Source organism: Alteromonas sp. ABV4_515 (assembly GCF_056160345.1).
This window is the reverse complement of the sequence record NZ_JBSWWZ010000004.1, coordinates 114,609-172,279: the sequence shown is the minus strand read 5'-3', so window position 1 is coordinate 172,279 and position 57,671 is coordinate 114,609. Positions and strand designations below refer to the sequence as shown.

At 49.7% G+C, this 57,671-nt stretch carries 43 protein-coding genes (2 of these 43 cut by a window edge); 15 read left to right on the top strand and 28 right to left on the bottom strand.

Annotation, left to right across the window (positions count from 1 at the left end):
• Both ACXAGX_RS10975 and ACXAGX_RS10970 read left to right on the top strand, forming a co-directional pair.
• Positions 1–377, top strand: the end of a protein-coding gene (locus ACXAGX_RS10975; protein ID WP_474838318.1) for a TonB-dependent siderophore receptor. 1,762 nt of this gene lie to the left of the window's left edge; the window shows 377 of its 2,139 coding nt (coding positions 1,763–2,139); the start codon falls outside the window, past its left edge; its stop codon occupies positions 375–377.
• 81 nt (positions 378–458) lie between these two features.
• Positions 459–1,505, top strand: coding sequence for a M14 family metallopeptidase (locus tag ACXAGX_RS10970; protein ID WP_474838316.1), 1,047 nt, complete (start codon positions 459–461; stop codon positions 1,503–1,505).
• Between the two features lie 70 nt (positions 1,506–1,575).
• Here the strand turns inward: ACXAGX_RS10970 and ACXAGX_RS10965 are convergent, their stop codons facing one another.
• A complete protein-coding gene (locus ACXAGX_RS10965) occupies positions 1,576–3,924 on the bottom strand; it encodes a beta-L-arabinofuranosidase domain-containing protein (protein ID WP_474838314.1) in 2,349 nt (782 codons plus the stop codon).
• Positions 3,925–4,473: 549 nt separating this feature from the next.
• Between ACXAGX_RS10965 and ACXAGX_RS10960 the strand changes: the two genes are divergently transcribed.
• Entirely contained in the window at positions 4,474–7,395 is a 2,922-nt protein-coding gene (locus ACXAGX_RS10960; RefSeq protein ID WP_474824816.1) for a TonB-dependent receptor domain-containing protein, read from the top strand.
• A gap of 81 nt (positions 7,396–7,476) precedes the next feature.
• On the opposite strand, the gene ACXAGX_RS10955 is transcribed toward ACXAGX_RS10960, so the two are convergent.
• The 12 genes from ACXAGX_RS10955 to ACXAGX_RS10900 form a co-directional block, all read right to left on the bottom strand.
• Positions 7,477–8,400, bottom strand: coding sequence for a DUF6492 family protein (locus ACXAGX_RS10955; protein ID WP_474838312.1), 924 nt, complete (start codon positions 8,398–8,400; stop codon positions 7,477–7,479).
• A 176-nt stretch (positions 8,401–8,576) separates the two neighbouring features.
• A complete protein-coding gene (locus ACXAGX_RS10950; RefSeq protein WP_474838311.1) occupies positions 8,577–11,291 on the bottom strand; it encodes a DUF5695 domain-containing protein in 2,715 nt (904 codons plus the stop codon).
• An 11-nt stretch (positions 11,292–11,302) separates the two neighbouring features.
• Positions 11,303–14,455 carry a beta-galactosidase, LacZ type gene (gene lacZ / locus ACXAGX_RS10945; protein WP_474838309.1) on the bottom strand — a complete coding sequence of 1,051 codons (3,153 nt, stop codon included), beginning with the start codon at positions 14,453–14,455 and terminating at the stop codon, positions 11,303–11,305.
• Positions 14,456–14,517: 62 nt separating this feature from the next.
• A complete protein-coding gene (locus tag ACXAGX_RS10940) occupies positions 14,518–15,954 on the bottom strand; it encodes an aldehyde dehydrogenase family protein (RefSeq protein WP_474838307.1) in 1,437 nt (478 codons plus the stop codon).
• 43 nt (positions 15,955–15,997) lie between these two features.
• Positions 15,998–16,996, bottom strand: a complete 999-nt coding sequence (locus tag ACXAGX_RS10935) for a 4-hydroxyproline epimerase (RefSeq protein WP_474838305.1) — start codon at positions 16,994–16,996, stop codon at positions 15,998–16,000.
• 7 nt (positions 16,997–17,003) lie between these two features.
• On the bottom strand, positions 17,004–17,912 hold the full coding sequence (locus tag ACXAGX_RS10930; protein ID WP_474838303.1) for a dihydrodipicolinate synthase family protein: 909 nt from the start codon (positions 17,910–17,912) through the stop codon (positions 17,004–17,006).
• A gap of 74 nt (positions 17,913–17,986) precedes the next feature.
• A complete protein-coding gene (locus ACXAGX_RS10925; protein WP_474838301.1) occupies positions 17,987–19,234 on the bottom strand; it encodes an NAD(P)/FAD-dependent oxidoreductase in 1,248 nt (415 codons plus the stop codon).
• Positions 19,235–19,370: 136 nt separating this feature from the next.
• The gene (locus ACXAGX_RS10920) at positions 19,371–20,015 is read right to left on the bottom strand and encodes a GntR family transcriptional regulator (protein WP_070125872.1); all 645 of its coding nucleotides are present in this window, start codon (positions 20,013–20,015) and stop codon (positions 19,371–19,373) included.
• A gap of 150 nt (positions 20,016–20,165) precedes the next feature.
• The gene (locus ACXAGX_RS10915; protein ID WP_474838299.1) at positions 20,166–22,448 is read right to left on the bottom strand and encodes a prolyl oligopeptidase family serine peptidase; all 2,283 of its coding nucleotides are present in this window, start codon (positions 22,446–22,448) and stop codon (positions 20,166–20,168) included.
• A 19-nt stretch (positions 22,449–22,467) separates the two neighbouring features.
• The gene (gene nhaC, locus ACXAGX_RS10910; protein WP_474838297.1) at positions 22,468–23,907 is read right to left on the bottom strand and encodes a Na+/H+ antiporter NhaC; all 1,440 of its coding nucleotides are present in this window, start codon (positions 23,905–23,907) and stop codon (positions 22,468–22,470) included.
• 34 nt (positions 23,908–23,941) lie between these two features.
• Positions 23,942–25,654: a DUF885 family protein gene (locus ACXAGX_RS10905; RefSeq protein WP_474838295.1), complete on the bottom strand. Its 1,713-nt coding sequence runs from the start codon at positions 25,652–25,654 to the stop codon at positions 23,942–23,944.
• A gap of 110 nt (positions 25,655–25,764) precedes the next feature.
• The gene (locus ACXAGX_RS10900) at positions 25,765–26,175 is read right to left on the bottom strand and encodes a Cd(II)/Pb(II)-responsive transcriptional regulator (protein WP_474838293.1); all 411 of its coding nucleotides are present in this window, start codon (positions 26,173–26,175) and stop codon (positions 25,765–25,767) included.
• 68 nt (positions 26,176–26,243) lie between these two features.
• Here ACXAGX_RS10900 and ACXAGX_RS10895 point away from each other — a divergent pair, with 68 nt between their 5' ends.
• Positions 26,244–28,208: a TonB-dependent receptor plug domain-containing protein gene (locus ACXAGX_RS10895; protein ID WP_474838291.1), complete on the top strand. Its 1,965-nt coding sequence runs from the start codon at positions 26,244–26,246 to the stop codon at positions 28,206–28,208.
• Here ACXAGX_RS10895 and ACXAGX_RS10890 read toward each other — a convergent pair.
• From ACXAGX_RS10890 to ACXAGX_RS10865, 6 genes are all read right to left on the bottom strand, one after another.
• Positions 28,203–29,594: an ABC transporter ATP-binding protein gene (locus ACXAGX_RS10890; RefSeq protein WP_474838289.1), complete on the bottom strand. Its 1,392-nt coding sequence runs from the start codon at positions 29,592–29,594 to the stop codon at positions 28,203–28,205. The genes ACXAGX_RS10895 and ACXAGX_RS10890 overlap by 6 nt on opposite strands.
• The gene (locus tag ACXAGX_RS10885; RefSeq protein WP_474838287.1) at positions 29,594–30,388 is read right to left on the bottom strand and encodes an ABC transporter permease; all 795 of its coding nucleotides are present in this window, start codon (positions 30,386–30,388) and stop codon (positions 29,594–29,596) included. Before ACXAGX_RS10885 ends, ACXAGX_RS10890 begins: the two co-directional genes overlap by 1 nt.
• The gene (locus ACXAGX_RS10880) at positions 30,385–31,326 is read right to left on the bottom strand and encodes an ABC transporter permease (protein WP_474838285.1); all 942 of its coding nucleotides are present in this window, start codon (positions 31,324–31,326) and stop codon (positions 30,385–30,387) included. Before ACXAGX_RS10880 ends, ACXAGX_RS10885 begins: the two co-directional genes overlap by 4 nt.
• Positions 31,323–32,870, bottom strand: a complete 1,548-nt coding sequence (locus tag ACXAGX_RS10875) for an ABC transporter substrate-binding protein (RefSeq protein WP_474838283.1) — start codon at positions 32,868–32,870, stop codon at positions 31,323–31,325. The genes ACXAGX_RS10880 and ACXAGX_RS10875 overlap by 4 nt, the downstream gene beginning before the upstream one ends.
• Before the next feature lie 163 nt (positions 32,871–33,033).
• On the bottom strand, positions 33,034–33,669 hold the full coding sequence (locus tag ACXAGX_RS10870) for a class GN sortase (protein WP_474838281.1): 636 nt from the start codon (positions 33,667–33,669) through the stop codon (positions 33,034–33,036).
• A complete protein-coding gene (locus ACXAGX_RS10865; RefSeq protein WP_474838280.1) occupies positions 33,662–35,785 on the bottom strand; it encodes a marine proteobacterial sortase target protein in 2,124 nt (707 codons plus the stop codon). The genes ACXAGX_RS10870 and ACXAGX_RS10865 overlap by 8 nt, the downstream gene beginning before the upstream one ends.
• Positions 35,786–35,969: 184 nt before the next feature.
• Between ACXAGX_RS10865 and ACXAGX_RS10860 the strand changes: the two genes are divergently transcribed.
• Together ACXAGX_RS10860 and ACXAGX_RS10855 are read left to right on the top strand one after the other, a co-directional pair.
• A complete protein-coding gene (locus ACXAGX_RS10860) occupies positions 35,970–36,356 on the top strand; it encodes a YbaN family protein (RefSeq protein WP_139139010.1) in 387 nt (128 codons plus the stop codon).
• A gap of 2 nt (positions 36,357–36,358) precedes the next feature.
• The gene (locus tag ACXAGX_RS10855; RefSeq protein WP_474838278.1) at positions 36,359–36,982 is read left to right on the top strand and encodes a DNA-J related domain-containing protein; all 624 of its coding nucleotides are present in this window, start codon (positions 36,359–36,361) and stop codon (positions 36,980–36,982) included.
• Positions 36,983–37,012: 30 nt separating this feature from the next.
• Here ACXAGX_RS10855 and ACXAGX_RS10850 read toward each other — a convergent pair whose 3' ends face one another.
• On the bottom strand, positions 37,013–37,633 hold the full coding sequence (locus tag ACXAGX_RS10850) for a TetR family transcriptional regulator (RefSeq protein ID WP_474838276.1): 621 nt from the start codon (positions 37,631–37,633) through the stop codon (positions 37,013–37,015).
• A gap of 111 nt (positions 37,634–37,744) precedes the next feature.
• On the opposite strand from ACXAGX_RS10850, the gene ACXAGX_RS10845 reads away from it, so the two are divergent.
• The 5 genes from ACXAGX_RS10845 to ACXAGX_RS10825 all read left to right on the top strand — a co-directional run bounded on the left by ACXAGX_RS10845 (position 37,745) and on the right by ACXAGX_RS10825 (position 45,116).
• Positions 37,745–38,887, top strand: coding sequence for an efflux RND transporter periplasmic adaptor subunit (locus ACXAGX_RS10845; protein ID WP_474838274.1), 1,143 nt, complete (start codon positions 37,745–37,747; stop codon positions 38,885–38,887).
• 32 nt (positions 38,888–38,919) lie between these two features.
• The gene (locus ACXAGX_RS10840; RefSeq protein WP_474838272.1) at positions 38,920–42,033 is read left to right on the top strand and encodes an efflux RND transporter permease subunit; all 3,114 of its coding nucleotides are present in this window, start codon (positions 38,920–38,922) and stop codon (positions 42,031–42,033) included.
• 172 nt (positions 42,034–42,205) lie between these two features.
• The gene (locus tag ACXAGX_RS10835; RefSeq protein WP_070125860.1) at positions 42,206–44,047 is read left to right on the top strand and encodes a GNAT family N-acetyltransferase; all 1,842 of its coding nucleotides are present in this window, start codon (positions 42,206–42,208) and stop codon (positions 44,045–44,047) included.
• On the top strand, positions 44,044–44,985 hold the full coding sequence (locus ACXAGX_RS10830) for a histone deacetylase family protein (protein ID WP_474838270.1): 942 nt from the start codon (positions 44,044–44,046) through the stop codon (positions 44,983–44,985). The genes ACXAGX_RS10835 and ACXAGX_RS10830 overlap by 4 nt, the downstream gene beginning before the upstream one ends.
• Positions 44,982–45,116, top strand: coding sequence for a hypothetical protein (locus tag ACXAGX_RS10825; protein ID WP_474824839.1), 135 nt, complete (start codon positions 44,982–44,984; stop codon positions 45,114–45,116). The genes ACXAGX_RS10830 and ACXAGX_RS10825 overlap by 4 nt, the downstream gene beginning before the upstream one ends.
• Here the strand turns inward: ACXAGX_RS10825 and ACXAGX_RS10820 are convergent.
• From ACXAGX_RS10820 to ACXAGX_RS10810, 3 genes are all read right to left on the bottom strand, one after another.
• Positions 45,092–45,631, bottom strand: coding sequence for a DUF6436 domain-containing protein (locus ACXAGX_RS10820; RefSeq protein ID WP_474838268.1), 540 nt, complete (start codon positions 45,629–45,631; stop codon positions 45,092–45,094). The genes ACXAGX_RS10825 and ACXAGX_RS10820 overlap by 25 nt on opposite strands.
• Positions 45,628–47,106 carry a methyl-accepting chemotaxis protein gene (locus ACXAGX_RS10815; RefSeq protein WP_474838266.1) on the bottom strand — a complete coding sequence of 493 codons (1,479 nt, stop codon included), beginning with the start codon at positions 47,104–47,106 and terminating at the stop codon, positions 45,628–45,630. Before ACXAGX_RS10815 ends, ACXAGX_RS10820 begins: the two co-directional genes overlap by 4 nt.
• A gap of 157 nt (positions 47,107–47,263) precedes the next feature.
• Positions 47,264–48,229, bottom strand: coding sequence for a zinc transporter ZntB (locus ACXAGX_RS10810; RefSeq protein ID WP_474838264.1), 966 nt, complete (start codon positions 48,227–48,229; stop codon positions 47,264–47,266).
• 112 nt (positions 48,230–48,341) lie between these two features.
• On the opposite strand from ACXAGX_RS10810, the gene ACXAGX_RS10805 reads away from it, so the two are divergent.
• Both ACXAGX_RS10805 and ACXAGX_RS10800 read left to right on the top strand, forming a co-directional pair.
• Positions 48,342–48,860: a hypothetical protein gene (locus tag ACXAGX_RS10805; RefSeq protein WP_474838263.1), complete on the top strand. Its 519-nt coding sequence runs from the start codon at positions 48,342–48,344 to the stop codon at positions 48,858–48,860.
• A gap of 8 nt (positions 48,861–48,868) precedes the next feature.
• Positions 48,869–49,747: an ATP-grasp domain-containing protein gene (locus ACXAGX_RS10800; protein ID WP_474824844.1), complete on the top strand. Its 879-nt coding sequence runs from the start codon at positions 48,869–48,871 to the stop codon at positions 49,745–49,747.
• Between the two features lie 77 nt (positions 49,748–49,824).
• Here ACXAGX_RS10800 and ACXAGX_RS10795 read toward each other — a convergent pair whose 3' ends face one another.
• From ACXAGX_RS10795 to ACXAGX_RS10780, 4 genes are all read right to left on the bottom strand, one after another.
• Positions 49,825–51,099, bottom strand: coding sequence for a DUF3300 domain-containing protein (locus tag ACXAGX_RS10795; protein ID WP_474838261.1), 1,275 nt, complete (start codon positions 51,097–51,099; stop codon positions 49,825–49,827).
• Between the two features lie 118 nt (positions 51,100–51,217).
• Positions 51,218–51,832 (bottom strand): GTP cyclohydrolase II, encoded by a 615-nt coding sequence (gene ribA, locus ACXAGX_RS10790; protein ID WP_474824846.1) that lies wholly within the window; start codon positions 51,830–51,832, stop codon positions 51,218–51,220.
• A 142-nt stretch (positions 51,833–51,974) separates the two neighbouring features.
• The gene (locus ACXAGX_RS10785) at positions 51,975–52,283 is read right to left on the bottom strand and encodes a DUF3630 family protein (protein ID WP_474838259.1); all 309 of its coding nucleotides are present in this window, start codon (positions 52,281–52,283) and stop codon (positions 51,975–51,977) included.
• Complete coding sequence (locus tag ACXAGX_RS10780) at positions 52,271–53,695, bottom strand: protein adenylyltransferase SelO (RefSeq protein ID WP_474838258.1); 1,425 nt, start codon at positions 53,693–53,695, stop codon at positions 52,271–52,273. The genes ACXAGX_RS10785 and ACXAGX_RS10780 overlap by 13 nt, the downstream gene beginning before the upstream one ends.
• A 207-nt stretch (positions 53,696–53,902) precedes the next feature.
• On the opposite strand from ACXAGX_RS10780, the gene ACXAGX_RS10775 reads away from it, so the two are divergent.
• Positions 53,903–54,565 (top strand): glutathione S-transferase family protein, encoded by a 663-nt coding sequence (locus ACXAGX_RS10775; protein ID WP_474838257.1) that lies wholly within the window; start codon positions 53,903–53,905, stop codon positions 54,563–54,565.
• Positions 54,566–54,589: 24 nt separating this feature from the next.
• On the opposite strand, the gene recQ is transcribed toward ACXAGX_RS10775, so the two are convergent.
• On the bottom strand, positions 54,590–56,434 hold the full coding sequence (gene recQ, locus ACXAGX_RS10770; protein ID WP_474838256.1) for a DNA helicase RecQ: 1,845 nt from the start codon (positions 56,432–56,434) through the stop codon (positions 54,590–54,592).
• Positions 56,435–56,559: 125 nt separating this feature from the next.
• Between recQ and ACXAGX_RS10765 the strand changes: the two genes are divergently transcribed.
• On the top strand, positions 56,560–57,671 hold the 5' portion of the coding sequence (locus ACXAGX_RS10765) for a magnesium transporter (protein WP_070125848.1). Its footprint extends 226 nt past the window's final position; 1,112 of the gene's 1,338 nt are visible here — the first part of the coding sequence; the start codon lies at positions 56,560–56,562; its stop codon lies beyond the right edge, outside the window.

The following is a 57,671-nucleotide window of genomic DNA, read 5'->3' as shown; positions in this document are numbered from 1 at the left end:
CGAACCAGAACGCTATCACTAGCCCTGATTGGTGGATTGAAATTCCAGCAGGTACGCCATTGGTGAACGTACCGGAGAATTCGCTGAATGTGACTGTGAACCACCAGCTAACGGTGAGCGGATACCCCACCAGCCTAAGCGCCGGATTGACTTATGTCGACGAAAGACTCGGTGATGCTGTTGATCCCTCGTATATTCTGCCAAGCTACACAACCGTTGATGTTGCTGGCTCTGTTGAGCTAACGCCAGCACTGACGGCGCGTCTGGTTATCGATAATTTGTTTGATAAAGAATATTACGACAATTCTTACTCTGCCCTCTGGACACAGCCCGGCAAGCCGCGCATGGCGAGACTGAGCGTAAAATACGCATTTTAATTAATCCTTTATTCAACAGGGCCAGCCTTCAGTGGCCCTGCTCGTTTCCAATCGCATTTTATTAATCAGGACGCATTTTCTATGTTATCTAAACGCATATCGTGCATTGTTAGCAAAAGTTTGATTGCTACACTTTGTTGTTTCAGTTTAAACGTATTTGCTAAAGAGGCTTTTACCCTTGTTGGCGTTAAAACGGGTGTAGGCGAGAAACGTGCTTACATCGCGCAGGAAGGTGATATACGACTTCCTGTTACCGTGGTGAACGGTGAGCAGAATGGACCGGTTTTACTGCTTGCCGCCGGAACCCACGGCGATGAATATCCGTCGATGTTTGCGCTGCAACGCCTGGCAAAATCGCTTGATCCTAAAGCGGTGAAAGGCACGGTGATCATTTTACATCTGGCGAATCTGGACGGTTTCCATGCCCGTCGTCTGGCGTTGAACCCGAAGGATAACAAGAACCTGAACCGCGAGTTTCCGGGTAGCGAAAACGGTACCGCTACTGAGCAAATTGCAGCGCTACTGACCCGTGAGTTTATCGAAAAGGCGGATTTCTTTATCGATATGCACTCTGGCAGCGCGAATCAGAAACTTTATGATCACGTTTATTCGCCGTTTGTGGGTGATGAGAAGCTGGATGCGCTGACATTCGAATTTGCGAAAGCCACCGGTATGAAACAAATCATCATGTACGGCGACCGTCCGCGTGACCCTGAAAACTCAATTTCGTTTCCAAATACGGGCATGACGCGAGGTAAGCCGAGTTTAACCACTGAAATTGGCGATAATCAGCAGCGCGAAGAAGCATCGATTCAGTTCGCATTGGACGTTGCCCGAAATGCGATGATTTTCCTGAACATGATCCCTGGGGAAGTGCCTGCGAACGACGACGCCGTCATTTACGAAACCATTGATTATGTTGGAAGCGACTTCGATGGCTTCTTTACGCCTAAGGTTGAAATTGGCGCGCAAGTAACACCCGGAATAATCGTTGGTGAAGTCAGTGATTATTTTGGCAACAGTAAGCAAATATTAAAGGCTACCGTAAAAGGTACGGTGCTCATGATCAATGAAACGCCGCCAGTGAAAAAAGGTGAATCGCCAGTGGCCATTGGTGTAGTGCAATAAACAACGTCGCCCTGCAAAAGCAGGGCGATTTTTTATCATTGGGCTTAGCGCAATCGCTTAGGCGCCACAACTATGCGCTTTGTATTTTAGGTTTGAACAGCAGTACGCCAAACACTGGGCCGGCAGTATTACCTTTTTTGGGTTCAAAACGCACATTCACCTTTTTCTTACCCTTGGTAACAGACTCTGGAATGTCGTACACCACGTCAAAGAATTTACCGGGTTTATCAAAATCAAGTGTTTGTGTGGCGACCTTTTCCCCGTCGATCAGAATATAAAACTCCCGTGCGCGTTCTTCACCCCAGTATGACGCTTGAAGTTTCAGTGGCCCCGGTGCGACCTCAAAGTCGAAGCTAAAGAAGCCGCCGGTTCGCGCATCACGGCCATTGCGGCCACGGTACACCACAGGGTAACTGATTTCTGATTCCAGATTATGATCCCGCTCAGCCTGCATTTCGCCTAAGTGCATGACATCCACAGAGCGCTCGGCAAGATCTTTAAGGCGCGCTTGCTCGGCAGCGTAAGCAATTTCAGCATCCGCCCATTCGGCGTCGGTAAATTTTTCGAAATACACCGCGCTACGACGATGGTGGTTGGCATAAAAAGGCGAGAACTTCATGTCTGCCGGGCGACCAATGCCTTCAGACTGATACACTGCCTCATCAGCATTCTTACTGACCAGGCCGGCAATTAAATCGCTGCCTACTAAGGCCGGCGCGGTACCATTCCAGGGCTCGTCGCTACTTCCTAAATCCGCAGCCATCACCATTGGTCCTTGCAGAATGGCCACAACGTTGTCGTTGCCCGGTGTGGCCTCAAGACGCAATGGGAGTGGTAGTTCCAGTGCCACTTTGTCACCGGCTTTCCAGCGGCGCTGAATATAGGCGTAGCCTTTTTCTTTTTCGGTTTGAGAGGGTTCGCCATTCACGGTTAGTGTCCAGTCGTCACCTACCCATGCAGGAATACGCATGGCTAAGCGGAATGCTTTTTCCGCTTTATCCACCGTGAGATTCACTGCACCTGCGTATGGGTAAGCGGTATCCATGGTGATGGCAGCCTGACCGGCCTTCCAGTCAACCTTTGAAGGAATGTACAGATTCACAAATAAGGTATCGTCTCCCTGCCACCAAATAGAATCTCCATGCTTGGCGTGGGTTTCCATGCCAGAACCCGTGCAGCACCAGAAGCTATCGAATTTACTGGAATGGTGGCGGGCAGCACCTGACATAAGCGGTGTCATATAGGTCACCATGCCGGTAGCGGGGTCGATTTGTGCCAACATGTGGTTTAAGTGGGCGCGCTCATAATAGTCGAAATAGGCTGCATCCGGCTGCCAACTGTAAAGATGGCGGGTGAGTTTAAGCATATTGTAGGTGTTGCACGCCTCACAAGTTTGCTCGGTTATGTGATTGGCAATACTGTCTGCATCAAAGAAATATTCACGATCGGCGTTACCACCAATCACATAAGAATGATGATTAGTTACCGTTTCCCAGAAAAAGTGGGCTGCTTTCTGATCGCTGGACTTGCCGGTCAATTCATATAAGCGGGCAAGACCAATAAGCTTGGGTACCTGCGTATTGGCGTGAATGTTAGCCAGTTCATCTTTGCCGTTCGCCAGCGGGGAGAGGACTTTTTTGTGATAGAGCTTTTCAGCCAGAGCCAGCCAGCGGTTATCTTGAGTGCGCGCATACAGTTCAGCAAAGCTCTCGTTTATGCCGCCATGTTCGCAGTCCAGAACGGTTTGCACTTGCTTGTCGGTGAGGTTCGCAAAAACGTCTTCGATGTATTTACCTAGGCCCACCGCTACCGGGATACCACTTTCAAGGCCACAGTAAGTCTGCGCATCAAAGAAACCTGCATACAATTTATGCCAGTTATAGAAGGGTACCCAGCAACCATTCAAATCAAAACCGGCAGAGCGAATATCGCCTGCTTTAATTTCTGCGAATATCTCTTTGCCATCCACAATGGTTTTGTCTTTACGTTTACGGGTGAATCCCGCCACATAACCATCGCCCTGTGCCTGCTGGCATCGGGCTAGTTCATCAATAATGTAAGCCAGTCTAGTTTTCGCTTCGACGTTGCCGGTTTGCGCATGAAGTAATGCTAAAGCTGACATGTAGTGGCCAAGGCTGTGCCCGGCAATGGTGTCGCCTTCCCAACCGCCGTAGATCTCCCCTTTAGGTTCCAGCCCTGCAAACTTATGGAAGTTATGTAAGAAGCGGTCAGGTTCGAGCTCCATCAAATAATTGCTGTTTGCGGTAACCGCATTCAGAAAGTCTGAATCGAGCAGGCGTACATCGTTCAGGGGTAGGGCGCTGGCAGTTTTGGGCAGTGGGTTGGCTGCCACCGCTGCGGTTTCCTGACGAGAGCAGGCAGTAAGCGATACGGTAGAAAGCGCTGCAAGTGCAGTCATTCCTTTGAGGACCTGTCGGCGATCCGTTTTTAGACACAGGTGACACATAACGTTTCCTTTAGGGTAGTTGCACTCTACCTGCACTGCATCAATGTGCATACAGACAACACTGCCGTGTTGGGTGCTACGTTGGTTATTATGTTGTTATACAGTATACGATATTTGAATTTGTCAGGTAACTCAAGAAGGTTTTTAGGAGAAAGGCGCGTTACCGGTAAAAGAGCGGGCACTGAACCGCATCTGAGTATTTTACCGTTTCTCTTCACTCACCTCTTACTCTTTCTACACGCAAAATTTTGTCGAGCAAAAATCAATAAAGATAACTTACAAATAGTTCCTTCGTTGGCTAATTTTTACAAAGCGGAATAACTCATTGAATTTAAATAACTAAAATGTAGTCCGCTTGGCCATTAAAAGATATGTTATATAGAATATCGTATAATATATTTGACTTTGCTTCGTAATTGAGTGTTTAGTGTACACGTAGGAAGACACAGAGACGGTCTTCCCAACAATAAAAATATAAAGCTCAACACGTGTGAGGAAGCAATGACTAAACATTCTGCAATCAAAAAAGGAGTGATAGCTGCCATCGCTATGATGAATGCTACGCCCTTGATGGTGCAGGCTCAGGAAGCCGCATCAGAGGGTGCAGAAGTAGAGGCCATAACGGTTACCGGTTCACGCATACAACGCGCTGAATACACAACCAACAGCCCTATTTCTGTTGTGGATGACTCGGAAATTAAATTCCAGGGTGCAACAAGCATTGAATCTGTACTGAATAAAATGCCCCAGTTTACTGCTGACGCGAACGAAAACGTGTCTAACGGCTCTGACGGTACATCACAGATCAACCTGCGAAACCTTGGCTCAAACCGCGTACTGACTTTGGTCAATGGCCAGCGCATGCTGCCTACCATGGGGATGGACGTTAACTTCATCCCGTCAGCGCTGGTAGAGCGGGTTGATGTGGTTACCGGTGGTGCGTCTGCGGTATATGGTTCTGATGCCATTTCCGGGGTAGTTAACTTTATTCTGAAAGACGACCTTAACGGTATCATTTTTGATGTTCAGGGGAGTGGCTATCAGCATAACAACGACGACAGTGCCACGCGCGATCTGGTTACCAGTTATGGTTACGAAGTGCCAGACAGCAGTGTGTGGGACGGCGAGAAGTACGATTTTAACTTTGCTGCTGGTACCGACTTTGTCGATGGTAAAGGGAATATCACATTCTATGCTGGCTATCGTCGTACAGAGCCTGTATTGCAAAGTGAGCGAGACTATTCTGCGTGCGCTATTTCCGCAAACAGTACCTTAGATGGTTATGCCTGTGGTGGTTCAGGAAACAATCCCTGGGGCCGGTTTTCTGTGTTAAGCGGGCCAATGACTGGCGGGTCGTATAACAACGTCAAAGATGGCTCTAAAGAGTGGGATACCTACGGCGATGAATACCTGTATAACTACAATCCGCTGAATTATATTCAACGGGTCGATCGACGTTACACCGCCGGCATGATGACTCACTATGCGGTAACAGATACTGACGAAGTGTATGGTAGCTTCATGTTTATGGACGATCAGAGCTTCTCACAAATTGCACCGTCTGCATTGTGGTTTGGTGACGACTATGCCATTAACTGTGATAACCCATTGATGAGTAGCCAGCAGGCTGCGGCATTGTGTGGCACGTCGGCAGGCACCAGTGAGATTATCGATGCCTATGTGGGTTATCGACTTGATGGTGAAAATGCCCGCCCACGTCGCGACAATCTTCGTCACACCGACTACCGCTTTAATCTGGGTATGCGCGGTGACATCAACGACGGTATTACTTACGACGTAAGCTACCTGCGTACAACCGCGCTGTATCAGGAAACGTTCATGAACGACGTTAACCCTGAGCGGGCTGCGCGTGCGTTGCTAGCAACAGACGTAGACGGTGTTGCAACCTGTAATTCAGTCATTGATGGTAGCGATTCTGCCTGTGTGCCTATTGATGTATTCGCCTACAGCGGTATTTCAGATGAAGCATTTGACTACATCCTTACATCGAACTCTACGGAAAGCACGCAAACCCTCGATGTATTAAGCGCTTTCTCGCAAATCGACCTGGATTACTACGACATTTCTCTGCCATGGGCGATAACGGGCCCTGCGATGGTTGTGGGTTATGAGCACCGTAAAGAAGTGCTGGATTTCGAAGCAGATGCAATTGCGGAATCTTACGGTACTGAAGACGCGTACGGCGTGATTGAAGTCGACGAGGTTTATACCGAAATTGATATTCCGCTGGTGGAAGATGCGTCGTGGGCGAAGTATCTCGGTATCAATGCTGGCCTGCGTTATTCTGAATACACCAATAGCGATGACGAAGGCAATGAATCTGAATACGATGCAACTACTTACAAGTTTGAGCTGAGCTATTCGCCTAATGATGATCTGCGTTTCCGCGCCAGTTTCAACCATGCGATTCGTGCGCCTAATGTGTCTGAGCTGTTTTCCTCACAAGGGTTGGGTAATTACTCCGGTACCGATCCATGTGCGGGTACTAACCCTTCAGCCACCTTTGAACAGTGTGCTCGCACCGGCGTGACTGAAGCCCAGTATGGCAACATCATTGAATGTCCTGCAGAAACTTGTGTGCAGCAATATGGTGGTAATCCGAATCTGCGACCTGAAGAAGCTGACACTTACACCGTCGGTATTGTGATTACGCCGGAAGCGGTTGAAAACCTGTCTGTTTCACTGGACTACTACAACATCAAAGTTGAAGATTACATTGGTTCTATCGATCCAAACCTCATCATCAACCAATGTATTGCAACGGGTAACAGCTATTACTGTGACCTGTTCAACCGTAGCCGCGCCGGTACGCTGTTTGGTACAGATGGCTATGTGACGTCAACCACACTGAATACGGGTTATCTACAAACGTCTGGTGTTGATATCAATGCAAACTATACCTACGAAATGGGCGAGTATGGTTCATTGGGTATGCAGTTGGTGGGTACCTATCTGAACGAAATGGTCACCGAGCCTCAACCTGGACTGGGTACTTACGACTGTAAAGGTCTGTATGGTCCTTCATGTGGTCAGCCCGTGCCTGAGTGGCGTCACAATGCCCGTGCAACTTGGATGATGCCTTGGATGGACGCACAGGTATCGTTGTTATGGCGTTACATGGACAGCGTGAAGCTGAGCTTGAATGAAAGTAATGAGTTCCTGACAGGCACGAATTATGAAATCAATGCAGAAATCGGCTCGTATAGCTATTTCGACCTGGCAGGTAGCATTCCGGTTGGCGACCACCTGGTTTTCCGTGGTGGTATCAACAACCTGTTAGACCGCGATCCTCCTATTATCGTATCCAACGTGCTGAGCTCGTTCGGTAACGGCAATACGTTCCCGGGTATGTACGATCCGCTAGGCCGCTCAATTTACATTGGCCTGACAGCATCGTTCTAATGTAAAACATGAAATAAGAACGCCCTGCTTTTAATAGGCAGGGCGTTTTTTTGTGTGTAATGCGTGATGAGAATAAGATGCTTAGGGCATTTTCAAATCTGACGCGCCAGGCACAAACGGTGCTATTTTTTGCCACGTATTTTCTATATCAAAACGCATACTGCTGTTCACAACGCAGAACAGTCCTTGCCCGTTAGGCGCAAAACTCTGCTCTGGCACCCATTGTTCGAACGGATGAGAGTCGTGGATAAGCAGCAGTTGTGGATAGGCATCCGAACCTGCAGTCACATGATATTTCTCAAGCATGTTACGCTTGAGTGCGCAAAAGTAGTAAAGCGAATATTCAGTCCAGCGACCGCGTAAGTGCCGGTAGAAAGTCCAATTAGACGGAGATTTAGGGTTGTGAAGGCGACACAGTTTATCTACCCAGGAGCCCTTGCCACGCAAGTTTGCGGCTATTTCCTCACCCGTTGCTTCGCTAATATCGCTGGCCATAATGGCAGGCGTAACTGTCATGCCGACTTCCGGGTCGCCAACGTGGTCTGACATTTTCAGAATTCGTGAAGACGACTTCCACCAGCGAGGATGAAGCGCGCGTTTCTCATATTGCAGAAGCGCTTTGCCGTCGGGGATCAACAGCGATTCGGTGAGCGGACGTAAGCATATGGCGTCAGCATCTAACGTCAGATAATAGGGCGTAGACAATTCCCTGGGGGCCGCGAGTTTGATCATCTGTTGCTTGCGCCAGCCTCTCACCTGACGATGGGTGGCGAGTTCTGGCACCATGTCTTCTTCGGAAACAACCCGAATAACAAATTCAGGCCACTTCTTCACTTGCTCCCGGATAACGCTGACTTCATTGGGTGGACAAACAATCAGGATCTCTTTCAGAACCTGGTCTGCGCCAAAGGCGCGAAGCGTAGTGAAAAGTATGTTGGTGCGACCGAGGTCATCAACATCGTAACTGCCTCTGATTGAGAGGGGTAAAATCGCAGATAACAACATAAGCGCGGTAACTTCTTCCCTGAACGTGTTGCTCGCTGGAACGATGACGCTACCCAACGAGCAAAACTGGATTTTTATAGTCCGCTAATAATATGAAAATAAGTAAGAGCTTTATACCCTTCATTGGTCGAATTTCGACAACAAATGTACGAATACCGCGTTCACTTTTCTACCATTTAATTGGCAGTAGCACTTGTTAAAGACAGCACCGTTTTTGTGCTTTTATTCAACGGTAGTGCGATTCTGCCCGCCGTCTTCGAATGCTTTTCTTGTGGCTGATAGGGTTGCCCCAATGAAGCAATGTTTAGCATGGCAGTCGGTGTAAACTTCGTAGCCTCGTCAAGGGTAACGGTGATCTCACTGGAATCACTATGCCAGGTTACCGCACTGAACTTCCCGGCATCCAGTGTGAGCCAAACCTTTGCTGGCGCAATGTAGACTCTGTTACGGAAAGCATCTTTTGGCGTAATGGTTACCGTATTGTCGGTAACCTTGGTTAATCCACCGAAGCCTTGCCAGCCGAACGTTGCATCGTTAATGAGGTAACTGCCAATGGCGAAAGCATGGCCAAAGAAACTTGAGCCGTAGTCTCCGGAGTACGGGTCGAACTCCATATAATCCGGGAAGCTGTGGAAGGCCGCAGAGGCAAAGCCATCCTCATGGATATTGGTGAGTCCGCCCATCATGCCGCCGTAGCCAACCCGCAGCAGATAGGTATCGTCAGGGTTTCTGCGAAAGCTATCAAGCAGTGGAATGGCATTGATGGTGGAGCCATAGTGATGTAATTGACGTTCAATGCGGCTGTCTTTACCCGCGTAAAGGAAATCCCAAAAACGACGAGCGCTGCCGTTGTAACCCCAGTGTGGTTGTGTAAAGTCGTAACCCAAAATCACCTCTCGGGTGAGCTCGGCGGCAGGTGTGTTACCAAAGTAGCGCATCCATGCATACACCTCTTCCTGTCCGGTGGAATCCCAGGGCATTTCACTGCCAAACGGATAGGCCAGTTCTGACCAGTGATCGGCCCGGGCTTTCATGGTCGCTTTCAGTTTGTCAGCCAGCGCATTCATGCCTTCTGCATACAGGTCGTCGAGTATGGCAACGAACACATCGCCTTCCATTTGTCCGAACTGGGCATAGTGCGGAGCAAGTTCAGCCATGGCAATACTGGTTTGCGCTGCCCGTTGCAGGTAAGTTTGCCACGGATGTGTTTTTACCAGCCCTTCATTAAAGCGGGCGAGGCGATAAAGTACCCATTGAGCCGCCGCAACGTGAGGATAGTTGAACGAACGCCCCAAGTTATCAGACTGCTCTTTGCTCCACGAAGCCCAAGTGGTCCAGTTAAAATCGGGATTATACTCGTAATCAGGCAATGCTTCGGGGTCGTAGAAGAACAGGCTCTTCTTCACGCCATGCTTACCTTCGCCTTCGTTTACCTGGAGCCTGCCATCAATAACCTCATTGTAAAAGCGTTCAAACTGCGCAATCTCTTCTGCGTCGGGTTGTCCAAGCTGCTTCATAATGCCTGCCAGCCAGGAGCCCGCGCCGCCTTCATCACTAAGCCCGGCAATCCACACCCGTTGGTCTTGTAGCACAATGTCTTTGGTGTCGTTATCGTAGCTCATGATTGAAGGGCCACGCTTGAAGGGATCATCCTCACCTTCAAACCATTGCTCATCGAACAGGAATTCGCCTAAATCGGAGACAGCCTGCGCCATCCCCTTCGATACAAAATAGTGCACGGTCTGTACGGTGTTGTCTTCATAGGTAATGGTTACGCGGGATTGTCCCCATTGATTACCGGTTACGTTATAAGCTGCCCAGCCATTTTGCGGTGTTGTCGCCTTTACGGTAAGTGCATTAGCAGGCTCTACAGCCAGTGATTTAACCGGGCTGGGTGAATTGAGATACAGCTTTGCAGGCAAGTCTTTGGGCACCACATATCCGGGCAGACCAACGGCTACCGGACGCTGCTGCGCTGATAATATGTCTTCAATTTGCCGTACTTCAGGTGCCAGGGCGAATCGTACTGCGGTGTCAAAACCCTCACCAGGCTTCAGCGTGAGGCTGCGCGGTTCGTTCCACTGCTTCTTGCCTTTCCATTCGTTGTCGGCAAAACCTTTGTTGAACACCATCCAGTCGTAAAAGCCTTCGAAGGTGTGGGTACGCACGGTGGGATCATTGTAAATAACCGGGGAGCCGTCTTCGTGGGTGTCGCCAAGAATGGGCATCCATCCGGTAAGGGGCGCATTTTCTTCCGGCAGTACCAGCAGCGCAGGTCCTTTACCGTTCAGGCGTACCACCTGCACATAGCCTGCATCCATGCCCATGTAGGGTTCGGCGTAATTGGCTTTTTCATGGGCATCATCCAGTTCTCGACCGGAAAGAATGTTATCGAACACCATGGCGATACCCAGACCGCCTATTTCTACCGCGTCGCTGGTGGTATTTTTCAGCGTAAAGCGCAGTACCAGTTGATTGTTGTCTACCGACCAGGTGCGGCTGACATTAAGCGGAATACCGGGTAAGTCGCTGGTAATGTCTGCGTGCATCAATGCGGTTGATGACGTCAGTGTTTTTACCGGCTGTAATTGCAGTGCGCTAGAGTAATCTTGCCATGCACCGCCCGCCTGACGGACGCGCAAATCAATGTCGCCCAGCTGATAGTAGCCAGGTCCTTCGCGCTTACTGTTATGTTCATAAGAAAGGAAATCTACGCCTTTTGCTGCATCAGGTTGCAAAGACAGCAGGGTTTGAGCGCTTTCATCAAAAATCAGTTTCAGACCGGCAGCATTCACGTTTTTTTCAGCTGCGATAGCCGGTGCGCTGGCTGTCGCTACGGCGAGTGCCAGTGAAATAGCGAGGGGCAGTTTTCGTTTGATTACGTGTCGCATAGGTTCCCTTTTCATTGTTGTTGTGGCGTTAGTCGGAAAGATAATTGGTAAGCGTCGCTATCACTTGCAGGAAGCAATCGGTATTTATTGTAGGGTAATGCTCCCCAACTGGTATCACCGCCTAAACCCCGTTGACGCCAGTCAATGTTTACCTCGGTTATTTCTCTAGGCTTGATATCGCTGGTATGCCTATTTGGCCCTTCTTTCGGATGATCGAAGTCGGCGATGGTGTTGTGTAAGGCAGAAAAGTCAAAGGTTGGCATACCGGTGATCTGTAGCGATGGACCCTTGTTGTGTTGCAGTGAAAGCCAACGGGTATCAGCACGGTTGCCATTTTCTTGCGGACGAATATATGGGGTATAGAGTTCGCTTACCGACTGCTGGTAAATACCTAAATCGGCGCTGAATTTACGGTCCTGATAGTTCTCAAACGGGCCTCTTCCATACCATTGCGCCTCATCAAAACCCTCTTTGAGTTGCATCGTCATACCAAACCGAGGCATCTCAGGCAGATCGCTGGCAAGGTCAGCGACAAAGGTCACATCGGCTTGGCCGTCAGGATAAATGCGGTAATGTAGGAAGCCCGAACTATGCAGGGCGTCCAGGGATATCGCGAAATTCAGTTGTACCGCATCATCATCTCGCACCGTTTCGATACCGGTAACCGACACCTTTTCGTCTGCAAATTTGTATGTGTCTGCCGCAATTTCACCGAACTTGTTGCCGTAGTCGTTATCTGTAAGGGCACGCCAGAAGTTTGGTCGCAGTGGAGCCTTAAGGAGCGGTTTGCCTTCAAGCTCAAGTTGCTGAAGCTGCGCGTTTTGTTTGGTGAAGGTATAGCGCGTTTCCCCTGCATGAATCATGATTGTGTGTTCAGTGTCTTTAATCGTAGGCTTATTGGTGGTAACAATGAGCGGCAACGTTGGCGCAGAAGACGTAAGAATAAACTGGTCACTGGCCACTTCATGGCCGGCTGGCAATAGCGCATCGGCGTTATTGCGGGTAAAGCGCACGTTCAGCACGTATTCGTGTTGTTGGCTGAAGTTTTTACCAGATACGCCATCGAGGCTGATAGTCTGGGAAGACTGCGGCGCAATACCAGGAGTCTGGAATGTACCTTGTTCTGTTTTTCGTCCATCTTCTAGTAATTCCCAGTGCGCAGTAAAACCGGAGAGGGAAGTAAAGAAAAAGCGATTGAAAATAATAAGCTGATTATCTTCGGAGAGTTCGGTGTGTATGTTCTGATAAACCTTCTTCACCTCATGTAATGCTGGGTGTGGTGTGCCATCGGAAGCTAGCAAGCCATTGGCACAGAAGTTCCCGGCATGATCGATGCCTGCAGGTTCGAAGTCGCCGCCGTAACCGTAATAGCTTGTGCCATCGGCTTCATGCTTTAATAAACCCTGATCCATCCAATCCCAAATAGCGCCGCCCTGAACCTGCGGGTGCGCGTATACAAATTCCCAGAGTTCTTTGAGATTACCGTTTGAATTGCCCATGGCGTGGGAATATTCCACCCAAATAAACGGCTGATCGTTAAAATTACCGATATATTTTTCGTCGATTTCTTTTTCGGTGGCATACATCCAGCCAATCACGTTGGTCATTTTGCCGGGGTGCCAGGTGCGACGGTTTTCATATTGGGCGATTCGAGTCGGGTCCATGGATTTTGCGAGTTCATATGACGCTTGAATATTCGGGCCGGGACCAATCTCATTGCCCACCGACCAGGAAATGATAGAAGGATGGTTTTTATCCCGTTCAATCATGCCATGCATCCTGTCGACAATGGCTGCTTTGAAGGCAGGATCATTGCCCATGGACATATCTTCGTTGTAGCCATAACCGTGGGCTTCCACATTGGCTTCGTCAATCACGTACAGCCCGTATTTATCTGTAAGCGTGTACCAATAAGGATCGTTAGGATAATGAGAGGTGCGCACCGTATTGATATTGTTCGCCTTCATCATGCGAATATCGTTCAGCATGGCTTCGGGGCTGACTACCTGGCCTGATACTGGGTCATGCTCATGACGGTTCACCCCTTTGATGATGATGGGTTGGCCGTTGACTTTAAGCTGGCCGTTGCTTATTTCCACATTACGAAAACCTACTGGCTGATGCACATACTCGGTGTGGCCGTTTGTGGTTACCGCTATTGTCAGGTCGTAAAGGGTGGGGGATTCCGCCGACCAGGGTTTAATGTCGTCAAATTCAGCAGAAAAGGTGGTTGTGGTTTTTTCATTCTTAACCACCACTGATTTTTCTTGCTGCCAGATTGTGTCACCAGTTGGGTTGTTCAGTGTCAGTTTAACATCAGCACAGTCGGCCCCCTTAGGAATGTGAGCAAGCGTGGTGGTAACGTTGAATTGTCCGCGACGATAGTTGTCACTTAAGCTTGCGGTAACAGCCACATCCCATAAATGCGTTTGCGGTACCGCTTGAATAAATACATCCCGCTGAATGCCACTTAACCGCCAGAAATCCTGATCTTCCAGATAACTGCCGTCGCTCCAGCGATAAACTTCCACAGCAAGTGTGTTATCGCCATCGTGTACCAGCGCTGTGATATCAAATTCAGCGGGCAGCTTACTGTCCTGACTGTATCCAACTTTGACGCCATTAACCCAAACATAATAGGCCGATTTCACGGCACCGAAATGCAGGATCAAACGCTGACCGCTCATACTCTCAGGTAAAGTGAATTCGCGAAGATAGGAGCCTACGGGGCGATATTCCTGCGAAATGAAGGGTTTATTACGGGGAAAAGGGTAACCAGAAGTGGTGTAAACGGGATAATCGTAGCCTTGCATCTGCCAGTTAGACGGCACGAGTATGGTTGGCCAACCACTGGCGTCGAAATTTGGCTGATAGAAATTAACCGGACGACTTTCTGGATTCTCGGAAAAGTGAAACTGCCAGAGACCGTTAAGGGAAAGCAGGCGTTTATTTTCTGATGGGGCGTCACGCATTGCCGCATCAGCCGAATCGTAAGACAGAAAATAGCTTCTATCCGGCAAGCTGTTGATACTGAATATGGCGGGATTTTCCCAGTCATTTTGCGAACTGGCTTCCTTTTCCTGAGTGAGTGAGTCTGCACAACCTGCAATAAGCAGTGGCAGTAAGAACAACAGGGAAGATGCAAAACGTCTGGGAAAATCCATTTAATTTCTCCTTAAAAAAAGCCGCACCACGGAACACGAGCGGTGCGGCTTTCCAACGGAACTTAGCCTTTGAGGTAGGTGGTTTTCATCACCGTATAAAACTGTTTCGCAGCCCGACCTTGTTCTCGGGCACCGTAGCTTGAGGCGCCGACACCGCCAAACGGCACATGGTAATCAATACCGGCGGTTGGCAGATTAATCATCATCATGCCGGCTTTCGCATATCGCTTGAAGTGCTCGGCATATTTGAGTGACGTGGTGCAAAGTCCTGATGATAATCCGTATTTGGAGTCGTTCAGCATTGCAAGACCGGTTTCGTAGTCGGGCACACGGAACATGGCTGCCACCGGACCAAAGATTTCTTCCTGCGCAATGGGATCGCCTGCTTTCGCATGGTCGAACAGGGTTGGCGGGAAGAAACAGGCTGGCAGTGGATCTTTAGTACCACCGAAAACCAGTTTAGACCCTGGAGTGTTTTCCATTACCGCGGTTTGTTCGGTGATCAGCGCTTTTTGTTTTGGTGAAGCCAATGGACCAATATGGGTTGACGGGTCCGTCGGGTCGCCAACCTTCAGCGCAGCGACTTTTTCGGCCAGTCTGGCGGCAAATTTATCCGCGATGCTGTCTTGTACAATAATGCGTGAGCACGCAGTACAACGCTGGCCTGCTGCCAGGAACGCGCCGTTCAGCGCCAAATCTACTGCGCCTTCAAGGTCGGCATCTTCCAATACGATCATGGCATTAACGCCACCCATTTCGGTTTGTACTGGAATGCCACGTTCAGCGGCTGCCATGCGCACTTTTTTACCGGTTGCCACAGAGCCTGTGAAGCTTAGTGCATCAATGCCGCTATGTTCACACATAGCCGCGCCGGTTTCACCACCGCCTAGCACCATGTTTACTGCACCAGGCATAATGCCACCTTCGTGGATGAGTTCCATTAGACGTGCTGCTGTTGCAGACGACACTTCAGATGGCTTCCAAACTACGGTGTTGCCAAAGGCCAGAGCCGGTGCAATTTTCCAGGCCGGAATAGCAATAGGGAAGTTCCACGGCGTGATCTGGCCGATAACACCCACCGGAGCATATTCGATTTCTACCATGGCGCCGTTTCGAGTTGATTCCAGGCGCTCACCAACAATGCGTAAACACTCGCCGGAGAAGAAACCAAAGATGCGGGCTGCACGGCCCACTTCACCCCGGGCATCGCCAAGGGTTTTACCGGTTTCACGGGCAATCAATACCGACAGTTCTTCACTGTTGGCTATGATAAGTTGCTGAATTTTCGCCAGTGCGTCAGAACGTGCTTCAATACCCTGGTCGCGGAATTTGTCGAACGCGGCTGTTGCGTTTGCTACTGCGCTGTCTACTACTGCGGCATCAGCAGAAGGCAGGGTGACTTTTAGGTCGTTATCTTTCGACGGGTTGTGTTGCTCCAGTGCCGCTGCACCTTCTACTACTTGTCCGCCAATATGATGACTCAGATTGATGACTTGCATTAAATCTTCTCTCTTCGTTATGAATAAATGAGTGTGTTATCGCTTAGATAACCTGAAAGCCTTGTGGAAACGGCTCGTCATCGTCTATCCAAATCTGGTTAAATCCAGTGGTGTAAGCTGTGCCCTGGATAGACGGGGTAATTGCGGGAAGGTCGCCTAACGTGGTGACTTCCTCGACCTTGCCGATGAAACGGCTTTTGATATAACTTTCATGTACAAAGGTGTCGCCTGCGTTCAGCCTGCCTTGTGCGGCAAGATGCGCCATTCGTGCCGAGGTGCCGGTACCACAGGGGCTGCGATCGATGGCTTTGTCGCCATAGAACACGGCATTACGACCGTGGGCGTCTGTGGAAGACGGTGTATCTGCCCACAACACGTGACTGACACCGTTAATTGATGGATTCAGCGGATGAACCGGCTGATACTGCTCGCGCACGGCTGTACGGATTTTTGGACTGTATTCAAGGATCTGTGCCGCACTAAGCGAATCCAGCCCTGCGTAATTACCTTGTGGTTCAACAATGGCGTAATAGTTACCACCGTATGCCACATCGACTTTTAAGGTGCCGAGACCCGCCACATCAATAATGATATTTTCTCTGGCCAGATAGCTAGTAACGTTGCGAAGCTTTACCCAAAGTACTTTCTGGCCTTTCATCTCGTATTCGACATGAATCAAACCGGCAGGCGCTTCCATTACCAGTTTACCCGGTGTTTTCGGCGTGATCAGACCGTGTTCTAAGCCGAAGGTAATAATGCCAATAGACCCGTGGCCGCACATAGGCAGGCAGCCACTGGTTTCTATGAAAATCACACCAAAATCTGCATCAGGATGGGCCGGTGGATAGATGAATCCACCTGACATCATGTCGTGACCACGGGGTTCGAACATCATGCCCAGACGGATCCAATCGAAATCCTGCATAAAATGCTGTCGCATTTCGCTCAGGCTTTCGCCCTTGAGCTGCGGATGACCGCCGGTGATCAACCTTACCGGATTACCGGCAGTATGACCGTCGATACAAAAGAAGGTGTGACGCATTTAGCACTTATCCTTGTTGCGTGGGACGAGTAGCAGCTGCTTTCTCGACCATATCAATCACAGCCTGGCGGCGAGCACCGGCCAGTGGCATCCGAGGCATACGTACACGCTCGCTACCGCGGCCCATGATCTCTTCTGCCAGTTTGATGGCCTGAACCAAATCATGGCCGGCATCCAGGTGAAGCAGCGGCATAAACCAGCGGTAAATTTCCAGCGCGCGTTTCATGTCGCCGTTTTCAAACGCTTTTACCAGTTCAACCGATTCCTGAGGGAATGCTGACGTTAAACCTGAAATCCAGGCGCATGCACCCAGCATAAGTCCTTCCAGTGCCACATCGTCCAGACCAGCCAGCACTTTAAAGCGATCGCCGTAGGCATTGATCAAATCAGTAAAGCGACGGGTATCCGAGGCACTTTCTTTGATGGCTACGATGTTGTCTACATCGCGTAACTTTTCTAACGAGTCCAGGCTCATGTTTACGCGGTACGACGTAGGATTGTTATACAACATGATGGGTAAAGAGGTCTCTGCAGCTACCGCACGGAAGTGGGCAACCAACTCATCTTCGGTCGGTACGTAAACCATACCTGGCAGCAGCATCAGTGCATCAACACCGGCTTTCTCGGCATCCTGCGCGAATTTAATGGCATTGGCGGTGGTGAATTCAGACACACCCGCAATGATTGGTGCCGAACCTTTTATTTCTGCGGCTGACGTAATCACCTTTCGTTTTTCTTCTGCACTCAGTGAGTTGTTCTCACCGCAAGTACCAATAATAACCAAGCCATTTACGCCGTCATTAAGCAGGTTTTCAAAGCCTTTTTGGGTGGCATCGAAATCGATATTTAACTCTTTATCGAATTGGGTTGTGGCCGCCGGGAATACGCCGGTCCATTGTGAATCTTGCATTGCCATTAGTTTATATCCTGTCTACTGATTTATCGTAGATTTTATATAGTATACGATATAAAAACAACCCATTGATCTGATTAATTCGTTCGGCGGATCTTAAATCGCTCAATATCAAAGGGTTTCTGCTCGCTTTCGCTATGGTTGCCAGTGATCATTGCTGCCAGTTTTTCGCCGGTAATGGCGCCTAAGGTGAGTCCGAGGTGCTGGTGGCCAAACGCATAGTAGAGGTTACTGGCGCGTTGGCTTTTTCCTATTGCAGGGAGATAATCGGGTAACGTGGGGCGAGCACCCATCCACTTTTTTGCGTCGTCACCAATGGGCAGACCAAGTGCTTTGCAATGTTCGAGCAGTCGTTGCCATTTGCGTTCGTCTGCTGGAGCATCCAAATCGCTGAACTCAACAAAACTGCAGGCTCGCAAGGTATTGGCGAAGCGCGTAACAATCATTGAGCGGTCTTCAAAGACCAGTGGCGGGGTGTTTGATGGCCACATTTCTTCAGTGCAAGATACTTCCAGGTGATAGCCACGTTCGGCAATTAACGGCACGTTAGGATAAATATGCCGAAGCAAACGCCCTGAAGCTGCGCCAGCACACATCACTACCGCATCAAAGTCGCCCTCGAAAGCGGGTATCACTGCTTTCCCGTTGGCTTGCGTTAACGGCGAAATAGCACGATTTTCCCAGTTGCCGCCATTATCGATAATCGCCTTTTTTAGGGTATCTGCCAGAAGCGGTAAGTTTGTAATTCGGCCGGTTCCACTAAAAGCAATTCCGTTTTCTACGTGCGTATGGGTTCGCTGCCGGACTAATTCCATCTGGCTGGGGGCGAGGGCGGTAAACTGCGTATTACCGGTGTTAGAGCCGGACCAATGACGGCTAGCCGCGGTTGCAGAGCCGGCAGATTCCCACACAACCCAGTGTCCGGTGCCTTGATATAAATCGGGCACATGCGCACGGGTTGTCAGCGCTAGCCAGCTTGCTTCAGCCTGATTAACCAGTGAAGCCAGTGCTTCGGTACCGGCCTTGAAGCGTGAAGGCGATGATGCGCGAAGATAGCGCCAAACCCAGCTTGCTACGCCCGGCGAAAACAAGTTGAAATCCAGTGCACCACCTACTCTGAAAAGACGTTTGGGAGCAGTACGAATAGAGGCGTATGAAGAAAGCGGGGTGACCTGTTCAACGGCTATATGCCCGGCATTGTTCCACGAGGGGGCGGTCAATTCCTGACTACTGTCAAAAACCGTTACCTGATAACCCTGCTCTGACAGCACAAAGGCGCTGATTCGACCAATAATACCACCGCCAATAATTGCGACAGACTTCATAGGACCTCTGATTGGATATTGTAGATTGTATACTATATAAAATCATTGCAGGGCGGGCAATAGCGTGCAACACGTTGAATGACATTCGAGGTAATTGAATCAGAAGATATAAAAAAACCGGCAGATGCCGGTTTCTTCAGGAGGGAATTTGCTCGCGTAAGTCTTCGAGCGTGCCTTTGGTGTGTGCTTTAAGCAGCTTTTTGACTGCTTTGCCATCTCTTGCCATCCAGGCATCAAAAATTTCCTGGTGCTCTCGAAACGCATTTGCTTCGCGGTTGGGCGGTTCTAAATGCATGCGAACGTAACGCTCGCTGAGCAAATGCAGCCGTTCTAACAGCACCTGTGTGACCGGTTTGTCCGGCATTTCAGTGAGTGCAAGGTGAAAGGCGCTGTTAACAGTAACCGCCTCTGGAGAGCATTCATCGGCATGGTTTTGCAAGTCGATAAAGATCTCTTTTACCTTTTCGCGTTGCTCATCAGAGGCCTTTTTGCACGCTTCAGCTGCGGCGTCTGGCTCGAGACTCAGTCGCAAATCAAACACATCTTCGGCTTCGTTTACGGTTAATGGGCGAACCAGAAAGCCACGATTGGGATGAGAAATTAATAATCCATCATGTTCCAGGCGGGTAAGTGCTTCCCGAAGTGGGATTTTACTTACGCCTAATGTCTGAGAAAGTGCGTCCTGCCTGATTGGTTTATCCGGCTGCATATCATTTGAGAGAATACGTTCTCGTATGATCTCATAGGCTTGCTCGGAAAGCGTTTTAACAACGATAGCCATTTATTTTTATCACTCCTTTTCTGACCGGATTAGGCAGGTCAGTTGGCCAGGGAATTTAGCATTAACGCATACAGTATAACATTTACCTGTCTAAGGGCGCATCCTGCGGCGAAATAAAAATCTCCCAGCCATAGCTCAGACTGAAGCGGATTATGGTTTATTCCAGTTAGGTGTGCGCTGCTGCTTCATCTTTTCGACAAAAAACGCAAATTGACGACGCTGCGCATAATCCACCGGCCCGGTTGAACGCCCAGCCGAGTGCTCACCGTTAGGAATGACCAGCAAGTCGAAGTCTTTGCCTGCTTTTATCAGAGCATTAACCACCTGCATAGAAGAAGCCGGGTCAACGTTACTGTCTTGCTCACCCACGATGATAAAGATATCGCCAGTCATATTGGCCGCATGCTCGGTGCCAGATGAGGCCACATAGCTTTCATCAACCGGGTAGCCAAGCCATTGTTCATTCCAGCCAATTTTGTCCATGCGGTTATCAAAGCATCCGGCGAAAGCGACGCCTGTGCTGTAAAACTCAGGATGGAAAACCAGCGCACCCAGAGTGCTTTGGCCTCCCGCTGAACCGCCGTAAATACCCACACCGCTTGAAATGTCATACCAGGGATATTTTTCTGCGGCCGCTTGGTGCCAAAGAATGCGATCAGGGAAACCCGAGTCACCGAGGTTTTTCCAGGCTACATCGTGAAAGGCTTTTGAGCGGTTCGCGGTGCCCATGCCGTCCATCTGCACCACTATGAACCCAAGGTTGGCCAGTGCCTGCATGCCGATCACCTTATCGCCGCCGGAGTGATAACCGAATGGCCAGAACGACTTGGGTACAAAGCTGTCGTGAGGGCCGGCGTAGATATTCTCGATAACCGGATACGTTTTATTGGGGTCGAAGTTCTGAGGTTTGACAATTAAGCCCCAGATATCGGATTTACCATCACGGGCTTTTGCCACAAAGGTTTGTGGAAACTGAAAGCCTGCATCCAGCAGTTCGCTGATATCTGCTTCGGCTACTGTACGGATTGGCGTGGCATCGCCCGTTTTATATAGCTTAGTGATATTGGGCAAATCGACTCGTGAGTAAATGTCGATGTAATATTGCATGTCGTCGGAAAAATAAACCTCGTGATTCGCCTTTTCTGGCGTAAGTGCGACTAGGTCGGTGCCATCAAAGTTTATCCGGTAGTAGTGTATGAAGTACGGATCTTCATCTTTATTCATACCATTAGCAGAGAAATAAATCTGACGATTTTCTTCATCCACTTTCTGCACTTCGCGTACGACAAATTCCCCTTCAGTGATTTGCTGTTTCACTTCGCCGGTTTCACCATTAATCAGGTACAAATGAGCCCAGCCATCACGTTCCGAACGCCAGATGATTTCTTTACCGGCATTGTCTACATCGTGGAAAAAGCCGGTCCAGCCGTGTATGAAAGTCTCGGCTGTTTCGCTGACCATGGCATGCACGGCGCCGTTGCTACGATCCATTTGCAGCATTTCTTCCCGCTGGTGGCCGCGCTGCAGGTAACGAACAATGATGCTGTCACTTTTTTTATGCCAACCGTAGATACTCATTTCGTATGCACCGGGAATGCGATCGGGGGCGATACTAAATTGTTTTTTAGCCTTTAAATCAATAATGACGGGTTGATCGAAATCTACCTTGTCGCCAGGTTTTGGGTAGAGCTGGGTAACGACTTTGGGTTGCACCTGATCTTCGGGAGAAGACACTACTCTGGTTACGTAGCGAGGCTCACCAGGAACCACTTTCATGGTGCTCAGTGCCTGGCCATCGGGGGAAAAGCTAATAGAGTCGATGTCATAAAAATTATCTTTCACGCCATCGGTGGTGCGGTATACCTGATTACCGTTGGTGTCGGTAATCAGCAGGTTGAAGCCGTCCTCGGTAACGTTCAATTCTCCATTCTCAGAGGTTATCACGGCGTCGGCCCGACTTACCCGCAAATCACGGACAACCCCAAAACCCCGGGGGCGGGCATCGCCAAAGGAACGCTCAGCGCAATGCATGGTGGCCAGTTCGCATTCCCAGGGCTCGTAGTGTAAGGAAAACTGAATGGCGGTTTCGTCGTGGTTAAATCGGAAGGTTTCAAACGGCAACATTAAGGCTGACATCTCTTCACCGGCGGCCTTACTGAGTGCTTGCGCTAATGCTTCCTGATCGAATGCGGGGCGGATTTTTCCCGTTTCAGCATGTTGAACAAAGTAACCAAAGCCTCCCTCAACGGACTGACGGTAGGCAAATTCATGTTTGTCGTTCAGCCACGAAACAGGAAACATCAGATCCCGGGTTTTGGTGATCCAGTTTTCACGTAGTTTTACCGATGCATCAAAATCACTTTTTGTTAGCGGGGCGGCGGCAACACTGAGTGTTAGAGAAATGGCAATCGTTGCCCCGAATAGCTTTTTCATGGGTTCGTCCTTGTCTTAATTATTTTGACGAGCTTTGTAGTTCATTCACTGTCGCCGGTGCTTCAGGTTGTTGTTTTTGTTGTTGGTCTTTAGCAAAACTAAACCAGTTAGCATAACCGTAAAACACAGAAATAATCAAAACAGCAAAGTGATACCACAAGAAAGGTAAATAGGTGGTGGTAGCGACGCCCAGTGTGGTTGCCATAAACACGCCCCCATCTGTCCACGGCACCATCGGTGTAGTGAGTGTGCCGCCCGCTTCGGTATTGCGCGATAATACACGGCGATCAACCCCCATTTTGTCGTAGTTCTTACCGGTTAGTGCGGTTGCGGTGATCAGTGACACATAGGCTGCGCCACCCAATACGTTGCCCAGAAAACCCGCGAACAACGTAGAAACGCCGAGTCGGCCGGTGTTGGTTGCCCAACGTTCCAAGCCCGCTGAAATGCTCGACAGCACACCGGTTACCTCCATCAAGCCACCTAATCCCAGCGCCAACATAACCAGTAAAATCACTTCCAGCATAGACGTAATGCCGCCGCGGTTAAGCAAAATATTAATGAAGTCCACATCAGAGTTGATGTGGTTGCCACCGTAGAGAGTAGAAATGGCGCTGATTGCATCCATGCCTTCGAACATGATGGCCCAAACCACGCCGAGCACGGCACCGAAAAAAATGACGGGTACCGATGGAAGCTTCATGATTAATAAAGCAACGACTGCAGCGGCGGGTAGCAACATATACCATGCAATGGTGTACTCGGCGGCGATGGCGTTCATGACCTGCTGCGCCTGTGCCGTGCTGCCATCATGGGCAAGAACATATCCTGCTATGAGGAACAGCAAACCGGCAATGATAAACGCAGGCACACTGACATACAGCATCGAGCGAATGTGAGAAGTGAGCGGCACTCTGCATAAGGATGCAGTCATTACGGTAGTATCTGACAGTGGGGAAAGTTTGTCGCCCACATAAGCGCCACAAATTGCGGCGCCAGCGACTAAAGGTAATGGCAAGCCGAATCCTGCGCCAATACCAATCATGGCAATCCCCGCGGTACCAATGGTACCGAACGACGTGCCTGTCGCCAGAGACGTCACCGCGCAAATAATGAAAGCGGCCAAAAGGAAGATGTGCGGATTCATTATCGATAAACCCGAATAGATGATGTTCGGCACAATACCGCCTGCCATCCAGCTACCAATGAGCGCGCCTACCGCCACCAGCACCAAAATGGCCTCCATACCGTGGCCAATCCCTTTACAGAGACCGGCCTGCATCTGCTCGTAGCTGAGTCCCAGCCGTTTCCCCATGGCAATAATTATGAACCACGCGGTAATCAACGCCAATTGAATGGGCAGGGCGAGGACCTGAACAAACAGAAAAATCGCGCCAATTATACCTGCTGCTATGACCACAATTTCCATAATGGTCGGGAGTCGGTGAGACTGCTGCATAGACACCTCTTATTGTTATTATTAATAGGGGATTTTATTTGTCATCACTGGTGAAACTGGTCGAAAAGCGCCACTGCGTTTCGTAATCACGATCAAAATCCTTTTCTTGAATCAGCAAACGCAATACCTCTATGGGCATTGTGTTTTCTTGCATCACCCGGTCGTGGAACTGCTTTTCTGTCCAGCCTTTGGCGAGCATTTCGTTACGCAAAGCATTGAATTGCAAGCCACCAATCATATATGCCAGTTGATAAAGAGGGACATAGTTAGTGGCAAATGAACGTCGCACTTCTGCCTCTGCATTAGCGTACTCATGACCCACTTCATTTACCAGCATATCAATGGCTTGCTGAGGCGTTATCTCTCCAAGATGATATTGCAGTGAGAACATGATTCTGGCACAGCGGTGAATTCGCCAGAATAGCATGCCCATTTTTTGCTCTGGCGTGGTAGCAAAATCTTTATCCCACAAGATAATTTCCCAGTACAGTGCCCATCCTTCGGTCCAGAAAGGGTTGCGGAAAGCCTCTCGATAAGGCTTATGGCGCTGATTCATAAAGAATTGCAGGTTGTGGCCCGGCAGTAGCTCATGCTGAACGGTTGGGTACGAGAAGTTTGGATTATTCCCGCGCATGCTCATGAGTTTGTCGGCATGGGTCATTCCTTCGGTAGGGTACGAGATACTGATATTCCGTCCACCGGTGAAGAACGGATTAACCTTCTGGCGTTCCGGCGTCATCATAATCATCCGCCAGGTTTCTTTTGCCAGTGGTGGTAGGGTGATCAGATCCCGGTCTTCAACGAATTTTACCGAATGCTCAAGCAAGTCATTGATGGTTTTCGGTTGTTCACCAGGCGGCACATAGGTGTCTTTCACGGCCTCGAGTGCGGCCTTCCAGTCATCGCCGTAGCCCATTTCCCGGGATGCCTGAATCATTTGCTCTTTGCACCAGTCAAATTGCTCTTTAGCAATGTCTATCAAGTCTTCAGGGTCGTAAGCGATAAAAGAGGCGCGAAGCTGGTCGATAAGAGCTTGCTTGCCAATGGGGTTGCCAATAATGCCGCTGCCATCATCCTTTGTGGTATCGCTGGTGTAGTTATCAGCCAGAAAAGTGGCGTAACTGTCGAGGTTGCTAATGAGATCGTTGATGGGGGTTTCCATCCACCAGGTAAATTGCGGGTCGTAATCGTTGTAAAAGTGAATCGCTTCTTCGAGCCCGCTCTTAAGGTCGAGAATAACCTTCGCGGCTTTATCAGCCTTCTGCCAATCGCTATAAGGTGACTTTTCCTGTTTTTCCTTCTGGGAATTTATGGCCTGTACTGCATCGGCGAAGTCGGCGGCCAGTTGTTTAGCATCCGGTCTTGCGCCTCGTCGGCGGGCATCGATAAATGCATACAGTGGTGAGGCAAAGTTTGCGACGGCGGCAACGTCCTGATATCCCTTGTACGCATTTTTTGTGCTTATAAGTAGATCTTTGACTTTTGCGTTAAGCAGCAAATAGTCGACTTTGGCTTCTTGATCCATTTCATCAAATGAAAGGCCTTCGAGTTTCGCTTGCCAATCCTGAAGCAGAGCCAATTCACGCTGATAAAAACTGGCTTTTTCATGTACGCGGTAAAAATTGCTTATAGCGCGTTGGTCTGCCTGAAAGGCACTTACGGTATCTCCCATATCGCTGGCTTGTGCCAGGCTAGAGAAAAGGGCAGCAGTACACGCTGCTATAAGAGTTCGCTTCAACTTTACCACGGTATATCCTTGGTCAATTATTATGGGATAAATAATACCGTATACTATATATGTTTCTCGTGCAATCTCGATGTGACATGTTGGGGCAGTGAACGCTATGAAATGGAAGCTCAGCTTTCCTCGCCTGGAAAAGGTCGCTCATTGAGCGTTTGTAAAATCGAGCAGTTCTCTACCAAATCGCTTTGGCATGAATTAACTAGTTGAGCCAGTGAGGCTTCCAGGGACGCGAGCTCACGTTGCTTCTCTTTTACTTTCGTCAACTGTTCATGCAGAAGTTGATCTACTACCTGGCAGGAGTGATGAGGGTTTTGTTGAACCTGTAAAAGCTGTCTGATGTCATCCAATGACATATTAAGAGCACGAGAGCGACGGATAAAAACCAGCGCCTCAAGATCACGCTGTCGATAAATGCGGTAGCCATTAATAGAACGGGCAGGGGGAGGCAACAAGCCAACCTGTTCATAATAGCGAATAGTTTTAGCCGCAACCTGAGTAAGTTGAGACAATTCGCTGATTTTCATCTTGACCTTCCAGTGACTGTAACCTTTATGCTTGAGTGTATCAGTTCTCAAAATTTCACAGTATTTGTATGTCGCATAAATCACCCGTGTTCGTCCTGCTTTTCCCTCTCAGTCTCGCAATATTGCCACCTCTATCACACGCCAGTGACGAACATGACGATGACCATCATGAAGAAGAAGTAGAGCATGTGGTGGTACAGGCAACACGCTCAGGCCGGATTGCTGATGACCAACCTGTCCGGACCGAAGTGATAAGTGCCGAGGAAATTGGTGAGAAGGCCGCCATGCGACCGGGTAATATTTCTATGTTGGTAGCGGAAACCGGTGGGGTGAGGGTGCAAACCACTTCGCCGGCTCTGGGTAGCGCAAATATTCGTTTACAGGGGATGTACGGCCGTTACACGCAGCTGCTAGCCGATGGCTTACCGCTTTACGGCAATCAGGCCGCATCTATAGGCCTGTTACAAATTCCACCTACCGATTTAGGACGGGTAGAAATCATAAAAGGATCGGCATCCTCGCTATACGGTGGTTCAGCGCTGGGTGGGGTGATTAATCTGGTTTCCCGGCGGCCTGGCGATGCGTTTCAGGGCGAAGCCCTGCTGAACCTGACGACGCGAGACGGACAGGACTTTACCACCTACGCTGAATCGCCACTCACCGATTCGCTGAAAGGATCGGTCACCGCTGGTGCCCATCATCAGAAAACCGAAGATACCGACAGCGATGGCTGGATAGACTTACCCGGCTATGAGCGATACACCGTGCGTCCCCGCTTATTTTGGGAGGGCGAAAATAGCGAGACGCTTTATCTGACAGCCGGACACATGGCAGAGAATCGTCGGGGCGGCACGCTACCGGGAAACACCATTGCCGACGGCACTGAGTTTATTCAGCGTCAGGACTCTGTGCGCAGTGATGCCGGATTGGTGTTTTCTATGCCGCTAAACGACACGCTTTCGCTGAATAGCCGGGCTTCAGCCATGGTGCAGGAGCACGAGCATCAGTATGGTGAAGTAGTGGAAGACGACGAGCATGAGAGTTATCTGGCTGAGTCCAGCATATCCGGTTATAGCGATAAGAGCAGTTGGGTAGCTGGCCTGGCCTTTCAGGCAGATACGTTTTCATCAATGGCGTTCCCCGAGTTCGATTACAGCTACACGGTGCCGGGGATATTTGCGCAGCTCGATTATGATGTGTCAGAGACCGTTACCACGTCTTACAGTGCCCGGCTTGACGATCATAATGTGTATGGGACACAGTTTAGCCCAAGGGTGTCTGTTTTATATCGCCCCGGCGACCTCACTGTCCGTGGTTCGTATGCACAAGGATATTACGCGCCAACGCCCTTCGTAGAAGAAATTGACGCAGCGGGGCTGTCACGTCTGTCACCGGTAATCGATCTGAATGAGGAGCAGGCTGAAACGGCATCGCTGGATTTCACCTATACGCTGGATAACATCGAAACCAGCTTAACCCTGTTCGGTTCTTCGGTAGAGAACGCTGTTGATGTGGAAGCGGTATCTCCCGGACAAATCAGGCTCATAAACCGCTCGGGCGATACCCGTATCAAAGGATCGGAAATGCTGGTGCGATATCGTTGGCATGACATTAAGCTCACCGCTAGCTACCTTTTCCTCGATGCCACAGAAGATCAATCAACAGAGAACGGAAGACGTGAAGTTGCGCTGACCCCGAAACATTCTGCAGGCTTTGTGGTTATGTGGGAGCAACACGGCAACTTTCGAGCAGGCTTTGAAGCTTACTACACCGGCACGCAGCGCCTTAATGATAATCCTTATTTGAGCGAATCCAGACCTTACTGGCACCTCGGCCTGATGGGGGAGATAACCACCGGCCGCACAAGCTGGTTTATCAACCTGGAAAATCTGTTGGATGTTAAACAGAGCGATGAGCATCCTTTACTGTTACCGGCCAGAGCGCCGAGCGGTCGCTGGACCACCGATATCTGGTCACGAAACGACGGCTTTATCGCTAATGCCGGTGTGCGAATTAAATTCGGCGATTCATAAAGATGTGATGTCCATGACCCGGTCACAGATGTTATTCAGCTGATGAATATCGTGGCTGATAAACAGCAGGGTGCAGTTCATTGCTCTGGCTTTTGTCGCCAGCAAGCGGGTAACTTTCTCAGCTGTGATAGGGTCAAGTCGGGAGGTGGGCTCGTCAGCCACCAGAAATTGAGGTTTCAGTAGCATCGCTCTTAGTAGTGCAATGCGCTGTAGCTCGCCGCCGCTTACTTCAGTGGCAGTGCGATCGAGTAAACCGGGGGACAGGCCAAGCTCTAGGGCCAGTTCATCCAGTGGTGGCGGACTCAGATTGTGTAGTCGAATAATATCGTGCAGTAGCGTACGTAACGTCGCCTCTTCACAGAAAGCCGAAGGCGGATCCTGGTAGAGTTTCAGTTTTTCATGCCGTGCCAGCGGTTGATGAAAATAGATTTCTCCGCTTATGGGGAGCAAACCCAGCAGAGCATCGGCAAGGGAAGATTTTCCGCTGCCACTGTCGCCATATAACCCGACCACTTCTCCTGCGCCTATTTCAAGATTGACCTGTTCGAGTAGCGTCTGGTTGCCTCTTGTAAGCGTAAGGTTTTTTACAGTTATCAGCGGAGAGCAAGTGGTTGTCGACTGCTCTCTGCGCGGCCAGTTTTCCGGCGCCGCGTTAATAAGTGCTCTGGCATAGGCGGAATCTGGCTGCGAGCAAATTTTCTCAGCCTCTCCGCTTTCAACTACCACACCTTTTTGCATAACCAGGGTTTTACCGCCCAAGGCTTTGGCAACCTGTACATCGTGAGTGATGGTAAGCAAACACCCCTTTGCTTTACGGGCTTTAAGTAACGCAATAATGTCATCTTTTCGGGCGGTATCGAGCCCCTTGGTGGGCTCATCGGCAAGAACAATATCTGCCCCTGTGGCTGCGGAGCAGGCTATGGCCGTGCGCTGCGCCATGCCACCTGAAAGTTGAGCGGGGACTTTTTGCGCATGTTGCTCTAGCCCGACCTTTGCCAATAATTGATGGGTATCTTCGCTAGCTGTAGCTGATGTGGCGCGCTTCACATAGCGAAATACTTCGGCAATCTGATGCTTTATTTTCATCAGTGGGCTGAGTGCCCGCCAAGGTTCCTGGGGCAGCATGACTATGGTTGTTCCCCATAGGGAAGCCGCCTCTGACGCTGGCATTTCCAGCATTTCTTTACCATCGACTTTAACCGAACCTGATACGGTTAGCATGGGCGGTAAATTCCCCAGAATAGCCAATGCCAGAAGACTTTTCCCTGAGCCAGTTTCACCTAGAATAGTTAGCGATTCATTCTCCGATACGGAAAGTGACAAGTTGTTTATGATCACGCCTTCTGACGAGTGAATAGCGAGGTTATTAACTTCAATGCGCTTCATTAGCGTGATTTCCCTGCCAGCAAATGAAAGCCAAATACAATGAGAAACAACAGACTTATTGGTTCTAACAGTAACCAGGGGGCTTCGTGGTAATACGGGAATAATTCAACAATCATCAGGCCAAGTTCCGGTGTGGGAGGTTTCAAGCCTACGTAAACAAAACCCACAGACGACATGGCTACCACCGAGGTTGCGGCACCAAACGCTGCCAGAGAGAACACATCGGCTTTTAATGCGGGCCAGATATGGCGGCGAAACAGGTAGAATTTGCCAAACCCCATTAGCATCGAAGACTGTAATGCTGGACTGGCTACCTGATTCAACGCAATGGCTCGCACCAAACGGAAGTATTCCACCCAGAGCACCAGAGAAATAGCCAGATAAATCATCACAAAGGAGCCTGGAACGACCGCAGCAAAGACTAAAATTAGCACCAGTCCTGGCAACGCCAAAATGGTGTTAGCGAAAAAATTCAGTAGGTTGTCGAGCCAGCCACCACGCCAAGCGGCTGCAACACCGGCAAGTACCCCCAGCACCGCGGAGGTGACAACGCAAATCAGGGATAGCGTGAAGGAAATACGCAGTCCGCCGGCGAGTCGGGCAAACATGTTACGACCAAACTGGTCACGACCCAGCGGTGCCTGCCAGTCAGGTGAAGCAAATGCTTGCGCGAGAAATTGCTGATTACCGTCCAGTGAGAAAAGCAGCATTTCAGCCACTGCAAAAAGGGCAAGACAGGCTAAAATCAGTGCCCCGGTACATTGCTGTCCGGACAGTTTGCTAAGGAAGCTCATGACTGGACCTCCTGTTGTCTCGGGTCAAGAAGATAGTAGCTCACGTCTACCAGTGTATTAATGAGTACAAATAAGAAACCCATTACCAGCGCGGTGCCTTGCAACATGGGAATGTCTCTGGCGAAAACCGCGTGGGAAAGGCCGTGTCCGATCCCCGGCCAGGCAAACAGGCTTTCTATCATGATCACGCCTTCAATAAGGCCAATGAGCTGAATGCCCATAAATGCCAGGGCAGGCAGCAGAATATTAGGAAGGGCATGGCGAAAAAATGCCCGGCGTGAAGATAACCCTTTAATGCGGGAGAACTCGAACCACGCTGACTTTACGGCGGTTCGGGTACTGTTACGAACCACTCTGCTGGATACCGCTGCCAAACTGATGGCCAGCGTAAGAACGGGTAAAATTGCGTAAGGCACACCACCGTACCCGGCTACAGGAAACCAGTTCAATTCCATAGCAAACAGAAAAATCAGTAAGAGTCCCAGGCAAAACACAGGTTGTGAACGCACAAAGGTCGACATGGTCAGTGAGGCTCTGTCCCATCCGCTGTCGGCTTTAACACCACAGAACATGCCCAGTGGAAACGCAATCAATGCCGCCACCACAATAGCGCATCCGGCCAGTACCAGGGTGAAACTAAGCTGATTTTGTAACTCAACAATAATGGGGGCGCCGGATACCAGGCTGTTGCCTAAATCCAACGAAAGTAAATCCCAGAGCCAGTGCAGATATTGCTGAAACGCGGGTTTATCCAGCCCTAATTCTGCCGACACGGCGTTCGCCGCAGCCGTGCTTACGGCGTCATCGCCATAGCGCCCGGCGGCAATTTTGTAAGCCATATCTCCTGGTAACAAACGCACCAGAACAAAAGTAAGGGTACCCACACTCCACATCATTAAAACGGCCTGGAGCAGGCGATTCAACAAAATGCGCTTCACGGCTCGCTCCTGATTTGCAGGTCAGCTATGCGAAATGAACGCTCGTAGGGGTCAAAGCTAAAGTGTTGCAAGCGGTCGGAGACCGCTGAATGTTGCATGTAATACACCACTGGAATGAGCGGGAGATCGTCATTAATAGCGCGAATAACGTCACGGGCCTGCGCCGGAAGTGAGGCCTCGCTGGTTTCCCGGCCTATTTGCTCAATGCGTGAAAAGAGTGATGGGTTTTGCCAATTCATCGGCCCCCATTCTCCACCTTGCTCGCTGGTAAAATCGGCCAGGAGTATGCCGAGAGGATCGGGGATATTGGCGAAATTACGGGCCATTAATGCAGTTTGTAAGGTGCCGTCGGTGTGACCTGAAGGAATAGCGCTGGAATTTTCCATATGCACATTAAGTTTCACACCAGCCTGCGCCCATTGATCCTGAATCGCAGTGGCGATGATGATGAGTTCAGGGCGGTTAGCGTAAGTGATCATGTTCATCTCTAGCGGCTTGCCGTTACGATAACGTACGCCGTCGTTGGCGAGTTCCCAACCAGCCTGTTCGAGCAGCGCGTTCGCTTGCTTTAAAGATTGCGAAGGGGGAGGTAGATCATTCACATGCCAAACGCCCATGCCAGGGCCAAATAGCTGATTGGCCTCAATGCCGGGAACCCGCAGGATACCGCTGGCGATACCGGTACGGTCGAGCGCCAAACTTAATGCCTGACGCACTGACTTATTCGCCAGTATCGGATCATGCAGATTCAATTTAATCAGTGTGGTGCGGGGAATAAGTTCGCTGAATACTGACACTAAGTCGTCTGATTTCAGCATTTCCACTGCGGCAGGGTCGAGATTATAAACAATATCCGCCTGACCGGTTTTTACCATCAGAGCCCGTGTTTCAGAACGGTGGCCAGTAATGTATTCCACTTTTTTAATTGTGCCGGGGCGTCCCCAGTAGTCGTCAAACCTAACCGTTGAAATGTTATGAGGAGGCTGGAAGTCAGTAATTTTATAGGGCCCTGTGCCAATGAGCGCCGTCATGCGGTTAAATTTCCCGAACGAGGCAGGTGACAAAATGGCCATGGTGTAATTCGACATCAAAGACGGAAACGGGCGATAGTGCTGACTGAGTGTAAATACAACGGTATTGGCGTCTGGAATGGTGATGTCTTTTACTAAACTGGCGTCGAAAGGCACTGGTTTCCCAAATGCGACGGCAAGACTTTTGCGCACAACGTCGGCATCCATTGTGCTGCCGTCGTGGAACGTTACGCCCTCGCGCAGGTGAAACGTCCATTCGCTAAAGTCATCATTACTCTGCCAATCCGTCGCCAAACCGGGTCGTAGCGTACCGTCATCATTTACATCAACGAGTGTTTCAATAACCTGCATGCGAGAGAAGATGTAACCTGAACTGGCAGGATCGTAATTAACTGGCTCAAAAGGACCGCTAATGACTATTTTGTCCGGCGAGCGCGGTGGCGTGCATGCAGTAAGCGAAAGTAAAGTGGTAAACACAATAACGATAAGGCGAAAAGAAAATAGGGCTGGCAAACTGGGCATTCCAAACAGTGAAGCGAGAAAAAATCACTGCGGAGTATGACAAATCCGCGGCGTTAAACCCAGTATGCAGCCGTTCAACGTGTTGTGCTATGGGGTGGAATGCGTAGGATTAATACATCGCGAAATGTGCCATCACACTTCTTCACCGCCTTAACTACATGCGTAACCTGGCTAGTTGTCTGCCTCGTTCCGACGCCGGAGGTATCGGCAGACCGACGACGATGTAACGTTTTGTGGGGTTCGGTGCCATGCTGTTAAAGGGATAACAGGTGATAAGCTGCACTTCGTTGGATGCCGGGTCAATCACCCAGGGAGCACTGTCGATGTCTACAATGCGGGTGTCAGCAACACGATAGTGCTGCCAGCGCCCGTCTTTCTGTTGAACGGTAAACACTTCGCCAATAGCGACGTGCTCCAGAAAGCGAAAATGGGTGTCACGGTGAGCACTGAAAACCTGGGTTCCCTGCTCGCCGGGTAAGGCAGTACCATCGAGGTGTCCGGGGCCAAACGCCAGGCTGCTGCCGTGGCTGCCCGCCAGCGCATACAATTTTTCATTCTGCGATGGAAAGTGAATGGCTGCCACGGGCCAGGTGTCTGCCCATGCCCAGGGCTTCTGTTCGGCGCCGGTTTCCAGCGTGTCTTCCCAGGCTCCTTTAATTAGCACCTGAGCAAGAACAGCTTTGCCTGATATCCATAAACTGTCGCCGAAGCACAGCAGTGCCGCTGCTAGGAAGATGGCTGACATCAGGCCCGCAGGCGTGGCTTTGCCAGCAAAAGGCAACTTAATCATGGCGATGTCTCCACTGAACCAGCAGAATTCCCAGGCCAGCCAGCAAACAAAGCGCGCCTATCAATAGCATCAGTTGTGCCCGGGTTGCCGTGCGCGGGTAGGCCAACTGCTGCCCTTGGGCGAGCATGTTGGGAACAACAGCGCGCAAAGGAGGGCGTAATACACTGTCGTTTCTGGCTATTTGTGTATCTACCGCAACAAAAGCGGTGAAGCGGGAAAGCAGTCGATGGGTTAACGCGACATCAATGATCTCCGATTTGACGGTATCTTCGCTGAATTCTCTGTTGCGTCCAAGATCTTCAATATGCGCAATTTTCTTTTTTGCCCAGCGAGCACCAATCCCGTTGGTGTTGGTGACCTGCTCGCTGCTTACTGAACGCCGCCACGCCTGTGAAGCGGTCTCGCCGGATACGGTTACCGCGTTTGGCATATTGCTAAGTCGCGCAAAAGATAACACCGGCTCATCGCGATACAAATCCGGTACATTGGCCGGGAACACTTCTGCGTCCTGTGGCCAGCCAATGCTGATGTTCTTAGCCACACTGCCGTTCAATCGGTCGAACAAACGGTTCATACGTTGGCTCACTTCAGACACGTCGCCAATATATTCAAATGTGCCCCGTCCATATTCTGCGGCTTTTGTCATGAAATAGCTGTTCGGTGCTGAACCGATACCCACGGTAAACAAACGCTTTTGTTTAGCTTGCGCTTTTATCTGTGAGAACAAAGCGCTTTCATTACCCACTGCACCGTCGGTAATAAATACCACCTGCTGCAAACGCTCCGGTTCGTCAGATTGCATAAAGGCGGCAGAAAGTGCCGGTGCCATTTGCGTACCGCCTTCGGCTTGCAGTGCGGCAATCCAGCCTTTGGCCATGCGAGTGGTGGCTTCGTCGGCCAATTGCGGCGAGGCAAACATAGACAGGGGACGGTCGTTAAATGCGATCACGTTAAAGCGGTCGTTTATCGTTAACTTGCTAACCGCTAATTGAAGACTGGCCTTGGCCTGCACGATGGATTGCCCCTGCATTGAGCCAGACGTGTCGATAATGAAAATGATGTCTCTGGGCAATGCTTGCGGCTGGGGATGTTGCGGAGGCAATACCATTAACATGGCGTATTTTTCGTTACCCAATTGCTGTTGGAACAAGGCGGCAGTGGGGGAGGCGGAAGCAACCGGTGACCACTGCAACACGAAGTCCCGGTTCATTTCACTTTGTCCCTCTTTTAAGTAGATATGATGACCTTCGGCTTCTTTGCGGATATCCAATTGATGGTACAGGGCGTCAATACGAGCAAGTTCGAGACCTGCCTGAAGAGATACGGTTAACGACAGTGGGTTGCTGTGGCCTGATGACTTGGTAGCAATGGGTGGTGTAATTAGCGGCGCGTCATCCACTTCATCGGTAGCCAATGCCCAACCTGCAAATCCGGATAGCTGTGAATTCACTACCTCAACGGAGGTATCTGCCAGTTGCAGTGGCATGCCTGGAATATAACGGGGCGTTAATGTGGTGGGCAGACGCCAGCTGAAATTACCTCGCAGAAAACGGGCTATATCCAAAAAACGGAGTGTGACTTCAATGTCTTCACCAGGAGGAATATTGCCAATACGTTGGGTAAACAAATTTGGCCGTTGTTGTTCGGTCAGTGCGGCCCGGCGACCTTCTTTCACGGCTTTTTCGAAAATTTTTCGGGCATCGGCACGTTCTTTGATTTCGCCTTTGATTATGCGTTCGCCAATGCGAATGGTCATGTCGTTCACGGCTGCATTTTCTGGCAAGGGAAAGGTATAAACGCCGTTCACCCATTCATCGGAGCGATTTTTAAACCGCTGGTGATAAGTGACATCTACCAGTAGCCCATTTATTTTAATGTCGGCATGGGTTTTCAGGTGCAGTACATCTGCTCTCAGGCCATTATCGCTATGCGCTGCAAGCGCACCCGCTTCAACAACTTGGGCGGTCTCTGGATTACCTTCTGCCTTCGCATATAAGGCGGCTATTGCTGTGCTCAGGCCCACTAATAGCAGAACCAGGAAGCGCCTCAATACGGTAGGTTTGCGCTTAGGGTAGGGGTCGAAGATAAGGTCTCTGGGGATCCGTTTTTTAATCATGTGTGTGATTCCTTGGCTGATGTCATGCCATTTCAGCAAAGGATTCTGGCGATGCCAGCGAACAGTTATGGCGAACAGGAAATGAATTAAGGCGAATTATGGAGTAAAGTGAATAGCAGACTCATTGTTATCGTATTATCGGCTACCAGCTTCCATGACCCCGTCCCAAAAACCTAAAAGCAGTATGATTACAGCACCTTATCGCTGGTTGTTAATGCTGGGAGCAGGGATCAGCCTTACTCTAGGCTTTATTGGCGTGGTGGTGCCGGGCATGCCAACCACCGTTTTTGTGCTCATTGCAGCCTGGTTGGCTGCCAGAAGTTCGCCATCTTTGGCACATTGGCTGGATAACCATAAAGTCACCGGGCCGATAATTCATCACTGGCGTAATGGGCGTTGCATGCCGCGACGGGCGAAATATGCCGCAGCTATCGGGATGTCGATATCTGCTGTCATTATGGCGTTCAGCAGTACGCCAACCTGGGTGATGGTTGGAACTGACATTGTTATGCTGACAGTCCTTATCTGGTTATGGCGATTACCGGAGCCGCCGCCGGCAACCGGCAGCTAACAATGAGTACCAACCGCTCTCATAACGCCCCTGCTTTGCGGGCGCTGTACCAGGCGCTTGAGTCTATGGAGGCGGATTTTCGCAATGGCATCAGCGAATACACATTGATATCAAGGTTGCAAAACCCCCCGTTTGAACTGTTAGACGAGCAAGCACTGCGAGACAACCTGTTGTTGTTTCAATGTCATTTCGTGCTGTTCAATTTGCTGTATACCCTTCAGGTGCAATGGGCCAAGGAAGGGAAAGGCTGGCTGGACATTCTGGCTACCAATATTGTGTTGCTCCCCGCACAGGATCTTTCAAACCGTCTCACGCTTCCTGATCCACTTAGAGTCTACTACCTCGACTGGAATAATCTGGATGCCACCCAGCGTGAGGATGTCGACGAACTGATTGCGGGTTTCTGGGTGAAAATGGGGAGGGCTGCTACCCCGGTTGTTACTTCGAGCGAAATGGCGCAAGCCAGAGCATTATTGGAAATAAGCGAGGAAACCGTTCTCGACAGAACATTAGTGAAAAAGCACTATCGTCGTCTGCAGCACCTTCATCACCCCGACAAAGGTGGAGACAACACCCATTCCCGTCAATTGGTATGGGCTTATGAAATGCTCATCAGCCAGTGCTGAGCGTCGTCTTTAGTCAGTTGCTTTCAGCTATCAATGGGAAGGCGTACGCAATCCGCCAAAGTAAACTTTCATAATAATGGGGGCACGCTTTTGCATGTCGAATTCTTCCGGCGCTTCTAAGTATTCGTGTAATACACCGCGCATGAAACAGCTCATCGCAATCGTGTAATCTTCAGCGCTAATATCATCGGCAATGTGACCCAATTTAATAGCGCGTTTGTAATAACCTGCGAAGGCTTGCATTTTTATCGCTTTCGCTTTGACTTGTTCTTCCTGTCGGCATTTCAGCTCGCCACTGTAATCACATTTTAACAAGAAAAGCGTAAGTGCTTTACGTTGCTGAATATCTCTGTCGAGTTCTAAAAAAATATTGGTACAAAGCTCCTGTAATTGGCCGACAGGATTCGGGTGTTCAGCTTCCAAACCTTCCATGATTCGTTCAATGAATGGAGTATGTAGACTGTCGTGAAGCGCGTCGAAGATCTCCATTTTGTTTTTGAAGTGCCAATAAACGGCACCCCTTGTTACTTCTGCTCTGCGCGCAATTTCTTCAAGGGATGCTTTGGCAACGCCACGCTCTGAAAAGACGTCCACGGCCGCTTTTAAAATGGCCTGTTTAGTGAGTTCGGCATCTTCTTTTGTTCTGCGCATAGGATTCTCCGCGAGATTGACAACATACATACAAGAACGTATCTTTAAGAAAGTAAACTTTTATTGCACAATTGTCCAGCCTTTCAGGCTGAATCAGGAAGACTCACTGTTATGAAAAAACTTTTGTTATCTACCGTCACGGCTATCGCTCTGGCTATTGTCGGTGGCTGTTCGGATCAGGGTGAACAACAGGCTGCACAGGCGGGTGCAGGTCAGCAACCGGCACCCACAGTTTCAGTAGTCACTGTGCAAAATCAGCCTGTTGAACATCTGGTCACGCTTCCTGGTCGTGTTAGCCCTATGCAGCAATCGCAAGTACGTCCGCAGGTTGAAGGTGTACTTACCGAGCGCCTGTTTGAGGAAGGGGCACTGGTAGAAAAAGGTCAGCAGCTTTATCAAATTGATGACGCCCGCTATGCCGCTCAATTGGCCAGCGCCAAAGCTGACCTCAAAAGTGCAGAAGCCAACCTGAAAACGTTAGAAGCGCGCTCTAATCGTTATAAAGATCTACTTACCCGAAACGCAGTAAGTCAGCAGGAATATGATGATGCGCTGGCACAAGCACAGCAAGCCGAAGCACAGATTAGCGTGGCCCAGGCAGCGGTAGATTTGGCTCAAGTTGATCTCGATTTTACCAAGGTTTATGCGCCAATCAGTGGTCAGATTAGCCGCAGTTATGTCACCGTTGGTTCACTGGTTACCGCCAGTCAAACCCAGCAACTGGCAACGATTACCCAGTTAGATCCGGTGTTTGTCGATATGCAACAAAGCGGTAAGGGCGTACTTACACTACGCAGAGCCATGCAGCAAAACGGCTCGCTTCCGGTAAAACTTATCCTTGATGAAATCACTGGCGAATCTTACGAACACGACGGCACACTCAAGTTCTCTGAGGTGACGGTAGATGAAACTACTGGTGCGGTAGCCCTTCGTGCTGAATTCCCTAACCCAGATTCTCTGTTAATGCCTGGCTTATTTGTTAAGGCCACGGTAATGCTGGGTAATTCTAATGAATTGCTGGTTCCTCAGCGTGCTACTACCCGTCAGCCAGATGGTTCGATTGGTATTATGACGGTAAATGGCGAAAGCAAAGTTGTGCCCAAAACGATTGTTGTGGGTGATACCTACAAAGATCAATACATCGTGAAGTCTGGTCTCAATAGCGGTGAAAAAGTCATCGTAACCGGATACCAGAAAGTGCAGCCCGACATGCAGGTAAATGCAAAACCCTGGCAGTCACAGAACAATCAGTAATCGCGATTAATTAAGGCAGGAACACATTTTTTATGGCACGTTTTTTTATTGATCGTCCTGTATTTGCCTGGGTATTAGCCATCATCACAATGATGGCTGGTCTCCTGTCTATACAAGGGCTCCCCATTGAACAGTATCCTAAGGTAGCGCCGCCTACGGTAAGCATTACGGCGCAATATCCGGGGGCATCCGCTGAAACCATTGAGAACACCGTAACCCAGATCATTGAACAAAATCTGACGGGTATCGATAACCTTCGTTACTTCACTGCCAGCAGTGAAAACACGCGGATGACTATTACGCTAACCTTTGAGCCGGGTACAGACCCAGACACGGCGCAGGTTCAAACGCAAAACAAGGTGCAAAGCGCCATGTCGTTGTTACCGAATCCGGTGCAGCAGCAAGGTGTTGTCGTGAATAAATCTAACGACGCGTTTGCTGTGGTAGTTGGCTTCTATTCTAAAGACGGAAACCTCTCTCAGTTTGATCTCAGCGACTTATTAGTGTCTGACTTCCAGGACCCGATTTCGCGGGTAAATGGTGTGGGTAATGTTCGTGTATTTGGTGCGCAGCGCTCTATGCGGATTTGGCTGGACCCTGAAAAACTGTATAGCTACAACATGACCCCTGTTGACGTACAAAGCGCGGTTCAGACCCAGAATACCGATATCTCTGCGGGCCAGTTAGGCGGTATGCCAGCAGTAGAAGGTCAGCAAATTAACGCCACCATTACTGCGCAGTCTATCTTGCGTACCGTCGAGGATTTCGAAAACATCGTATTGCGTGTGAACACCGACGGTTCCCAGGTACGTGTTAAAGACGTTGCCCGGGTTGAGCTGGGTTCTGAGAACTACAGCTACATTGCCCGATATAACCGCCAGCCTGCCTCGGGTATGGCGGTATCATTGGCTACCGGCGCAAACGCATTGGAAACCATTGAAGCCGTAAAAGCAAAAGTGGCTGAAATGGCGCCAGATCTGCCTGAAGGCGTGGAAGTGGTTTATCCGGTAGACAGCTCGCCATTCATTAAACTTTCCATTGAGTCAGTGGTAAAAACACTGATTGAAGCCATCGTACTGGTATTCTTCGTGATGCTGCTGTTCCTGCAAAACTGGCGAGCGACGCTGGTTCCTACCATTGCAGTGCCTGTCGTACTGATGGGTACCTTCGCGGTGCTGTACGCGTTTGGTTTTACCATTAACGTGCTCACTATGTTTGCCATGGTTCTGGCCATTGGTCTGTTGGTTGATGATGCTATCGTTGTGGTAGAGAACGTTGAACGGATCATGGAAGAAGAAGGCTTGGACGCCAAAGAAGCGACCAAGAAATCTATGGGCCAGATCACCAGCGCACTGGTGGGTATTGCGGTAGTACTTTCCACGGTATTTATACCAATGGCATTCATGAGCGGCTCTGCAGGTTCTATTTATCGTCAGTTCTCTATTACTATTGTTGCGGCAATGGGCTTCTCTGTACTGGTTGCGATTATCTTGTCGCCAGTACTGTGTATGTCGCTGCTGCGCAAAAAGGATGTACTGAACAAGAAAGAGTCCGGCTTCTTCGGTTGGTTTAACCGCAATTTCAACAAAGGCCGCGACGGTTACGAACGTGCTGCTACTGGCATGGCTGGAAAAATCAAACGCTTCCTGCTGATTTACGTTGTGCTGGTGGGTGGTATGGGATTCATTTTCACCCAACTACCAGGTTCATTCCTGCCAGATGAAGATCAGGGCCGGGTAATGGTATTGGTGAATGCGCCACCGGGTTCAACGGCTGGCCGTACACTGGAATCGATGAAGACCGTTGAAGACTTCTTCCTCGACCAGAAAGGTGACATGGTTAAAGACATGTTTACCATCGTAGGCTTTAGTTTCACGGGTGCCGCTCAGAACTCCGGTATGGCGTTTGCGCACTTAGTCGATTGGGAGAAGCGCGATGAATCACAAAGTGCTTTCGCTATTATCAATGAAGCATTTGGGGCTTTATCGCAAATTCAGGATGCCAGTGCATTCCCCATTCTGCCACCGCCCATTCGTGAACTGGGTAACGCGACCGGTTTCGACTTCCAGTTAGTCGATCGTGGTGCGAATGGTCACGAAGCATTAATGAATGCCCGTAACCAGTTCCTGGGCATGGCCGCACAGAATCCCAAACTGACTGGTGTTCGCCCGAACGGTTTGAGCGATGTACCTGAGTTTAAGATTAATATCGATAGTGAAAAAGCGTCGGCTTTAGGTGTCTCGTTAAGTGATATCAACAATACACTCAGCATTGCCTGGGGTTCAGCTTACGTAAATGACTTTATCGATAACGGCCGAATCAAGCGTGTTTATATGCAAGCGGATGCGCCATACCGAATGGACCCAGAAGATCTGGAAAAATGGTTCGTGCGCAACGGCGACGGTGACATGGTCGCGTTCAGTGCGTTCTCGTCAGTCGAGTGGAACTATGGTTCGCCTAAACTGGAACGTTTCAACGGTGTTTCATCGGTAAATATTCAGGGTAGCCCGTCTCCCGGAATCTCTTCTGGTGAAGCTATGGCTGAAGCGCAGAAACTGGTGAAGCAGTTGCCGCCAGGCTTCGCACTGGAATGGTCTGGTTTGTCATATGAAGAGCAGGAAGCTGGTTCTCAGGCACCTATGCTGTACGCGATGTCTATTCTGGTCGTATTCCTGTGTCTTGCAGCATTGTATGAGAGCTGGTCGGTACCGTTTGCGGTACTGATGGTGGTACCTCTGGGTATTCTCGGTTCTGTGGTCGCCGCTTTCATCTTCGGCTTACCCAACGACGTATACCTGCAGGTTGCTTTCCTGACCACGGTGGGTCTGGCTGCGAAGAACGCCATTCTTATTGTTGAGTTTGCGAAAGAGCAGTACGACGAAGGCATGGATTTGATTAAAGCTGTTTCGCTAGCCGCATCACAGCGTTTCCGCCCCATTTTGATGACCTCAATGGCCTTCATTCTGGGTGTGACGCCACTGGCAATTTCCAGCGGTGCGGGTGCAGAAAGTCAGAACGCCATTGGTATTGCAGTAATGGGTGGTATGTTTGCCGCCACCTTCCTGGCAATCTTCTTTGTGCCTATGTTCTATGTGATGGTGGTGAAGTACTTCGGTGCCAAGCGTCAACCTCACGAGGAAAGCTAGCTCTGGCTAGAAACGCAAAATCATAATTTATCGTATCACCCCGCATTTCGCGGGGTGATTTTTTTCTGTTCGGCTATTTCTGTTAAATGTTAATCGCGATCAACACCTTTAGGGCAGAATGTGGCAAGATGCCGCTATTGGCTGTACAACGTTATGATGCGAGGAACGCAAAATGGCTGTGGCTTTACCTCCTAAACCAGTCTGGAATCAGTTAATTAAATCAGGTTGTCGTGTATTCGTCGGTGGCAACGCGTCGGTGCCTTATGCACTCATCCAAGACCTGATCGATCACAGCACAGGTTTCAGCGATATTGAAATGGTCCATATGCTGGCACTGGGCGATACCCGCTGGGCCAGTGAAAAGCACCGGCAGCTGTTTAAAGTGAACACCTTTTTCATCGGCGGCGAAGAAGTTCGCCGGGCGGTAGATGAAGGCCGGGCAGACTATACCCCTTGTTTCCTGTCTGAAATGTCGGGCCTATTCAGTGACGGCACCTTGCCGTTAGATGCAGCGCTGGTGAATGTCAGTCCGCCAGATGAATATGGTTATTGTTCGCTGGGCGCGTCGGTAGATATCTGTATGTCGGCAGTGCGTAACGCCGATGTGGTGATCGCGCAGATTAATGACATGGTGCCACGTACCTCCGGGCATTCTTATATTCATATCAGTGAAATTACCGCTTGTATCCAAAGCGATCAGGAATTGGTAGAAGTGGCGCCGCCCCCCATCGACAGCATTACAGAGCGGATTGGCCAGTATGTGGCCATGCTGGTGGAAGATGGCTCAACCTTGCAGTTCGGTATTGGTAAAATCCCCAGTGCGACGCTAAAGTATTTGCTGCATCATAAAGATTTGGGTATTCACAGTGAAATGCTCACCGACAGCATTATTGAAGTTATCGAATCTGGCGCGATCACCAACCGTAAGAAAACCTTCCACCCGGGTAAGCTTGTCACCAGTTTTGCGATTGGTACCCGTCGTCTGTATGACTATATTGATAAAAACCCCCACATTGAGTTTTATCCCAGCAGTTACGTGAACAAGCCAACGAACATCGCTAAGAACGATACCATGGTAGCGATCAACAGTGCGTTGGAAGTCGACTTAACCGGCCAGGTTGTGGCGGATTCATTGGGGCATGACTTTTATAGTGGTATTGGCGGTCAGGTGGATTTTGTCAGTGGCGCGTCGATGAGCAAAGGCGGGAAAGCGATTATTGCTTTACCCTCAACTGCCAAGGGCGAAACGGTATCTCGCATCAAGCCTTGTATTTCAGAAGGGGCGGGCGTAGTGACCAGTCGCGGAAATGTGCAATACGTGGTTACCGAGTACGGTGTGGCGGCGCTGCGAGGCAAGAGTATTCGCGAGCGAGCACTGGAACTTATTCGTGTTGCCCATCCAAAATTTCGCGGCCAGTTGCTCGAAGAAGTTCGCAAGAACTATTGGGTGCCTCATTATCAGGAAAAGTACCCCACCGATATCGCAGAGCTAGGCGCAATTCAGCTGCAAAAGCTGGTGATTCAGGGAGATACCTATTATTTGCGACCGCTCAACCCGGCCGATGAACGTCGGTTACAAGAGTTTTTCTATTCTCATACGAAAGAAACCCTGCGCTTGCGTTACAACTACGATCCGAAGCAAATGTCTCGGGAGAAGTCGTGTAATTTGGTGAGTGTTGATCAGCGCACAGATGCGGCGCTGTGTATCGTTCGTCAGGAAGGTTCGCGGATAATGATTCATGCGGTAGGGCGTTTTTATTTTAATCCGGCAGATAACTCCTGTGAGGCGGCCTTTGTCACACGGGAAAATCAGCAGGGTAAAGGCATGGCGAAGCTACTGCTGTCACGTCTTATCGATATAGCCCGCGCCCGCAAAATGCGCAGGATGCTAGCCTATGTGCGAGCCGAAAACAAAGCCATGATTGCGATATTTGAAAACGCCGGATTCAAGCGCTTGTTTTCCAGCGACCCAAGTGATGTGGAGCTTGAATTAAAGCTAGAGGAGGAAGCGTGACAGTAAGGATATTTCGCGGCAAAGACTGCATTCATCATGATGTAGGGCATGACCATCCGGAATCGCCAGACCGCCTGTACGCTATCGATGATCAGTTATTGTCATCGGGATTAGAAATGACCTGTGAACATGCCGATGTGAAACCCTGTAAACGGGAATACTTGGCCTTAGCTCACGATCCGTACTATGTCGACAGTGTATTTGAACGCGCCCCGAAAACCGGCGTGGTGTGGGTAGAAGACGACACCGGTATGACCCCAATTACCTTGAGTGCAGCGTTGTACTCTGCGGGTGCGGGCGTCGACGCGGTAGATTGGGTTATGGCGGGGGACGACCGACAGGCATTCTGTGCAGTGCGTCCGCCGGGTCACCATGCCGAGTATGCGTCAGCACAAGGGTTTTGTTTCTTTAATAATGTTGTTGTAGCAGCACGCTATGCCTTGCACCATCACGGTTTAAACCGGGTGGCGATTGTGGATTTCGATGTGCACCACGGCAATGGGACGGAAAACATCATTGCGGGCGACGAAAGCATCATGATGTTCTCGTCGTTTCAACATCCGTTTTATCCCCACAGCGGTTCGCCAGTATCAGCCAGTAATATTCAGGGCGTGCCACTGGATGCGGGTTGTACCGGTGAGGTTTTTCGCGAAAAGGTAAATTACTGGTTTGATGCACTACGAAATTACAAACCAGAGTTGATCCTGATTTCTGCTGGCTTCGACGCCCACGCTGAAGATCCCATGGCCCACCTGCGATTACGGGAAGATGACTACAAGTGGATTTCAGCAGAACTACGAAAAGTAGCAGATGAGGTGTGTCATGGTCGCATAGTCAGTACGTTGGAAGGCGGCTACAACCAAAGCGCGCTGGCCCGTTCTGTCGTTGCTCACATAAAAGGCCTGCAAGGCGACACCCTGGAACGCGGCGGGGCATGAGCCGTATATCTCTGGCTGACTCCCTTGCGCCAGAGAAAACGCCTGAGTGGGCTCACGCCGTGTTTGCGATTGAATATGCGTCTCCCCGCTCAGCCAGAACGCCGCCTCACGCATCCGACGTGGGGCAGTAACAGCCTTCACCATCGGCGTTAATCATTGCGCCCTGATAGTTATCTTGTTTTACCCAATTGGCAATAGTAGCCACCAAATCATCACCGGTATAACACCCAAGTCCTGTGGCGTAAGCACCGAGATAGCGAAGCTGATTTTCTGCGTCGAGCACCGCAAGGGCAGGGAAGGATGGCACGATATTGACCAGCGATGGATGATCTGACAAATTCACTATGCTCATTGAGTAGCCCTGTTCTTTAAGCAATTCCGATAAATCATACTGATGTTGGCGGCTCAGCGAATTGCAGAAACAAGGGCTATCGGTTTGTAAATGGACTAAGGTACCCGGACGAATGCCGGCTTCGTTTAAGTAGGCTGCAAAACGGGTATCAAAGTCGCGCTCAGAAGATGCAGCAGTCAATGATAGCTGTGGATCGAACTCAGATGTTTGATTGCCGCCGTAAATCCAGAGTCCTGTCGTAACAGAGCAAAGCCAGACGGCAACCACTAGCCATCCGGCTTTCTTTTTCATCATACGGTGAACTTCATCACAGCTTGCTGCATGTTTTTGCAAAGATTGGTTAATTGCACCACTTGCTGCTCAAGACGGGCGGCAGTTGACGCTTCGTCTTGGGAGAGCTCGTGCATTTTTGCCGTGCTCGCCGCAATAGATTGTGATGCAGCTTCCTGCTCGACTGCGGAGCTAGCAATTTCAGCCATATTGTCAGACGCTGCGGTGATCTGAGATTCAATCTCGGTCATCGCTGCGCTGGCAGAAGATGAGTTATCTACGGCATTATCCACCAGCGTAATACAGCTTTGCATTTGCTCTACAGAGCTTGCTGTACTTACTACCAGTTTCTCAGTAATCGTGGTAATCTCGTCGGCGCTTTCTTTTGAGCGAATTGCCAACGTACGTACCTCATCTGCCACCACCGCAAAACCTCTGCCGTGCTCACCTGCACGGGCAGATTCAATAGCCGCATTCAGTGCAAGTAGATTAGTCTGCTCTGCCACGGCAGTGATAGAACGCATTGCGTCGGAAATATTTGCACAACGTTCATTAAGTTCAGCGTTGGTTTGCGCCGCTTTGGTTAACATGCTTTTCAAAGAGGCAATTGAACCCGCCGTTGCATCGATAGCCGCTTTGGACTCGCTGGTGAGTGAGGACGCTTGGCTTGTTTTATCGTTGGCAAGCTGGGTTCTTTGGGAAGTAAGCTGCATCGATGCCGCGATTTCTTCTGAAGCAGAAGATACGCTACTTACTTCGTTAGCTGCCTGCGCACTGGTGTTACTCAACTCAGAAGTGGCTCCCTGAATTTGCTGGCTGGCGGAAGCAACTTCGTTAGTCAGTCTATTAGCATCAACGGCAAGAGATTTCATTTGCGATAATAAGTCTGCAAATTGTTTGGTGCCTTCGCTCTGCGCTACTTCAACGGTGAGGTCGATGCGACCCTGTTGTGCCAACACTTTATCAACGGTATTGCTTAAAGCAAATGCGTTCATACCCTCATCATAAGAGCGCTTAGCCACAAACATTAATGCTGCGCACTCTGACACAGCGAACAAGGCATGCATGATAAGAATAGGAAAGCTGAGATGGCCGTCTTCGAAGATAGTCACTCCAATGCCCTGAGATTGAAGAAAAAAGAAGCCAACGTGATGGACGGCCACCACAGCAGTAGAAACGCCAATGACGATCCAATCGCGAAATACCACCAGCATGGCCAGTAATGCGAATATCTCGAAGTGCCATTCAATCAGCCCATAGGCCTGATTAATGTGCAGTGCAGTCATTAACTGTACGGCGATGCCGATACAAATACGACTCAACGCGGAATCGGGTTGAGTAAAACTAAGAATCAGCGGCAATGCAACGGTAGGTACGCCAATGATAAAAGCCGGAAGTAGCTCACCAGTATAAAAACCAATTGCGATTGCCAGGACAAGCTGTACAGGTAGAACAAGACGGAATAATTTTTGACCGTCCTGAATCCAAGGAAATTGCATACTGAACCCTCTAGGTGACAAGGCTACATTGAGTATAGGTCAACTTTCGTTTTTCTGAACTCAACCCTTAATTTAGAGAAGTATAGATATGAAATTAATTTAACGGTATGACACTTTTGTCTAAAAAGCGCTCTATGTCACAAATGTCACGAAAACATCATAGCCACTTTTTCCAGAGCATAGCGACAAGCATGATAATAGTTAGAAAAAGCATGCCTGCTATTAGAATGGCAAAGGCTTGGGGAGAGTCGGTACCTGGTAATCCTCCCACATTCATGCCAAATAATCCGGTTAAAAACGACAGCGGCAGGAAAATCGCCGTTACCATAGAGAGCACGTACATGCGCATACCTTGTTGATCGGCAATGCGGTTACGAAGCTCGTCTTGCAACAGAACCGCCCGCTCCCGCGCGAGATCTAAATCTTCGACATAGCGGGTAATGCGGTCAGACTGTTCTCCTAAAAAGAATACCTGGCCTTCATTTAAAAAACTGTTGAAACGTAGTAAAGCGTCGAGGGCATCCCGCTGCGGGGCGAGAAAGCGACGGATTGCGGCGGACTGCCTGCGGAGATTAGAGAGTACCTTTCGGTCGGCCTTATCTAATTGATAATCTTCTTCGAAATCGAGTAGCGCATCGTTAATTTCTTCCAGTGTTTCGTGAATGACATCGGCAAGACGCAACACCAAATCGAGTAGAAGCGCCTTTGGTGATTCTGGCGGAGCGCCAGAGGTGACATCGTCCTGTAACGCCAATACTGACATCAATTGACGGCCTTTACGTCTGGCTGTGATGATAAGGTTATTGGTGCACCAAATCCTCAGCGAAACCATGTCTTCCGGATCGGCTTCCGGGTTTTTGTTTATTCCGCGAAGAAACACCAATACGCCATCGTCCATCTGCATTGCCCGCGGGCGAGTGACTTGCGCGCACAATGCGTCAGACACGCTGCATGCAATTGAGAGTGATTGCAGCAGTTGCTCTGAGTCTTCGGCATCACTTTGCATATGAATCCAGATATATTCCCCTGCCTCGCAATGGTAATTCAATTCCTGTTGCGTAAGTGAACGGGCCTTACCGGTCTGATTTATGACATAGGCAGAGAGAAAGGCGTTATCGGGCATCGTGTTCAGGCTCCTTGCATGACTGGTCAAGTTGATTGGCTTCGGGAATTCCGTGCCTGTTACTGAGACTATGATACAGTACGCCCATTCAGGCCACACCTATAGGGCTACTATGCGAAAATTCGTTCGATTTTTTATTCTGTTACCGCTGTTTACGTTGTTGCTGACTGCGCAAGCACACGCTTTTACGTTCAGGTTGTCTCAGAAAGATCTAAACCAGGTTGTGGGCATGACTTTCCCGCAGACCCAGTATTATGAAGGGATGAAGGTTGTTTTCAGCAATCCATATTTAACACTTTCGGCAAACAATAAGGTGGCTGTAGACGTGAATATTCACGGTTCCCGGGACGGTCAGCAAATGGAGGCCAAGGCGACGCTAAGTGGCCTGCTTCGTTATGATGGTACTAACGGCGAATTGCAGATAGAACGGCCAATGCTGAATGATTTTAAGGTGCTGAACAGTACGCTGCAAAATGACAAGGACATTGTACGTTGGGCTGAACAGCTGAAAGGGCAGTCGGCACCGATTATTCTGTTAGTGAACTTTAAAGATCTGAATCTTTCGATTTTAGGAAATCAGCTACCCAGTGATATACGCGTAGAGGCGGGTCAACTGGTTATCGTGTTTTAGGTATCAGCATGTCGAGAATTTGTTTTTTGTCTATGGATGTTGAAGACGCGGAAGCATTCTTTGTGTATGACGACATGCTGATCCCGGATTTCAATGCCTCAGGCTATGAAGTAGAAACGGTCTCCTGGCGCAGTACCACGGTGAACTGGAATGATTTTGACCATGTGATTGTGCGCAGTCCATGGGACTATCAGCAGGCGCCCGAGGCTTTTATTGCTTGCCTCGAAGCCATCGATGCATCGTCAGCAACGCTGCATAATCCGCTTTCATTGATGAAATGGAATATTGAGAAAACGTATCTCAGAGAGCTGGCTGAGAACGATGTTCCCATTGTGCCGACAGTGTGGGCTGATACGTATTCAGCAACCTGGTTTGAAGCACAATTTGCGGCTTTGGGGTGTGATGAAGTAGTGATCAAGCCAGCGCTAAGTGCCAATTCCGATGACACGTTCAGGGTTCCTCAATCGCAGGCCGGTGAGTTTCACGGGAAGCTGAGTGCGTTGTTTAAAGATCGGCTGTTGATGGTGCAGCCTTTTCTGAACAGCGTGATTACTGAGGGTGAGTATTCACTTTTCTATTTTGGCGGCGAGTATAGCCACACGTTACTCAAACAACCTAAAGCCGGTGATTTCCGGGTACAGGAAGAGCACGGTGGGCGACTTTCTGCGTACACACCCACTGCAGATATGCTTACCGTTTGTGAGGCGGCATTAGGTGCAATGCCTACGGATTATCTTTACGCCAGGGTCGATTTGATTCGGGTTGATGGGCATTGGGCAATCATGGAGTTAGAGCTGATAGAGCCTTCGCTTTACTTCAATATTGACCCGACATCCCCTAATCGTTTTGTCGATGTATTTGTAACTCGCTTTGGCAAAGGGCACTAGCCAAACGTTACTTTTGTGTCGTATTAGAAGTATGAAAATATAAAGCAACGCGTCCTGCGTTGCTTTTTTATTCAACATCAGTCACGCATACGGCTTTCTTTTTCCCGCTTCACCGTATCACGCCGTTGCACATGTGAACGTTGCGGATAGCTGCGCACATTTTGATTCTGCGCTGACGGACGTTCTCGCTGCACGGTCGGTTTAGTCTGATAGCTATTTTTCACCACATCCTGCCGGGGCTTATAGGCTTCTCGCTTTTGTTCGGCGGTCCGGGCATATTCACGCTGGCTTTGTGTCGGCGTGGTAACGCGACGTTCCCGATTAATATTGCGGTTGTCATTTTTATCACTTGACGTACGAACGTAAGATTTCTTCTCAATATGGGTTTCACGTTGCGGTTTAGACGACAGGCCTCCTCGGGATGCTGCCGTATGGTGATTAGACACCGGAGAATAGTCCACCCGGCGTTTCACAGTGTGAGTTTGATTCACATAACGTGTGCCCGGCGTGCGAACAACATTGTCTGAGTAGCGTACCCGGCGGTGATTCGCGTTATGTTGCCATGGCTGATAATCTCGGCTGTAACTGCGCTTGATGTCGTTGCCATAATAGAATCGTTTCACTGGGCGATGGGTGACAACAACGTGGCGGTCGTGCCAGCTGATACCACCGAAATAAAAATGGGTGGAAAGACGTATGCTCGGGCTCCAGTAAAAGCCAGCAGTGAAGCGGTAGTGACTAGGCTGATGCCAGTAAACAGGCGCAACCGGGTGCCACCAGTTGCCATATACCACTCGCGTGTCATAGTAAGGCACATACACAATTTCTTTGCGCACAGGCGCGATAACAATAGTCTCTCTATCTCGCTCAATGCGCTGATATTCGTTATCACCCAGGGTACCTGCATTCAGCGCATGCTGGCGTAAAACTTGAACCCGCGCCAGCACCCGGCCCTGGCTAATCAGTACGTTATCGCCCAATGCCTGTAACCAATCTAAATCTCCGCTGAGGGTCCGCAGAATATCAGTAAACGGCACAATGGCTTTGACGCTTGGGTCCCAGTCGAAGTTTTCGATTTCCCGCTCCACGTCTTCCCCATCCAGGTGGCTATGCTGCTGACGCCAACGATCAGCGGCAATCACTTCGAGGGGATAAGTCGATGCAATCAGAATATGGGTCAGTATGGTGTCGGGATACAGGGCGATAGGCGCCAACAGACTGTCCAATTCAGCATCCGTATAGCTGTCAGCCTGGGACTGCGTGGCATAACTGTCTTGTTTGGCCATGGCAGGCAAAGATACCATCGCCCCCGTGGAGAGCGATAAAATCACTGCAAGGGTTAACCGTTTCATAAAAACTCCTGAATTCTGCGTAGGGTGCAGAATAGTGTGAAGATAGGAAACGTTATAACCGGCGGGAAATTAACCTAAGCTGAACCAACATCAAATGCTGCGTTCAGCTTCTGTGAAACTAGTCGAACAGGTGAGGGTCGAAAACGTGACCAAGTTTTTCGGTTTTGGTTTTCAGATAGTTTTTATTGTCTTTGGTCATGCCGTGGTCGATGGGCGTTCTGGACACAATTTCGATTCCAAGGTCGTCTAGCGCTTTCAGCTTTCGGGGGTTGTTGGTCATTAACTCAACCTTGCTTACTTTCAGCGTTTCCAGCATCAGCTTACAAATATCATAGCTGCGTAGATCAGCATCGAAACCAAGGTGTTCATTAGCTTCTACGGTGTCCATGCCGCTGTCTTGCAAATTATAAGCGCGGATTTTGTTGAGTAACCCAATGCCTCGGCCTTCCTGACGCAAATACAAAATAACGCCAAATCCGTGGTCAACCACATTCTGCATGGCTTTTTCAAGCTGATAACCGCAATCGCAACGGGTGCTGAAAAGCGCATCGCCGGTAAGGCACTCAGAATGAATACGTATCGGCACCACATCGCCCTCGTTCCACGTACCATAGGAAAGCGCCACGTGTTCCTGGCCACTGAGTTCCACAAAGCCATGGATGCGGAAATCGCCCATTCTGGTAGGAAGCTTGGCGGAGCTGATATATTCGTATTTTGGTTGCTTACTGGTCATTGCACTTCTATGCCTGCTTGATAATCCACGCTAATGTGGGGTCGGGCGGGCATTTTACAAGATTTTGAGTGTGATATTATAGCAATTCATCATGAATTATGTCGCCTTGTTCGTTCGATAAAGACGATTAATGCCAAATTGGCTATTTAGCGTGTAGCCACTGCCAGAGAAAATCTGCGGTATTGTTAATGCCCCCAGCCGATTCCAGCCAAATTGAATCGCACAACCATTCTATGCACAGCAGCATTCTTACGTCCTCTGCGATGATAACAACCTGCACGCGGTCGGCGCCCCATTCGGGCTCCTGAGCTTCAGCACCCAAGGCACTAACCAACTGTGAAATAAACAGATTGGTTCGTCCGGGTGTTTGGGGTAGTGGAAAGTCCAGCACAATGGTGTCATCTATTCGACGTGCGGACTGCCGGATTTGGTTTACGTCTAACTGCTGCACGACAACATGCCTCCTTGATTGGCTTCTGAGGGTTTGGCGTATTTATGGTTATCCCAGCATGTGTCGAAAGGCGACGTTACGGCCTGAAACAACGCTTCGCACTCGCTAAAATCGCCAGCCTCTGCGTGCTCAATGGCTTGTTGTAGCAAATGGGTGCGCGGCACAACCACAGGGTTCAAATTGAGCAGCGTGTTTTGGGATACTGAATGATCTCGATATTGTTGGTACTGATGCCACCAACTATCGAACTGCTGCCGGTCGATAAAGTTGTCGCGCAAGGTAGACGGGTTATCTGCATGGTTGGTAAGTGCTAACTTTCTAAATGACGACGTATAATCAGCACGCTCTTTTTCAATGAGTTCGAGCCACTGGTTCACTATATTCTGCGTTTCCGGTGCATCTGCAGGAAGGCCCATGCGTGCAGCCATTACATGCTGGAATTGGCTAATAAACGTTGTCTCGTATTTCATTAGTGCAGCGCGAATGCCATCAACTGAACAATAATCACTGAAACAGTGCGCCAATACATTCAGGTTCCATAAGCCAATGCTTGGCTGTTGGTCGAAGGCATAGCGGCCCTGATGGTCAGAATGATTAAACACCGCATTGCTCTTGAATGATTCCATAAACGCATAAGGACCATAATCGAAGGTAATGCCGTGAATTGACATATTATCGGTGTTCATGACGCCATGGATAAAGCCGTGATTTTGCCAAAGGGCGATGAGTCGAGCGGTACGAAGCACAATAGTGTTAAGTAGCGCCAAGTGCGGATTTTCTGCGTCTAAGCATTCAGGGAAATGGTTGGCTAGTGTGTACTGAAACAATGCGTCCAGTTTCTCTTTTTCACCGCTATGATAATAAAACTCGAAGTGTCCAAAGCGAATATGACTGGGGCTAGTTCGAATCATCATTGCGCCGGGTTCGGGCTGTTCACGAAACACAGTTTCATCGCTACTGAACAGACATAAACTTCGGGATGAGGCAATGCCAAGCGAATGCAGGGCTTCGCTGCCAAGGTATTCACGAATTGTAGAACGTAATACGGCGCGTCCATCAGCACCTCGTGAATAGGGCGTCTGGCCTGCCCCCTTGAGGTGAAGGTCAAAAGAATGTCCGTTCTTGTCTGTAGCTTCACCCAACAGTAACCCTCGTCCATCACCGAGATACGGGTTCCATTGTCCAAACTGATGGCCTCCGTATTTCTGTGCAACGGCGCCAGCGCTCAGCACTGAAGCTGGGCAGGACAATTGCTCGGTAATGTGATTTTGCTGCCACCAGGATTCTGGCAGTCCAAGGGAAGTCGCAAGTGCATGGTTTACTAATTGAAGACGCTGACCAGACAACACCTGCGGCGTAACGGGGGATGCCAGGGCCGACAGATTTTCTGCATAGCGATGAGTAAGCGGCATAATGACCACCAGATTGACAATCAGGTGGGCAGTGTAAGAAATCCGGCGTCAGTGTGCCAGTGTTCTCAGGTGATTGATAACTTTCATTTCGCCCCTCTGTATTCACATTCGTGTTGTTAATGAAATTTAATATTCACAACGCTAAACTGCCTGAGTAGACATTGCGTAACGATTACTACCAATTCTTACTTTGCAGGGAGTTTGCACGTGTTAACGATTCACCATTTAAATAACTCGCGTTCGCAGCGCATTTTGTGGCTGTTGGAAGAACTGGGTGTGGAGTATCACCTGGAAAAATATCAGCGTGATGCGAAAACCGGCCTTGCCCCTGCTGAAATGAAAGCCGTACATCCGCTGGGTCGTTCACCTGTGTTAACCACCGATACCACGACGCTCGCTGAATCTGGCGCCATTATCGAATTCATTGTCCGGCACTACGGGAAAGACAGCTTTGCAAAGCCGTCGAACGAGCAAAGTTTGCAACAGTATGATTTTTGGATGCACTTTTCAGAAGGGTCATTAATGCCTGCGAAGGTAGCATTAATGGTGTTTTCGAAAGCAGAAGAGAAAGTGCCGGGGCTTATTCGCCCTATGGTTCGCAAACTCTTAGGCGAAATTGCCAACGCCTACTATCGGCCTAACCTGAAGCAGAGTTTGAAGTACACCGAAAGCCATTTGCAGAACCATGCCTGGTTTGCCGGTAGCGAACCCACAGGGGCCGATGTGCAAATGATTTTCCCTTTGGAAGCCATGGTGGCTACAGGGAAGGCAGCTGATTACCCGGCCATTAAAGCTTATGTAGAAAAGGTGCATCAACGCCCGGCCTACCAACGTGCATTGGAGAAAGGTGGTAAGTACGACTATGCCTGATCACTGCTGCCGCTTTTCGGCGCTTTAATCATTTAGGGTGCTGTCGAGGTAATCTTTTATTAACTGCAGGAAAGCCTCGCCATAACGCTCAAGCTTTGTTTTACCCACTCCGCTAACATCCAGGAAATCGTTCACAGTGGTCGGTGTTTTTGCAGCCATGTCGGCCAGTGTCGCATCACTGAAGATAACGTAAGGCGGCACGCTGTGTTCTTCTGCCAGCGCTTTTCGAAGGTGTTTCAAGCGTTTGAAGAGGGCCTTATCGTAAATTGCTGGTGTTTTGCTCACCCGTGTATCAGGTTTAAAGCTCAAACGCGGCACAGCAAGCTCCAGTGCCACTTCGCCTTTCAATACCTGACGGGCATTTTCATTCAGTCTTAACATGGCTCCGGCGGTAAGGTCGACTCTCACCAGTCCTTTGTGAATAAGCTGGTTAATCATACTATGCCAGTAACCGTCGGGCTTTTCCTTTCCGATCCCATAGGTACTTAAATTTTGATGACCGGCTTCCATGATGCGCTTCAATGCTTTGCCACGAAGCACATCAATAAGGTATTGCGAGCCAGCCTGTTGTTCTAGACGTAAAATACACGACAGAATTTTTTGCCCAATCACCAGGCCATCTATGAGTTTGGGTGGGTCGATGCAAATATCGCAGTTACCGCAGGCGGTATCACTGTATTGAGAGAAATAGTTAAGTAATACCTGACGGCGGCAGGTTTGCGCTTCAGCGAACGCTTCCATAGAGGCAAATTTCTGTAACTCTACGTTTAACCTGTCAGTGGCTTCGCCTTGTTCAATCCACTGCCGAACCCGCGCGGCATCCTTTTCATCGTAAAGCAGCATCGCTTCAGACTCGAGGCCATCACGACCAGCGCGCCCCGTTTCCTGGTAGTAGTTTTCAATACTGCGGGGTACGTCGTGATGCACAACAAAGCGTACGTTAGATTTATTGATACCCATGCCGAACGCGACCGTGGCAATAACGACATCGACCTGATCGTTGAGGAAGCGGCGCTGCACATACTCTCGCTCATCGGCGTCCATTCCGGCGTGATAGGCTGCACAGCTGATGCCCTCTCTGTGTAAGCGGGCGTGTAAATCGTCTACCTTGGCACGGCTATTACAATAAATAATGCCACTGCCGTCTTGTTGTTTAACATAGTCACGTACTTGATCAAAGGCTTTGTATTTTGCCATTACCCGATAGCGAATATTCGGTCGATCGAAACTACCTTTATAAACGAAGGGCTCGTTGAGATTTAATTGCACCAGAATGTCCGCCTGGGTGGCGGCATCTGCGGTGGCGGTGAGGCCGATAACTGGAATATTTGGGAAGCGCAGTTTTAGTAAGCCCAGCGCGCGATAATCCTGGCGGAAATCGTGACCCCAGTGGGAAACACAGTGGGCTTCATCCACGGCAAACAGCGCAACGGTTTGGGCTTGCAGAAAAGACATGAGCCAAGGAGTGAGCAATTTTTCAGGCGATACGTATAAGAGCTGCAAGTTGCCACTGGTGATACGCGCAAGAACGGACTGCTGTTGTTCCTGGTCTTGCGTGGAGTTAATGTAAGCGGCGCTAACACCCACTTCCCGCAGCTGTTCAACTTGGTCTTGCATGAGTGAAATTAGTGGTGATACCACCACTGCCACCCCTTGCCTGACAAGCGCCGGAATTTGATAACACAGAGATTTTCCGCCACCTGTGGGCAACAGCACCAACGCATCCTGCCCGTTCGCTACGGCATCGATAACAGCTTGTTGGCCATCTCTGAATTTATCGTAGCCGAAAACTTTCGACAGTACCTCTAGGGGCGTCGACGGCAGTTCAGGCGTTATATTTTCGGCGGTTGGGGAGTCAGAAGTTGTCATCGGCGGTGATTTTACGTGTTTTCTCGCAAGTGTTCACGGCATTTGCGGTACAGTTTACTTTATGTTGTTGTGTTGCCGTGAAAAAAAGCTAACATCAGCAGCACAGAATGTTGGAGGAATGAAATATGGCCGAACCGTTACCGGATCTCATTGAGGAGTTGGTTTCTGACGCTCAGAACGAAGATCCCGCCGCCGTATTAACAACGCTTGCCAGCGAAGATGATGTCTCTATCGCTACGGTGCTGGAATCATTACCTGTAGAGCTGCGTATTTCTACCTGGGAAGGGCTACCGCGGGATCGTAAAATCGACGTGCTGGTTGAGATGCGTAGTGATCCCCGGGAAATTTTAATAGATGCGACACCGGATACAGAATGGGCGCTGATGTTTGCAGACATCGAGGCGGAGTCGCTGCTGGAGCTAATGGATTCGCTACCGTCGCGACTCATGGACCTGGCTTTCAAAGCCCTGGATGAACAGCAACAAGCCTTCTTTCGCGAAGCCACGCAGTTTACTGACAGCGAGATTGGTCACTGGATTTCCCACGAGCAATTGGCGCTGCCCATCAACGCTAAAGTACGAGACGCCTTGCGTCTGATTCGCCGGAATGTTCCCAGTCACTCTGACACGATTTTCCTGACTAACCGCTCTGGTCAGTTCTCTGCTGCGGTAAAGCTGACTAAGGTGTTCGGGGCGCCTGAGCACGTTCCGCTGGTAGAACTCACCATCGAGAATATGCCGGTGCTGAAGGTTACCGATGACACCACCGTTGCCTCGCTGCAGTTACAACGCTCGGGCTTCGCGTCGCTGCCTGTGGTAGACGACAACAATAAGCTTATGGGGCGCTTAGATGTGACCTCTGCCAGTGAATTGGTTAATGAGAATTACGAACGTCAAGTCATGGCGTCTGCAGGTATGGATGAAGACGAGGATTTGTTCTCGCCCGTTGCAAAAAGTGCCCGAAACCGCGCCCTGTGGCTAGGCATTAACTTGCTAACGGCATTTTTGGCTTCCTGGTTTATTGGCATGTTTGAGGGAACGTTGCAGCAAGTCGTTGCGCTGGCGGTACTGATGCCGGTGGTGGCTAGCATGGGCGGTATCGCCGGTAGCCAAACGCTTACACTGATTGTGCGGGGGCTAGCACTGGGCCAAGTAACCAAAGCTAACTTCCGGGCGCTAATGATGAAAGAGCTCAAAGTCGGCGGCCTTAATGGTGTTATTTGGGCGATTATTATCGG

Coding starts and splice junctions, on each gene's coding strand:
- ACXAGX_RS10805 (WP_474838263.1), top strand. CDS start 48,342: ATGCGAAAATTCGTTCGATTTTTTATTCTGTTACCGCTGTTTACGTTG.
- nhaC (WP_474838297.1), bottom strand. CDS start 23,907: ATGCAGCAGTCTCACCGACTCCCGACCATTATGGAAATTGTGGTCATA.
- ACXAGX_RS10795 (WP_474838261.1), bottom strand. CDS start 51,099: ATGAAACGGTTAACCCTTGCAGTGATTTTATCGCTCTCCACGGGGGCG.
- ACXAGX_RS10870 (WP_474838281.1), bottom strand. CDS start 33,669: ATGATTAAGTTGCCTTTTGCTGGCAAAGCCACGCCTGCGGGCCTGATG.
- ACXAGX_RS10965 (WP_474838314.1), bottom strand. CDS start 3,924: ATGACTGCACTTGCAGCGCTTTCTACCGTATCGCTTACTGCCTGCTCT.
- ACXAGX_RS10890 (WP_474838289.1), bottom strand. CDS start 29,594: ATGAAGCGCATTGAAGTTAATAACCTCGCTATTCACTCGTCAGAAGGC.
- ACXAGX_RS10940 (WP_474838307.1), bottom strand. CDS start 15,954: ATGCAAGTCATCAATCTGAGTCATCATATTGGCGGACAAGTAGTAGAA.
- recQ (WP_474838256.1), bottom strand. CDS start 56,434: ATGACAACTTCTGACTCCCCAACCGCCGAAAATATAACGCCTGAACTG.
- ACXAGX_RS10855 (WP_474838278.1), top strand. CDS start 36,359: ATGAGTACCAACCGCTCTCATAACGCCCCTGCTTTGCGGGCGCTGTAC.
- ACXAGX_RS10850 (WP_474838276.1), bottom strand. CDS start 37,633: ATGCGCAGAACAAAAGAAGATGCCGAACTCACTAAACAGGCCATTTTA.
- ACXAGX_RS10915 (WP_474838299.1), bottom strand. CDS start 22,448: ATGAAAAAGCTATTCGGGGCAACGATTGCCATTTCTCTAACACTCAGT.
- ACXAGX_RS10895 (WP_474838291.1), top strand. CDS start 26,244: ATGTCGCATAAATCACCCGTGTTCGTCCTGCTTTTCCCTCTCAGTCTC.
- ACXAGX_RS10800 (WP_474824844.1), top strand. CDS start 48,869: ATGTCGAGAATTTGTTTTTTGTCTATGGATGTTGAAGACGCGGAAGCA.
- ACXAGX_RS10835 (WP_070125860.1), top strand. CDS start 42,206: ATGGCTGTGGCTTTACCTCCTAAACCAGTCTGGAATCAGTTAATTAAA.
- ACXAGX_RS10820 (WP_474838268.1), bottom strand. CDS start 45,631: ATGATGAAAAAGAAAGCCGGATGGCTAGTGGTTGCCGTCTGGCTTTGC.
- ACXAGX_RS10815 (WP_474838266.1), bottom strand. CDS start 47,106: ATGCAATTTCCTTGGATTCAGGACGGTCAAAAATTATTCCGTCTTGTT.
- ACXAGX_RS10885 (WP_474838287.1), bottom strand. CDS start 30,388: ATGAGCTTCCTTAGCAAACTGTCCGGACAGCAATGTACCGGGGCACTG.
- ACXAGX_RS10970 (WP_474838316.1), top strand. CDS start 459: ATGTTATCTAAACGCATATCGTGCATTGTTAGCAAAAGTTTGATTGCT.
- ACXAGX_RS10960 (WP_474824816.1), top strand. CDS start 4,474: ATGACTAAACATTCTGCAATCAAAAAAGGAGTGATAGCTGCCATCGCT.
- ACXAGX_RS10865 (WP_474838280.1), bottom strand. CDS start 35,785: ATGATTAAAAAACGGATCCCCAGAGACCTTATCTTCGACCCCTACCCT.
- ribA (WP_474824846.1), bottom strand. CDS start 51,832: ATGACCAGTAAGCAACCAAAATACGAATATATCAGCTCCGCCAAGCTT.
- ACXAGX_RS10935 (WP_474838305.1), bottom strand. CDS start 16,996: ATGCGTCACACCTTCTTTTGTATCGACGGTCATACTGCCGGTAATCCG.
- ACXAGX_RS10950 (WP_474838311.1), bottom strand. CDS start 11,291: ATGCGACACGTAATCAAACGAAAACTGCCCCTCGCTATTTCACTGGCA.
- ACXAGX_RS10920 (WP_070125872.1), bottom strand. CDS start 20,015: ATGGCTATCGTTGTTAAAACGCTTTCCGAGCAAGCCTATGAGATCATA.
- ACXAGX_RS10900 (WP_474838293.1), bottom strand. CDS start 26,175: ATGAAAATCAGCGAATTGTCTCAACTTACTCAGGTTGCGGCTAAAACT.
- ACXAGX_RS10955 (WP_474838312.1), bottom strand. CDS start 8,400: ATGTTGTTATCTGCGATTTTACCCCTCTCAATCAGAGGCAGTTACGAT.
- ACXAGX_RS10845 (WP_474838274.1), top strand. CDS start 37,745: ATGAAAAAACTTTTGTTATCTACCGTCACGGCTATCGCTCTGGCTATT.
- ACXAGX_RS10780 (WP_474838258.1), bottom strand. CDS start 53,695: ATGCCGCTTACTCATCGCTATGCAGAAAATCTGTCGGCCCTGGCATCC.
- ACXAGX_RS10925 (WP_474838301.1), bottom strand. CDS start 19,234: ATGAAGTCTGTCGCAATTATTGGCGGTGGTATTATTGGTCGAATCAGC.
- ACXAGX_RS10840 (WP_474838272.1), top strand. CDS start 38,920: ATGGCACGTTTTTTTATTGATCGTCCTGTATTTGCCTGGGTATTAGCC.
- ACXAGX_RS10810 (WP_474838264.1), bottom strand. CDS start 48,229: ATGCCCGATAACGCCTTTCTCTCTGCCTATGTCATAAATCAGACCGGT.
- ACXAGX_RS10825 (WP_474824839.1), top strand. CDS start 44,982: ATGAGCCGTATATCTCTGGCTGACTCCCTTGCGCCAGAGAAAACGCCT.
- ACXAGX_RS10930 (WP_474838303.1), bottom strand. CDS start 17,912: ATGGCAATGCAAGATTCACAATGGACCGGCGTATTCCCGGCGGCCACA.
- ACXAGX_RS10860 (WP_139139010.1), top strand. CDS start 35,970: ATGATTACAGCACCTTATCGCTGGTTGTTAATGCTGGGAGCAGGGATC.
- lacZ (WP_474838309.1), bottom strand. CDS start 14,455: ATGGATTTTCCCAGACGTTTTGCATCTTCCCTGTTGTTCTTACTGCCA.